Origin of the sequence: Quadrisphaera sp. RL12-1S (assembly GCF_014270065.1) — a bacterium.
Taxonomy (GTDB): Bacteria; Actinomycetota; Actinomycetes; order Actinomycetales; family Quadrisphaeraceae; genus Quadrisphaera.
Map to the genome: position 1 here is coordinate 57,672 of NZ_JACNME010000005.1, position 55,997 is coordinate 113,668.

The 55,997-nt window shown below is 75.4% G+C and carries 58 protein-coding genes (2 of these 58 cut by a window edge); 27 read left to right on the forward strand and 31 right to left on the reverse strand.

The features are described 5' to 3' along the window. From H7K62_RS11165 to H7K62_RS23850, 13 genes are all read right to left on the reverse strand, one after another. Positions 1-386, reverse strand: the 5' portion of a protein-coding gene (locus H7K62_RS11165) for a polysaccharide deacetylase family protein (protein ID WP_186718132.1). It extends 682 nt beyond the left edge of the window; only the first 386 of its 1,068 coding nucleotides appear in the window; the start codon lies at positions 384-386; its stop codon lies off the left edge, out of view. Beyond that, positions 383-1,909: a YcaO-like family protein gene (locus tag H7K62_RS11170; protein ID WP_186718134.1), complete on the reverse strand. Its 1,527-nt coding sequence runs from the start codon at positions 1,907-1,909 to the stop codon at positions 383-385. Before H7K62_RS11170 ends, H7K62_RS11165 begins: the two co-directional genes overlap by 4 nt. Continuing rightward, positions 1,896-2,720: a carbohydrate ABC transporter permease gene (locus tag H7K62_RS11175; protein ID WP_222437466.1), complete on the reverse strand. Its 825-nt coding sequence runs from the start codon at positions 2,718-2,720 to the stop codon at positions 1,896-1,898. Before H7K62_RS11175 ends, H7K62_RS11170 begins: the two co-directional genes overlap by 14 nt. Continuing rightward, the gene (locus tag H7K62_RS11180) at positions 2,717-3,643 is read right to left on the reverse strand and encodes a carbohydrate ABC transporter permease (protein WP_222437467.1); all 927 of its coding nucleotides are present in this window, start codon (positions 3,641-3,643) and stop codon (positions 2,717-2,719) included. Before H7K62_RS11180 ends, H7K62_RS11175 begins: the two co-directional genes overlap by 4 nt. Positions 3,644-3,646: 3 nt before the next feature. Continuing rightward, entirely contained in the window at positions 3,647-4,963 is a 1,317-nt protein-coding gene (locus H7K62_RS11185; protein ID WP_186718625.1) for an extracellular solute-binding protein, read from the reverse strand. Positions 4,964-5,132: 169 nt separating this feature from the next. Continuing rightward, positions 5,133-6,434, reverse strand: a complete 1,302-nt coding sequence (locus tag H7K62_RS11190) for an 8-oxoguanine deaminase (protein WP_186718136.1) — start codon at positions 6,432-6,434, stop codon at positions 5,133-5,135. Between the two features lie 16 nt (positions 6,435-6,450). Continuing rightward, positions 6,451-7,503 (reverse strand): allantoicase, encoded by a 1,053-nt coding sequence (gene alc, locus H7K62_RS11195; protein ID WP_186718138.1) that lies wholly within the window; start codon positions 7,501-7,503, stop codon positions 6,451-6,453. Next, a complete protein-coding gene (gene allB / locus H7K62_RS11200; protein ID WP_186718140.1) occupies positions 7,500-8,900 on the reverse strand; it encodes an allantoinase AllB in 1,401 nt (466 codons plus the stop codon). The genes alc and allB overlap by 4 nt, the downstream gene beginning before the upstream one ends. Further along, entirely contained in the window at positions 8,900-10,291 is a 1,392-nt protein-coding gene (locus H7K62_RS11205) for a DUF6986 family protein (protein WP_186718142.1), read from the reverse strand. Before H7K62_RS11205 ends, allB begins: the two co-directional genes overlap by 1 nt. Then, positions 10,288-11,133, reverse strand: a complete 846-nt coding sequence (pucL, locus tag H7K62_RS11210; RefSeq protein ID WP_186718144.1) for a factor-independent urate hydroxylase — start codon at positions 11,131-11,133, stop codon at positions 10,288-10,290. Before pucL ends, H7K62_RS11205 begins: the two co-directional genes overlap by 4 nt. Before the next feature lie 8 nt (positions 11,134-11,141). Further along, positions 11,142-11,465, reverse strand: coding sequence for a hydroxyisourate hydrolase (gene uraH / locus H7K62_RS11215; protein WP_186718146.1), 324 nt, complete (start codon positions 11,463-11,465; stop codon positions 11,142-11,144). Positions 11,466-11,497: 32 nt separating this feature from the next. After that, the gene (uraD, locus tag H7K62_RS11220; protein ID WP_186718148.1) at positions 11,498-12,001 is read right to left on the reverse strand and encodes a 2-oxo-4-hydroxy-4-carboxy-5-ureidoimidazoline decarboxylase; all 504 of its coding nucleotides are present in this window, start codon (positions 11,999-12,001) and stop codon (positions 11,498-11,500) included. A gap of 28 nt (positions 12,002-12,029) precedes the next feature. Continuing rightward, the gene (locus tag H7K62_RS23850; RefSeq protein WP_186718150.1) at positions 12,030-12,437 is read right to left on the reverse strand and encodes a hypothetical protein; all 408 of its coding nucleotides are present in this window, start codon (positions 12,435-12,437) and stop codon (positions 12,030-12,032) included. Between the two features lie 82 nt (positions 12,438-12,519). Here H7K62_RS23850 and H7K62_RS11230 point away from each other — a divergent pair, with 82 nt between their 5' ends. From H7K62_RS11230 to H7K62_RS11280, 11 genes are all read left to right on the forward strand, one after another. Continuing rightward, positions 12,520-14,787 (forward strand): MMPL family transporter, encoded by a 2,268-nt coding sequence (locus tag H7K62_RS11230; protein WP_186718152.1) that lies wholly within the window; start codon positions 12,520-12,522, stop codon positions 14,785-14,787. Continuing rightward, entirely contained in the window at positions 14,784-15,536 is a 753-nt protein-coding gene (locus H7K62_RS11235) for an LmeA family phospholipid-binding protein (protein WP_186718154.1), read from the forward strand. Before H7K62_RS11230 ends, H7K62_RS11235 begins: the two co-directional genes overlap by 4 nt. 57 nt (positions 15,537-15,593) lie before the next feature. Beyond that, entirely contained in the window at positions 15,594-16,418 is an 825-nt protein-coding gene (locus H7K62_RS23855) for a phosphatase PAP2 family protein (RefSeq protein WP_186718156.1), read from the forward strand. Positions 16,419-16,474: 56 nt separating this feature from the next. Beyond that, positions 16,475-17,386 carry a phosphatase PAP2 family protein gene (locus H7K62_RS23860; RefSeq protein WP_186718158.1) on the forward strand — a complete coding sequence of 304 codons (912 nt, stop codon included), beginning with the start codon at positions 16,475-16,477 and terminating at the stop codon, positions 17,384-17,386. Next, positions 17,313-17,615, forward strand: coding sequence for an urease subunit gamma (locus H7K62_RS11250; protein WP_147927822.1), 303 nt, complete (start codon positions 17,313-17,315; stop codon positions 17,613-17,615). The genes H7K62_RS23860 and H7K62_RS11250 overlap by 74 nt, the downstream gene beginning before the upstream one ends. Further along, positions 17,612-17,932 carry an urease subunit beta gene (locus H7K62_RS11255; protein WP_186718160.1) on the forward strand — a complete coding sequence of 107 codons (321 nt, stop codon included), beginning with the start codon at positions 17,612-17,614 and terminating at the stop codon, positions 17,930-17,932. Before H7K62_RS11250 ends, H7K62_RS11255 begins: the two co-directional genes overlap by 4 nt. After that, positions 17,932-19,662, forward strand: coding sequence for an urease subunit alpha (locus H7K62_RS11260; RefSeq protein WP_186718162.1), 1,731 nt, complete (start codon positions 17,932-17,934; stop codon positions 19,660-19,662). The genes H7K62_RS11255 and H7K62_RS11260 overlap by 1 nt, the downstream gene beginning before the upstream one ends. 3 nt (positions 19,663-19,665) lie before the next feature. Beyond that, on the forward strand, positions 19,666-20,331 hold the full coding sequence (locus H7K62_RS11265) for an urease accessory protein UreF (protein WP_186718163.1): 666 nt from the start codon (positions 19,666-19,668) through the stop codon (positions 20,329-20,331). Between the two features lie 236 nt (positions 20,332-20,567). Then, positions 20,568-21,224 carry an urease accessory protein UreG gene (gene ureG / locus H7K62_RS11270; protein WP_186718627.1) on the forward strand — a complete coding sequence of 219 codons (657 nt, stop codon included), beginning with the start codon at positions 20,568-20,570 and terminating at the stop codon, positions 21,222-21,224. Next, complete coding sequence (locus H7K62_RS11275; RefSeq protein ID WP_186718164.1) at positions 21,208-21,990, forward strand: urease accessory protein UreD; 783 nt, start codon at positions 21,208-21,210, stop codon at positions 21,988-21,990. Before ureG ends, H7K62_RS11275 begins: the two co-directional genes overlap by 17 nt. Then, positions 21,987-23,222, forward strand: a complete 1,236-nt coding sequence (locus tag H7K62_RS11280) for an Nramp family divalent metal transporter (protein ID WP_186718166.1) — start codon at positions 21,987-21,989, stop codon at positions 23,220-23,222. The genes H7K62_RS11275 and H7K62_RS11280 overlap by 4 nt, the downstream gene beginning before the upstream one ends. Here the strand turns inward: H7K62_RS11280 and H7K62_RS23865 are convergent. Beyond that, positions 23,212-23,844 (reverse strand): GNAT family N-acetyltransferase, encoded by a 633-nt coding sequence (locus H7K62_RS23865; protein ID WP_186718168.1) that lies wholly within the window; start codon positions 23,842-23,844, stop codon positions 23,212-23,214. The two genes, H7K62_RS11280 and H7K62_RS23865, sit on opposite strands and share 11 nt — an antisense overlap. Before the next feature lie 103 nt (positions 23,845-23,947). Between H7K62_RS23865 and H7K62_RS11290 the strand changes: the two genes are divergently transcribed. The 6 genes from H7K62_RS11290 to H7K62_RS11315 are packed head-to-tail and all read left to right on the forward strand — an operon-like array spanning position 23,948 to position 27,553. After that, a complete protein-coding gene (locus H7K62_RS11290; protein ID WP_186718170.1) occupies positions 23,948-24,538 on the forward strand; it encodes a TetR/AcrR family transcriptional regulator in 591 nt (196 codons plus the stop codon). Between the two features lie 10 nt (positions 24,539-24,548). Beyond that, on the forward strand, positions 24,549-25,064 hold the full coding sequence (locus H7K62_RS11295; protein WP_186718725.1) for a hypothetical protein: 516 nt from the start codon (positions 24,549-24,551) through the stop codon (positions 25,062-25,064). Between the two features lie 2 nt (positions 25,065-25,066). Beyond that, positions 25,067-26,236 carry a zinc-dependent alcohol dehydrogenase gene (locus H7K62_RS11300; RefSeq protein ID WP_186718172.1) on the forward strand — a complete coding sequence of 390 codons (1,170 nt, stop codon included), beginning with the start codon at positions 25,067-25,069 and terminating at the stop codon, positions 26,234-26,236. Continuing rightward, the gene (locus H7K62_RS11305; protein ID WP_186718174.1) at positions 26,233-27,018 is read left to right on the forward strand and encodes a dienelactone hydrolase family protein; all 786 of its coding nucleotides are present in this window, start codon (positions 26,233-26,235) and stop codon (positions 27,016-27,018) included. The genes H7K62_RS11300 and H7K62_RS11305 overlap by 4 nt, the downstream gene beginning before the upstream one ends. After that, positions 27,002-27,244: a hypothetical protein gene (locus tag H7K62_RS11310; protein ID WP_186718176.1), complete on the forward strand. Its 243-nt coding sequence runs from the start codon at positions 27,002-27,004 to the stop codon at positions 27,242-27,244. Before H7K62_RS11305 ends, H7K62_RS11310 begins: the two co-directional genes overlap by 17 nt. Positions 27,245-27,283: 39 nt before the next feature. After that, positions 27,284-27,553: a hypothetical protein gene (locus H7K62_RS11315; RefSeq protein WP_186718178.1), complete on the forward strand. Its 270-nt coding sequence runs from the start codon at positions 27,284-27,286 to the stop codon at positions 27,551-27,553. A 51-nt stretch (positions 27,554-27,604) separates the two neighbouring features. On the opposite strand, the gene H7K62_RS11320 is transcribed toward H7K62_RS11315, so the two are convergent. From H7K62_RS11320 to H7K62_RS11335, 4 genes are all read right to left on the reverse strand, one after another. Continuing rightward, positions 27,605-28,105 carry a nucleoside deaminase gene (locus H7K62_RS11320; protein WP_186718180.1) on the reverse strand — a complete coding sequence of 167 codons (501 nt, stop codon included), beginning with the start codon at positions 28,103-28,105 and terminating at the stop codon, positions 27,605-27,607. Next, positions 28,102-30,942: a molybdopterin-dependent oxidoreductase gene (locus tag H7K62_RS11325; protein ID WP_186718182.1), complete on the reverse strand. Its 2,841-nt coding sequence runs from the start codon at positions 30,940-30,942 to the stop codon at positions 28,102-28,104. Before H7K62_RS11325 ends, H7K62_RS11320 begins: the two co-directional genes overlap by 4 nt. Then, positions 30,939-31,799, reverse strand: coding sequence for an FAD binding domain-containing protein (locus tag H7K62_RS11330; RefSeq protein WP_186718184.1), 861 nt, complete (start codon positions 31,797-31,799; stop codon positions 30,939-30,941). The genes H7K62_RS11325 and H7K62_RS11330 overlap by 4 nt, the downstream gene beginning before the upstream one ends. A gap of 65 nt (positions 31,800-31,864) precedes the next feature. Next, positions 31,865-32,812: a LysR family transcriptional regulator gene (locus H7K62_RS11335; RefSeq protein ID WP_186718187.1), complete on the reverse strand. Its 948-nt coding sequence runs from the start codon at positions 32,810-32,812 to the stop codon at positions 31,865-31,867. Between the two features lie 72 nt (positions 32,813-32,884). On the opposite strand from H7K62_RS11335, the gene H7K62_RS11340 reads away from it, so the two are divergent. Next, entirely contained in the window at positions 32,885-33,913 is a 1,029-nt protein-coding gene (locus H7K62_RS11340; RefSeq protein ID WP_186718189.1) for an EamA family transporter, read from the forward strand. On the opposite strand, the gene miaB is transcribed toward H7K62_RS11340, so the two are convergent. Continuing rightward, the gene (gene miaB, locus H7K62_RS11345; protein WP_186718628.1) at positions 33,799-35,289 is read right to left on the reverse strand and encodes a tRNA (N6-isopentenyl adenosine(37)-C2)-methylthiotransferase MiaB; all 1,491 of its coding nucleotides are present in this window, start codon (positions 35,287-35,289) and stop codon (positions 33,799-33,801) included. The two genes, H7K62_RS11340 and miaB, sit on opposite strands and share 115 nt — an antisense overlap. 85 nt (positions 35,290-35,374) lie before the next feature. Here miaB and H7K62_RS11350 point away from each other — a divergent pair, with 85 nt between their 5' ends. Further along, positions 35,375-36,175 carry a YqjF family protein gene (locus tag H7K62_RS11350; RefSeq protein WP_370591731.1) on the forward strand — a complete coding sequence of 267 codons (801 nt, stop codon included), beginning with the start codon at positions 35,375-35,377 and terminating at the stop codon, positions 36,173-36,175. On the opposite strand, the gene H7K62_RS11355 is transcribed toward H7K62_RS11350, so the two are convergent. The 5 genes from H7K62_RS11355 to H7K62_RS11375 all read right to left on the reverse strand — a co-directional run bounded on the left by H7K62_RS11355 (position 36,126) and on the right by H7K62_RS11375 (position 40,456). Continuing rightward, the gene (locus tag H7K62_RS11355; protein ID WP_186718191.1) at positions 36,126-36,788 is read right to left on the reverse strand and encodes a DNA-3-methyladenine glycosylase I; all 663 of its coding nucleotides are present in this window, start codon (positions 36,786-36,788) and stop codon (positions 36,126-36,128) included. The genes H7K62_RS11350 and H7K62_RS11355 overlap by 50 nt on opposite strands. Next, complete coding sequence (locus H7K62_RS11360; protein WP_370591733.1) at positions 36,788-37,228, reverse strand: regulatory protein RecX; 441 nt, start codon at positions 37,226-37,228, stop codon at positions 36,788-36,790. The genes H7K62_RS11355 and H7K62_RS11360 overlap by 1 nt, the downstream gene beginning before the upstream one ends. Before the next feature lie 56 nt (positions 37,229-37,284). Next, on the reverse strand, positions 37,285-38,349 hold the full coding sequence (gene recA / locus H7K62_RS11365; RefSeq protein WP_186718193.1) for a recombinase RecA: 1,065 nt from the start codon (positions 38,347-38,349) through the stop codon (positions 37,285-37,287). Between the two features lie 191 nt (positions 38,350-38,540). After that, a complete protein-coding gene (locus H7K62_RS11370) occupies positions 38,541-39,905 on the reverse strand; it encodes a M20/M25/M40 family metallo-hydrolase (protein ID WP_186718195.1) in 1,365 nt (454 codons plus the stop codon). Further along, positions 39,902-40,456 (reverse strand): CGNR zinc finger domain-containing protein, encoded by a 555-nt coding sequence (locus H7K62_RS11375; protein WP_186718197.1) that lies wholly within the window; start codon positions 40,454-40,456, stop codon positions 39,902-39,904. Before H7K62_RS11375 ends, H7K62_RS11370 begins: the two co-directional genes overlap by 4 nt. Before the next feature lie 67 nt (positions 40,457-40,523). Between H7K62_RS11375 and H7K62_RS11380 the strand changes: the two genes are divergently transcribed. Then, positions 40,524-41,495 (forward strand): EamA family transporter, encoded by a 972-nt coding sequence (locus tag H7K62_RS11380; RefSeq protein ID WP_186718199.1) that lies wholly within the window; start codon positions 40,524-40,526, stop codon positions 41,493-41,495. Here the strand turns inward: H7K62_RS11380 and H7K62_RS11385 are convergent. From H7K62_RS11385 to eccCa, 4 genes are all read right to left on the reverse strand, one after another. Then, entirely contained in the window at positions 41,481-42,137 is a 657-nt protein-coding gene (locus tag H7K62_RS11385; protein WP_222437469.1) for a S1 family peptidase, read from the reverse strand. The genes H7K62_RS11380 and H7K62_RS11385 overlap by 15 nt on opposite strands. Positions 42,138-42,205: 68 nt before the next feature. Further along, on the reverse strand, positions 42,206-42,607 hold the full coding sequence (locus H7K62_RS11390; RefSeq protein ID WP_186718201.1) for a hypothetical protein: 402 nt from the start codon (positions 42,605-42,607) through the stop codon (positions 42,206-42,208). Positions 42,608-43,080: 473 nt separating this feature from the next. After that, positions 43,081-44,244 (reverse strand): MinD/ParA family ATP-binding protein, encoded by a 1,164-nt coding sequence (locus H7K62_RS11395; protein WP_186718203.1) that lies wholly within the window; start codon positions 44,242-44,244, stop codon positions 43,081-43,083. Continuing rightward, positions 44,241-48,044 (reverse strand): type VII secretion protein EccCa, encoded by a 3,804-nt coding sequence (eccCa, locus tag H7K62_RS11400; RefSeq protein WP_186718205.1) that lies wholly within the window; start codon positions 48,042-48,044, stop codon positions 44,241-44,243. The genes H7K62_RS11395 and eccCa overlap by 4 nt, the downstream gene beginning before the upstream one ends. Before the next feature lie 109 nt (positions 48,045-48,153). Between eccCa and eccD the strand changes: the two genes are divergently transcribed. From eccD to H7K62_RS11435, 7 genes are all read left to right on the forward strand, one after another. Continuing rightward, positions 48,154-49,605, forward strand: a complete 1,452-nt coding sequence (eccD, locus tag H7K62_RS11405) for a type VII secretion integral membrane protein EccD (RefSeq protein ID WP_255480180.1) — start codon at positions 48,154-48,156, stop codon at positions 49,603-49,605. 4 nt (positions 49,606-49,609) lie between these two features. After that, a complete protein-coding gene (locus tag H7K62_RS11410; RefSeq protein ID WP_186718209.1) occupies positions 49,610-50,932 on the forward strand; it encodes a type VII secretion protein EccB in 1,323 nt (440 codons plus the stop codon). A gap of 127 nt (positions 50,933-51,059) precedes the next feature. Then, positions 51,060-51,383 (forward strand): WXG100 family type VII secretion target, encoded by a 324-nt coding sequence (locus tag H7K62_RS11415; protein WP_186718211.1) that lies wholly within the window; start codon positions 51,060-51,062, stop codon positions 51,381-51,383. Positions 51,384-51,413: 30 nt separating this feature from the next. Next, positions 51,414-51,704 (forward strand): WXG100 family type VII secretion target, encoded by a 291-nt coding sequence (locus H7K62_RS11420; RefSeq protein ID WP_186718213.1) that lies wholly within the window; start codon positions 51,414-51,416, stop codon positions 51,702-51,704. A gap of 33 nt (positions 51,705-51,737) precedes the next feature. Continuing rightward, the gene (locus H7K62_RS11425; protein ID WP_186718215.1) at positions 51,738-52,082 is read left to right on the forward strand and encodes a hypothetical protein; all 345 of its coding nucleotides are present in this window, start codon (positions 51,738-51,740) and stop codon (positions 52,080-52,082) included. 52 nt (positions 52,083-52,134) lie between these two features. Further along, complete coding sequence (locus H7K62_RS11430; RefSeq protein ID WP_186718217.1) at positions 52,135-53,574, forward strand: NucA/NucB deoxyribonuclease domain-containing protein; 1,440 nt, start codon at positions 52,135-52,137, stop codon at positions 53,572-53,574. Further along, positions 53,571-54,146: an SMI1/KNR4 family protein gene (locus H7K62_RS11435; RefSeq protein WP_186718219.1), complete on the forward strand. Its 576-nt coding sequence runs from the start codon at positions 53,571-53,573 to the stop codon at positions 54,144-54,146. Before H7K62_RS11430 ends, H7K62_RS11435 begins: the two co-directional genes overlap by 4 nt. A 493-nt stretch (positions 54,147-54,639) precedes the next feature. Here the strand turns inward: H7K62_RS11435 and H7K62_RS11440 are convergent, their stop codons facing one another. From H7K62_RS11440 to H7K62_RS11450, 3 genes are all read right to left on the reverse strand, one after another. Next, positions 54,640-54,999 carry a VOC family protein gene (locus tag H7K62_RS11440; protein ID WP_186718221.1) on the reverse strand — a complete coding sequence of 120 codons (360 nt, stop codon included), beginning with the start codon at positions 54,997-54,999 and terminating at the stop codon, positions 54,640-54,642. 65 nt (positions 55,000-55,064) lie between these two features. After that, on the reverse strand, positions 55,065-55,910 hold the full coding sequence (locus tag H7K62_RS11445; protein ID WP_186718222.1) for a MerR family transcriptional regulator: 846 nt from the start codon (positions 55,908-55,910) through the stop codon (positions 55,065-55,067). Continuing rightward, a protein-coding gene (locus H7K62_RS11450) for a zinc ribbon domain-containing protein (RefSeq protein WP_186718224.1) crosses the window boundary here: on the reverse strand, positions 55,907-55,997 show its 3' end. 554 nt of this gene lie beyond the right edge of the window; only the last 91 of its 645 coding nucleotides appear in the window; the start codon falls outside the window, past its right edge; its stop codon occupies positions 55,907-55,909. The genes H7K62_RS11445 and H7K62_RS11450 overlap by 4 nt, the downstream gene beginning before the upstream one ends.

The window sequence follows — 55,997 nt, forward strand, 5'->3', positions numbered from 1 at the left end:
GCGAGCGCCTCGCGGTGGCGGCGCCACCCCAGGCGCGCTCCCCCCGCTCCCCCCGCCCACTCCGACGGGGACGACGGGGACGACGACGGGCGCGGCGGCGCGCCGAGGTGGGCCGCCTCGTGGAAGGCGGCGGCGGTGACGAGGGAGGCGATGACCCCGAGGTCGCCGTCGCGCTGGTCGGGGGCGAGCTCGGCGCGCAGCGCGTCGAGGTGGGCCACCAGGGCGGCGTCCGCGGGCGAGGCGGCACGGTCCGGCGCAGCAGAGGCCGCGGCGGGGGCGCCGGTCTCGTCCAGCAGCGCCAGGGCCATGGGGATGCCCTCGCCGGCGAGGTCGCGATCCTGCGAGCGGCGCAGGAGCTCCAGCGCGGTGGACCCGTCGGTGCTCACGCCAGGCCCAGCCGCTGGGGAGCGTGCCGGCGGGGCTCGCGGTAGAGCGGGTAGAGGGAGCCGAGCACCGCGGCGGCGCGCTCGGCGTCCCACCACACAGGACCGCCGAGCCGCTCGGTGGCGGCCGCGGTGAGCCGGACGGGCAGGCGGCCGGGTCCGTCGCTGCGCCGCACCAGCGGGTCCTCGCGGTCCAGCAGGCGGCGCGCCACGCGCTCCCCGATGCGTCCGTACGACAGCGTCTCCACCTCCAGTCCGGGCACCACCACCTTGGCGGAGACCACCTCGGCGCCGTCAGAGGGGCCGGAGGAGACCACGAGCACGTCGAAGCCCTCCAGCCGCTCCAGCAGCAGCTCCAGCAGGTCCGCCGGGCTGCGCTCGCCGGGGCTGGACGCCGCCAGCAGCTCGGGCACCGAGACCGTCCGCGAGCGCCGCGAGAACGCCGGCTCCACGGCGGCGCGCACACCGGCGACGTCGAGGCGGGCCCAGGCGGCGGCCTCGCGCAGGGCGCGCTCCTCCTGCTCCCCCACGGGCCGGCGCTGCTCGCGGGCCCAGTAGTCGGGGCTGAGGCGCTCGACGTCCTCGACCGGACCGAAGGCGAACACGCGGCGGGCGCGGGAGGCGGCGTGCTCCAGCAGGGCCTTGCGGACCGCGAGCGCGGCGTCGGGGTGGGCGGCCTCGCCCACGGCGCCCACCGCCAGCGGCGGGGTGCCGGGCGCCTCGGCGCTGCCGTGGCAGAAGACCACGGGCACCGGGGTGCTCGCGGCCAGCTTGACCACCGGCTCGGTGCCGGCGGCCCGCAGCTGGGCGAGCACGGCGGCGAGGCCGTCGTCGCCGTCGGCCGCCAGCTGGGACGCGAGCGCGTCGACGTCCACCACCTCGCCGGTGTCGAGGGCCTTGAAGCTCACGGTGTCACCGTCGCGCTGGAGCAGCTCGAGCAGGCCGTGGCCGACGGCCCGGACCAGCGCGTCCCGTCCGGCGCCGGCGCCCAGGCCGTTGGAGACCGGGGTGAAGAGCTGGCCCGGGCCCCCCGGAGAGCGCAGGGAGCCGTCGAAGGCGGCGGCGTCGGCGGGCACCAGCACGGTCTCGCCGGTGCGCCAGCGCACGGCCGGCACCCAGTCCAGCTCGGTGTCCGCGGTCACGGACGAGCCGGCGGGCAGCACCAGCTCGAGGGGGTCCACCACGCCGCCCGCGCCGACCTCGGCCAGCAGCTGCGCGTGGGAGGCGCGCCGGGCCGCGGCCAGCAGGCCGCCCAGGCGCGGCGCCAGCGCCACGCGCTCGGCGAGCTCCCCCAGGGCCCCGACCCTGGCCTCCAGCTCGTCGGCGCCGTAGCCGACGCCGTGGGCGTCCGCCCCCGCTCCCGGCGGGTCCCACGCGGTGGCCACCACGGGCACGCCGGTGGTGTCGTAGCCCGTGAGCGACCACTCGGTGAGCTCTCCGCTGGCCCGCAGGGCCGCCGCGTAGGCGGCTGCCGCGGCCGCGAGCCCGGCCGCGAGACCGGCCGCCGGGCTCTCACTTGAGGCCACTGCGGGCCACCCCCTCCACGAAGTAGCGCTGGAAGACGGCGAAGACCAGCAGCATCGGCAGGATGGACAGCAGCGAGACCGCCATGAGGGAGCCGTAGTCGTTGCCGAACTGCTGCTGCAGGAAGCGCAGGCCCAGCGGCAGCGTGAAGGCGTCCGGGTCGGGCAAGACGATGAGCGGCCAGATGAACTCGTTCCAGCGCCACATGAACGTGAAGATCACCAGCACGGCGACCAGGGGCTTGCTCAGCGGCAGCACGATCGAGACGAAGGTGCGCAGCGCGCCGGCGCCGTCCACCCGTGCGGCCTCCAGCAGCTCGTCGGGCAGGGCGTCCATGAACTGCCGCGCCATGAACAGCCCGAACGCCTCCGCCAGGCGCGGCAGGACCACGCCAGTGGGCGTGTTCACCAGGCCCAGGTCGATGACCAGCTGGAACTGCGCCACCATGATCACCTGCACGGGGATCATGAGGGTGCCGACGATGGCCAGGAACAGCGCGTTCTTCAGCGGGAAGTCGAGCTTGGCGAAGGCGTAGCCCGCGGCCAGGTTGATGGTCACCGTCAGCGCCACCGAGATGACGGCGATGGTGGCCGAGTTCAGCGCCCAGCGGGCGAACGGGAACCGCTGCAGGGGCTGGGTGAAGTTCTGCCAGCGCAGCTCGGTGGGCCAGAACGCGGCGTCGGGCCGGGTGAGCGCACCGGGGCTGGACAGCGCCGTCACGAGCATCCAGTACAGCGGGAAGACCACGACGACGGCGAGGAGCACGGCGGCGGTGAGGCGCCAGCCCGTGACCCAGCGCTCGTGGGCCCTCACGCGAGGTCCCTGCGGCGGCCGGCGCGCCACTGCAGCAGCGTGAGCGCCATGACGATGGCGAAGAGCACCACGCCCAGCGCCGCGGCGTAGCCCTGGCGGCGCTGCTGGAAGCCGGTGTCGTAGGCGTAGTTGACCAGGAACGTGGTCGCGTTCTGCGGCCCTCCCCCCGTCATGATCACCACGACGTCGAAGACCTGGAACGACGTGATGACCATGTACACGAGGATGAAGAACGTGGTGGGGCCCAGCAGCGGCCACGTGATGGAGCGCAGCACGCGCCAGCGCCCGGCGCCGTCCAGCTCCGCGGCCTCGTACACCTCGCCGCTGATGCCCTGCAGCCCGGCGAGGTAGACCACCATCGCGAAGCCCAGGCTGGTCCACACCTGCACGGCGATCACCGAGGCCAGCGCCGCGGGACCGTCGGTCTGCCAGCCGACCTCGGGCAGGCCCAGCCCGGACAGGAGCCGGTTGGCCACGCCGAAGTTCTCGTTGAAGATCCAGCGCGCGATGATGCCCGCCGAGACCGCGGAGATGACCACGGGCACGTAGAACAGCGCCCGCAGCAGCCCCCGGCCGGGCAGGTGGCGGTTGAGCAGCAGCGCCAGGCCCAGCCCCCCGAGCACGCTCAGCGGCACGCTGACCACCGTGAAGACGGCGGTGTTGGTCAGCGCCCGCCAGAACAGCGGGTCCGAGCCGATCTGCACGAAGTTGTCCAGGCCCTGGAAGCGCGGCTTCCCGAAGCCGGTGTACCGGGTCAGCGAGTAGTACGCGGTCATGCCCAGCGGCACGAACATGAACACCGCGAACACCGCCAGGGCGGGGGCGGCCAGCACCAGCCCGGCGAGGGCCTCCCCGCGCCGGCGGGTGCGGCGCACCGGCCGGGGGGCGTCCCGCAGGGCGGCGGCCGAGCCGACGAGCGCCACGCCTCAGCCCTGCTGCTGCAGCGCCTGCTCGATCGCCTTCTGGAGGTCCTCGAGGGTGGCGTCGACGTCGGCCTTCCCCGCGAAGGCGCCCTCCAGCTGCTGCTGCAGCGCCTGGTTGACCTGGGTGAACACCGGGGAGGTGCTGGCGGCCACGAGGCTGGCGGGGATGGTCGTGGCCTGCTGCACGAACACCGGCATGAGGTCCGGGCGCACGGCGTAGGTGAGGTCGGTGACGTCACTGCGGGTGGGCAGCACGGTGGTGGCCTCGCAGAAGCTCTTCATGTTCTCCGCGTTCGCCAGGAACGCCGCGAACTTCGCGGCGGCCTCCGCGTTCGGCCCGTCGGTCACCACCACGGCGTTGCCGCCGAGGTCGGTGGCGGCGGCGGTGTCGCGGGGCATGAAGGTCGCGCCCCACTCGAACCCCGTGGCGGTGGAGACCAGCGACGGCAGGTTGAAGTCGCCGGTGGCGATGGACAGCGGCTGCCCGGTGGGGAACGTCTCGTCGGGGTAGTTGGCCGCCTGCACGAGGAAGGTCGGGTCGTGCAGACCGGAGGTGTACAGCCCCTGCGTGTAGGTGAGGGCCTTCTTGCCGGCGTCGGAGGCGATGGTCACGGTCTTGAGGTCGTCGGAGAAGACCGAGCCGCCGGCCTGCGCGAGGAAGCTCAGCCAGCGGTAGGCGCCGGCGGCCTGCCAGTTGATCGCCACCGGGTACTTCCCGCCGCTGGCGCCCTTGACCTCGGTGAGCGCCTGCGTGAACTGGTCCCAGGTCCACGCCTGGTCCAGGGCGGTGGGCGCCGTCACGCCGGCCTGGGCGAACGCCGGGGCGTTGTAGACGATCGCGGAGCAGTCCGTGTGGTGCGGGACGCCGACGGGCTTGCCGTCCGGGTCCTGCACGGCCTTCCACAGCGCCGGCGTGAACGCGTCGGAGTAGCCCGACGGCAGCGCGCTGGAGATGTCGGCCAGCACCCCGAGCGTGGTGTAGCGGCCGATGTCGATGTAGGAGACGCGGAACAGGTCCGGCGGGTCCTGGGCCTGGATCCGGGAGTCCACCGACGGCAGCACGTCGGCGTAGGGCAGCTGGTTGAGGGTCACCTTGGTCCCCTCGGACGCCTCGAACGCCGCGGCGACCTTCTGGAACGCGGCGATCTCCTGGTCACCGCCCCACAGCGTGAACGTCAGGCCGCCGCCGGAGGAGCTGCCCCCCGAGCCCTGCCCGGAGGAGCTGGAGCAGCCGGCCAGGGAGCCGGCGCCGAGAGCGGCCGCTCCACCGGCGCCGAGGGCGCCGAGGAACTGCCGGCGGGACCACGGGGAGCGCTGCACGGGGGCCTCCGGGGAGTTCGACGCTGCTCGGCGGAGGTCCGCCGGACGCCCCTTGCTACGGCCCTTCGTCCCTGGACGCACGCTGAGACGGCCCTCGTCACCGCATCGTGACCCACCGCACAGATCATCCGGCCCGCGGGGTCTCCCCCTCGGGGGGCCTGCGGCGGCCTCAGGAGAACAGGCGGGACGCGCGGCGCGCGAGGTCCGCGCGGGCCGCGCGCAGGTCCAGTCCCACCGGCTCGCCGTCGACGACGACGCGCCGACCGCCCACCAGCAGGTGCCGCACCGACCTGTCGGGCCCGAGGACGAGCCCGGCCAGCGGGTCCGGGGTGTCGAGGAGGTCCTCCCCGGGCCATACGGCCACGTCGGCGCGCCTCCCCACCGCGAGCTCCCCCACGTCGTCGCGGCCCAGGCAGGCGGCGCCGCCGCGGGTGGCCACGTCGAGGACGTCGGCGGCGGTCAGCTCGGTGGGGTCCAGGCGGCGCAGCCGGGCGGCGTAGAGAGCCTGGCGCAGCTCCCCGAACAGCGAGCCCGGCTCGCTGGAGGCGGAGCCGTCCACGCCGAGCCCGACGGGGGCGCCGGCGCGGCGCAGGTCGGCCACGCGGCACGTGCCGGCGCCGAGGCGGGCGTTGGAGCTGGGGCAGTGGGCGACGCCGGTGCCGGCGGCCCCGAGGCGCTCGACCTCGTCGTCGTCGAAGTGGATGCCGTGCGCCAGCCAGACGTCGTCGCCGAGCCAGCCCCAGTCCTCCAGGAGGTCCAGCGGCCGCTTCCCGAAGCGGGCGAGGGCGTCGCGCTCCTCGTCGAGGGTCTCCGCGAGGTGGGTGTGCAGGGCGAGCCCGTGGCGGCGGGCCAGCTCGGCGGAGGAGCGCATGAGCTGCGGCGTCACCGAGAACGGCGAGCAGGGCGCCACGGTGACCGTGACGTCGACGCCGTCGTGGTGGGCGGCCACCACCCGCTCGGTGCTGGCGAGGATCGCGTCGAGGTCCTCCACGACGGCGTCCGGCGGCAGACCGCCGGAGCTCTCGCCCAGGTCCATCGAGCCCCGCGCCAGGTGCAGCCGCACGCCCACCCGCCGCGCGGCGACCACGAGCCTGTCGAAGACCGAGTCGTCGCCGCGCGGCACGAGGTAGTGGTGGTCGGCGGCGGTGGTGCAGCCCGACAGCGCCAGCTCCGCCAGGGCCACGGTCGCGGCGGCCTCGACGTCGTCGGCGTCCAGCCGCGCCCACACCGGGTACAGGGTGGTGAGCCAGCCGAACAGCGTGGAGTCGGCGGCCCAGCCGCGGGTGATGCGCTGGTAGAGGTGGTGGTGGGTGTTGACCAGGCCGGCGGTGAGCAGGTCGCCGTCCACCCGGAGCACCTCGTCGCCGGGCAGCGCCGGCACCGTCGACGGGTCCCCGACGGCGGTGACCCAGCCGTCCTCGACGGCGACGTCCCCGGGCCAGCGGGCCCCCCGCAGCACCAGCCTCGTCACGTCGCCACCGCTCCCCTCACAGCGCTGTCTCCTCCCAGCGGCGCGCGGCGCCGGCCAGCGCGTCGTCGTCGAGCTCTCCCCACAGCCGCAGGCGCGACATGCCGCCGTCGGGGTGGGCCTCCAGCCGCACGTGCGTCACGGCGCGCCCGCGGGCAGCGGCGTCCACGGCGATGACGTGGCGGGTGTCCGGCTGCGGGCGCAGGTCGAGCAGCACCGGCCACCCCGACGGGTCGCCCCCGCCGTCCGCCCCCGCCGACCGCAGGTCGGCCCCGCGCAGCACCACGCGGCCGGGGGCGTTGCCCACGAAGCACGTCGTGTCGACCTCCACGCGGCGCAGGCGCCCGGCGCCGGCCAGCTGCAGGTCCACCCAGTCGTTCCCGCCGTCGCGGCGGCGGGCGTTCTCCCAGCCGTCGGCCATGGTCGCGGCCCGCCCGGGGGCCAGCAGGTGGTCGGCCGAGCCGTAGAACTCGTTCGAGGAGCCCAGCACCCGGCCGCCGTTCTCGGTGGCCGCCAGGTCGACGGTGCCGGTGAGCAGCGCCGGGTCGGGCACGGGCCGGCCCAGCACGCGCAGCCGGGCCACGCCGCCGTCGGGGTGGATGGTGAGGCGCACGTGGGAGACCCGACGCCCCGCCAGCTCCGGGGACGTCTCGGCGGACACGGGCAGGGACGTCACCGCGTCGCCGGTGAGCGGGGTGCGCGGGGCGAGCGGGCGCCACACGTGCTCGGGCAGCTGCCACACGTCGTTGGGGCCGGGGAAGCCGTCCAGCCACGCCCCGTGCACGGTGGCCGCGGAGGGGAAGTTGCCCCTGAACCAGGCGGTGTCGACGTCGACGCGCTCGACCACGCCGGGCGCGGCCAGGCGCACCACCACCCAGTCGTCTCCGACGGTGCGGCGGCGGCGGGTCTCCCAGCCGTCGTAGACCTTGCCCTTGGCGTCGTAGGCGTCGGCGTCGTACCGCGCCGGGTGGGGCAGCAGGAGGTTGGACGCGTCGGCGTAGAACTGGTCGTTGCACGCCACGACCACCCCACCGAGGACGCGGCTGGCCAGGTCGACGAGGGATCCGCTCACGCCGGGTCATCCTGGCGCAGGGCGTGCAGGAGCCGGCCGGCCGGGGCCCCGCCCCCAGACGGCTCCACGCGCCGGCCGCGCAGCCACGTCGACCTCACCACCCCGCGCAGCCGGCGCCCCGCGTACGGCGTCACCTTGTTCTTGAACGCGAGCATCCCCGGCTCCACCAGCAGCTCCTCCTCCGGCGCCAGCACCGCGAGGTCTGCGTCGGCGCCGACCACCAGCGAGCCCTTGCGCCCGGCCAGGCCCACCCGGGCCGCGGGCCGGGTGGCCATCCACCCGACCACGCGCTCCAGGGGCACGCCCCGCTCGCGGGCGGCGGTCCACACCACCGGCAGGCCCAGCTGAACGCTGGCGATCCCGCCCCACGCGGCGAGGAAGTCCCCGCTGCCGCCGTCCTCCTCGCGCAGCTTGAGGTCGGGCGTGCACGGGGAGTGGTCGGAGACCACCGAGTCGAGCACCCCGGCCTCGAGCGCCGCCCACAGCGCGTCCTGCGTGCCCGCCGAGCGCACCGGAGGGCAGCACTTGAACTGCGTGGCGCCGTCGGGCACGGCCGCGGCGTCCAGGGTGAGGTAGTGCGGGCAGGTCTCCGCCGTCACCGCCAGCCCCTCGGCGCGCGCGGCGGCGACCAGCGGCAGCGCCGACGCCGACGCGAGGTGCACCACGTGGACCGCCCCGCCCACCTCGCGCGCCGCGGCGACGACGTCCGCGACGGCCGAGTCCTCAGCGGCCGCGGGGCGCGAGCCGAGGAAGAGCGCGAACGAGCGCGGGTCGGCGCCCTCGGCCACCTGCCGGGCGACGTCGGCGGCGGCCTCGTCCAACACCTGAGGGTCCTCGGCGTGCACGAGCAGCCGCGACCCGAGCCGCGCCAGCTCGGCCAGCCCCTCGCGCAGCTGGGCGGGGCTGACGTGCTCGAACTCCTCCACGCCCGACGGCGTGGTGAAGCACTTGGCGCCGAACACCCCGCCCGCCACGAGCCCCGCGAGCTCACCGGTGTTCCCCGGCACCACCCCGCCCCAGAAGCCGACGTCGACGTGCACCGCCCCGCGCGCGGCGTCGCGCTTGACGGCCAGCGCGTCCACCGTCGTCGTCGCCGGGACCGAGTTCAGCGGCATGTCGACCACGGTGGTGACCCCGCCGAGGGCCGCGGCGCGCGTGGCGGTGTCGAAGCCCTCCCAGGCCGTGCGGCCGGGCTCGTTGACGTGCACGTGCGTGTCGACCAGGCCCGGGAGCAGCACCTCGTCGTCGGCGAGCTCCAGCACCTCCCGCGCCGCCGGCAGGTCACCGCGGTCCTGCAGGGGGACGACGACGGCGATGCGCCCGTCCCGCACGCCCAGTGCCACCGCTGCCGTCCCCCCGGGCAGCACGGCGCGCTCCGCGAGCACCACCAGGTCCATCACGCGATCCTCCGGCTCGACAGCGCCCGCAGCGCCGCCTCGTCCAGGCCCACCCGCTGCGCGCTGGTGGCCAGCTCCTGCGCTCCCACCGCGTCGGCGCGCACCAGCAGCCGGGCCATCGCCTGCGCGGTGGCGGGCTCGTCGGCCACGCCCGCGGCGGCGTCGTCCCCGGCGGCGGCGCGGGCCGAGGTCGCGGCCACCCACGCGGCGAGCCGGCGCTCGGCCTCCGGCAGCCCCGCGCGGGCGTGCACGAGGTTGGCCAGGTGGCGCGTGACGAGGTGGCCGGGGTGCAGGTCCCAGCCCTGCGCCAGCCCGCGCTCCAGCGCGCGGGTCACCAGGCGCGCGTGCAGCGCCCACGCCGCGTGCACCTGCGCGGTGTCGGAGCCGTCGGCGCCACCGGTGGGCAGCACGTTGGTGGACCCGTCGCTGACCGCCACGCCCGTGCCCGCGGCGGCCAGCTGCAGCACGGCCTTGGCGTGGTCGGCCAGGGGGTGCTCCAGGCTCTGCTGCGCCGGGGGGACGCCGCAGGCGGCGGAGAAGTCGTAGGTGCCGTAGTGCAGGCCGGTCAGGCGGCCTCGGGCCGCCTCGCGGCACCGGGCCACGGCCGCGCGCCCGTCCGGGGAGACCACCAGCGCCGGCACCTCCACCTGCACCTCCACGGCCACCCAGCCGCGCTGCAGGCCGTGGGCGTCCTCGAGGGCGTCCAGCACGTCGGCCAGCGCGGCCACCTGCGCGGGGTCGCTGACCTTGGCGAGGGTCACCACGAGGCGCTCGGGCAGAGCGCCCAGCTCCACCTCGGGGGCGTCCGCGCCGCGCTCGGCGGTGGCCGCCAGCGCGGCCAGCACGCGCGCCAGCGTGCGCACCGCGCGCCGCCGCGTGCCCGCCTCGAAGGACCTCACCCGCACCCCCGCGGTGGCGGGCGCCACCTGGCCGCGCACCCGGCGTCCGGCGGTCCGGGCCAGGGCCGCGCCCGCGGCGTCGGCGTGGCGGTCCTCCTCGGCGTCGCCGCGGCGCCCGGGCTGCTCCCCCGGCAGGCCGTAGCCGTCCTCCAGGTCCAGGCGCAGGTCGGCCACCGGGCGCGTGCGGAGCAGCTCCAGCAGCCGCTCGCGCACGTCGTCGTCGACCTCCAGGCCGGTCGCCGCGGCCAGCGCCGGAGCGTCCGGGGCGTGGCGGGCCAGCAGGCCCAGGGCGCGACGGCCCCACTCCTGCGCCGTGCCGTCGTCCCCGGCGTCGGCCGGGACGTACACGGTGTGCACTGGCTGCGGCACTGGCTGCTGACCGCTGAGCACCGGCTGCTGGCCGCCCGGCACCGGCTCCGCCGAGAGCGCGGCGTCGACGTCGGCCAGCTGGTCGTCGAGGCGGCGCGCGAGCGCGTCGAGGTCGAGGCTCACCGGCGGGTGATCGTCCCCTCGATGAGGCCGTAGGGCCTGTCGTCGGCGTGGTAGACGGCGTCGGGGTTGTCCAGGCCGAAGCGCGAGAGGTCCTGCAGGAAGTGGTGCTTGTTGGGCAGCGACAGCCGCACCTCGGCCAGCTCGGGACGGGCGTCCAGGACGGCGGTGCCCATGGCGTGCAGGGTCTGCTGCAGCGCCAGGGAGCGGTGCCCGGCGAAGGCCTCCAGCAGCGCCGCCAGCGCGCCGGCCTTGACGGCCGCGTGGTCGGCGCCGTCCGCGGCGCCCTCGGCGTACCGCCAGCGGGCGGTGACCTGGGTGGCGAGGATCCGCTCGTGGGTCTCGGCGAGCGTGGTGAAGCGCTCCCGCAGGAAGCCGTGGTACTCCGAGTCCGTGGTCTTGAGCACCACCAGCTCGTCGACGCCGCCGGACAGCTGCGGCTGCCCGCCGCGCGGGAGCTCCAGCTCGGCGACCACCACGTGCGAGCCGGCGCGCGAGAACGCGTGCCCCCCGCCGCCGAGCGCCGTCCACGGGAACTGCTCGACCACCACGCGTGCCACGTCGGCGTGCGGGCTGGCAGCCAGCAGCTGGCGGGCCAGCGCCAGCGCGAACTCCTCCGGCTCCCCCACCCCGGTCTCCCGGGCCAGCCCGAAGACGGTGTTCTTCTGCGCGTCGGTGGTGAGCACGCGCGCGTTGTCGCCGTCGGTGTAGGCCGGGCCGAAGTCGCCGCGCAGCGCGGTGGTGACGTTGAGGTCGCGGACCGCGTGCAGGGGGCCGGAGCGGTCCACGTGCACCACGCGGACCTCGGCCTTGCCGTACTGGTTCCAGGTGAGGTCGTAGCTCATCGAGGTGCTCAGCTCCCGCGGTAGGTGGTGTAGCCGAAGGGGGACAGCAGCAGCGGCACGTGCAGGCGGCGCTGACCGTCGGACCCGCCCTCGGGGACGACGACGACGACGGCGACCTCCGGGAAGAAGCCGCTGCGCCCGGAGGTGTCGAACAGCAGGCGGTAGGTGCCCGGCTCGGGGTCGTCGTGCAGGAGCGCAGCGCGCCCGTCGTCGTCGGTGGTGGCCGTGACCAGCGGGGCCCACGCGTCGCCGGTCCGCAGGGACAGCGAGACCGGCACCCCCGCGGCGGGCGCGCCGGAGGCGGTGTCCAGGACGTGCGTGCTCAGCCCCACATCGGCTCCATGCGGCGGAGGCTAGCCGCGGATCAGGCCGTGAGGGCGGCCTGGAGCCGAAGCAGCGCGATCTGCCGCAGCTGGTCGCCCGCGACCTCCAGCTCCGCGGCGGCGTCGTTGGCGAGCCGCGCCTCCAGGGCGGCGAGCACCTCCTCGGAGGACAGGCCCGCGGCGCGCACGAGGAACACGTGGCCGAAGCGCGCCTCGTAGGCGGCGTTGCCGGCGGCGAGGCGCTCGGTGGTCTCGGCGTCCCGGGAGACCCCGGACTGCTCCAGGCGCGACATCCGCTCGTGGGCGCTGTCGCCGGTGGGGCGCTCCCCGATGCGCGGGTGGGTCTGCAGCGCGGCGAGGACGGCCTCGGGGGGCAGGGCGCGCGCGGCGGCGTCGGCCTGCTCCAGCAGCGCCTCGACGTCGGGGTAGGGGGCGCCGTCCAGCACGCTCGCCACCCACAGCGGGGCGTCCAGGCACGCGGCCAGCGCCTGCGCCTCGGACCCGGAGGGCGGCGTGCGTCCGAGCAGGACGTCGATCAGCGGCATGCCCGGAGGCTAGGGCAGGGCCGGGGCCTCAGGAGGAGCCGGAGGCGGCCCGGCACGCCGCGACCTGGCCGGGAAGCTGCTCGCGCAGCGGCTGCAGGCCGTCGATGATCTGGTCCAGGCTGACGGCGTCGAGCTCGGCGAGGGCGCCCCCGGCCCGGTCGACGGCGTCCAGGGCCTGCTGGGCCGCCTCGCCGGCCTGGACGCAGGCCTGCGGGACCGGCACCGGCGCACCGCTGGCGGCCGCCTCCGACGGCGAGGACGACGCCGCCGACGACGACGACGGCGCCGCGGCGGTCCCCGGCTGCTCCGGCTGCCCCGGGACCAGCACCCTCCCGGCGGCGAGCCCCGCCCCGAACAGGACCACCCCCGCCACCAGCAGCAGCACCCAGCGGGGCACCCCCGCGCGGCGGCGCGGCGGCCGCTCCCCAGGCTCCACAGACCGCCCCCGTCGTCCTCGCGAGCGCGCGCCGCCCCCGTGGTCCGCCCACCATAGGGTCGACACCGGCGGAGGGAGACCCGTGCGCGTCGTGAGGGCGATCGCCCGGGGGTACCGCTCCGCGGTGGTCCGCGGCCGCTGGGTGGTGCTCGTCGCCTGGGTGGGCCTGGTGGCGGCGGTGCTCCTGCTGGTGCCCGTGGGCGACCTGGCCGGGTCACGGGGCGGGTTCAACGACCTGCTGCCGGAGGACAGCCCCGCCGTGCAGGCCGCGCAGCGCTCGCTGGCGGAGTTCGGGGTCCCGGTGACGTCCGGCACGGCCGTGGTGCTGCACGACCCGGCCGGCCTGGACCCCCTGACGCGGGCCCACGCCGTGGTCAGGGCGCTGGCGGTGCTGCAGGAGGCGAGGGCCCGGGAGGCCGCCGGCGGGGCGGTCCCGCCCAACCAGCTGGTCGGCGCGGTGCCGGTGCCCCTGGTGGCCGCCGACACGTCGGTCACCTACCTGTTCGCCTCCCCCGGCTCCTCCCTGGGCGGCACGACCAACGCCGCGCAGGCCTACGCCGACCACTTCACAGCCACCGACCTGCCGGGCGTGCAGACGGCGGTCACGGGGTTCGTCCCCGCCCAGCGCGCCCAGGCGGACGTGCTGCGCGCGCACCTGAGCACGTTCGAGCTCGCCAGCCTGGCGCTGGTCGTCGTCCTGGTGGCGCTGATCTTCCGCTCCCCGGTCGCCTCGCTGGTGGTGCTGGGCGTGGCCGCGGGCGCCCTGCTCGTCTACTTCCCCCTCCTCACCCGGCTGGCCACCGAGCTCGGGTTCGCGGTGCCCGCGGAGCTGCAGCCGGTGCTCGCCGCGCTGCTCATCGGGGTGGTCACGGACTACTGCGTGCTGTTCTTCCACGCCTTCCGGGAGGGGCTGTCGCAGGGGCGCGGGGTGCACGAGTCGGTGCGGCGGACCATGGCCGCCGACGCGCCCGTGGTGGCGGTGGCCGGGGTGACGGTGGCCGTGGGCACCCTGGCGCTGCTCGTCAGCCCGTTCCGCCTCTTCGCGGCGCTCGGCCCGGCGCTGGCCTTCACGGTGCTGGTGGGGGCCGTGGCCGCGCTGGTGCTGGCCCCGGCACTCATGGCCGTCCTGGGCCACCGCCTGTTCCGGCTGCGCGGGAAGGTCCCCGTGACGCGTCCCCTGGAGGCCGCGGACGCCGCTCCGCCGCGCGAGGGCGAGGCGGACCGCGGCTCGGGCGGCTGGCTGGGGCGCGCGCTGGTGGGGGTGCTCACGCACCGCGCGGGCGCCGTCGTCGCCGTCGTCCTGGTCACCGGGGCGCTGCTCGCGGCGGCGGCGCCGCTGCGCCACGCGACCCTGTCGATGTCGTTCACCGCGGGCCTGCCCGCGAGCGACCCGGTCGCCCAGGGGGCGGCGCTGCTCGACCGGGCCGGGCTGGCCGGGCTGTCGGCCCCCACCGAGGTGCTCGTGGAGGGTCCGGGGGTGACGGCGCAGCGCGACGCCCTCGCGCGGCTGCAGGCGGGGCTGGCCACCCAGCGGGGGGTGGTGCGCGTCATCGGGCCCGCCGACCTGCCGGTCAGCGACGACCGGCTCGGCCTGGTGCTGGCCCGCAGCGGCGACGCGGCGCGGTTCGTGGTGGTGCTCGACAGCGACCCGCTGGCGGCCACCGCCATCGCCGACGTGCGCGCCCTGCGCGCGCAGCTGCCGGCCCTCGTCGCCGCCTCGGGCCTGCAGGGGGCGACGCCGTCCGTGACGGGCCAGACGCGGATCGCGAGCGAGGTGGCGGACCTGACGGTGCGCAGCCTGCTGGTCACGCTGGTGGTGGCCTTCGCGCTGCAGCTGCTGGTGCTCGCGGTCTACCTGCGCTCGCTGGTCACCCCGCTGGTGGTGCTCGCCGCGAGCCTGGTGAGCATGGGCTCGGCGCTCGGGCTGACGGTGCTGGTGTTCCAGGACTGGATGGGCCAGCCGGGGCTGACCTTCTACGCGCCCTTCGCGACGGCGGTCCTGCTCCTCGCGCTGGGCGCGGACTACAGCGTCTTCGCCATCGGGGGCATCTGGGAGGAGGCCCGCCGGCACCCGCTGCGCCGCGCGATCGCCGTGGCCGTGCCCCGCTCGGCGGGGGCCATCACCGCCGCCGGGGTCATCCTGGCCTCGACGTTCGCGCTGGTCGGCGTGATCCCCCTGGTGACGTTCCGGCAGATCGCCTTCACCATGGCCGCGGGGCTCCTGGTGGACACCCTGCTCGTGCGCCCGCTGCTCATGCCCGCCGCGCTGTCGCTCCTGGGCCGCTGGGCCGGCTGGCCCGGGGGCCGGACGGCGCTGACCGAGCGCGGCCGCCTGGTGGCCGCGCCGTGAGCCGGGGTGGCCGGCGCGCCCTGGGCTGGCTGGTCGTGGTGGCCGTGCTGCTCGGCGGCGCCCTGGTGGCGGCCCCCGTCCTCGACGGCGCGGCGCGCACCGCCGCGCAGGAGCGGGCGGCGGCCGAGGTCGCGCGCTCCTCGGGGGCTGCCGGCGCCACGGTCACCGTGGGCGGCGGGTGGTTCCTGCCCCAGGTGGTCCGGGGCCGCTACCCGCAGGTGCGGCTCGACCTGCGCGAGGTCCCCACCCAGCAGCTGACCCTCGCGCGGGTGGTGGTGGACGCCTCCGACGTGGAGCTGTCGACGCCGGACCTGCTGCAGGGGCGGGTGACGGGCACCGCCGCCGCGAGCCGCACCTCCGCCACCGTCTCCTACGACGTACTGGACGCGGTGCTCGCCCGGCGCAGCCCGCCGCTGCGGGTGGCCCCGGAGACCGGCGGCGACCGCCTCCGGGTGACCGGCTCGGAGCGGGTGCTGGGCCGCGACGTCGCGCTCTCGGGGTGGGTGGACCTCGAGGTGGACGCGGAGAGCTCACCGCCGGTGCTGCGGGCGGTCCCGGACGAGCTGGACGTCGACGACGGCCTCCTCGACAGCCTGTCGGGCTCGGTGCTGCGGCGCCTGCGGGGGCTGCTCGCCTTCGACGTGCCGCTGGGCGAGCTGCCCGACGGGCAGCGGGTGACGGGGGTCCAGGTGCGCGGTGACGGGGTGGTCGTCGACACGCAGGGTGAGGGCATCGTTGTCGGATCGTGATCGTCAACCGGGGCCCCCAGGTGGTCGATCGCTTGTGAAGGAGGTAACAAGGACGTCGTGACCACCATCCCCGCTCCCCTGCGGCCGACCGCCGGCGCGCTCCCCGGCCCCGTGTCGGTGCAGCGGGCTGTCGGCGCTCTGGTCGCGCGCTGGCCCGTCCTGGCCGGTGCGGGGCTGCTGGTGGTGGTGCTCGACGTGCTGCTGGGCGGCCCGCTCAGCACCGTGCTCGACGTGCGGGTGAACCGGTGGATGGCGGCGCTGCCGCACACCGGGCCCGACCTGGTGCTCGCCCACGTGCTCGACCACACCGGCAAGATCACCGTCGTGGCGCCCCTCCTGCTCGTGGTGGCGGGCCTGGGCTCCTGGCGCCGCCGCAGCTGGAGCTCGCTGGTGACGGCCGGCGGCACCCTGTTCGTGATGCTCTCGGTGCTGGCCGTGGTCAAGTTCGGTCTGGCTCGCGGCCTGGCCGTCAACGGGGACCCCTCGCTGCTGGTGCCCGGCGGCCAGTCCTTCCCGTCGGGCCACGCGGCGCAGGCCGCCGTCACCGCCGGGCTGCTCGTGGCGCTGCTGCCGCGCCTGACCGGGCGGCCGCTGCGGCGCTCCACGGCGCTGCTCGTGGTGGCCGTGCCCTGCTCGGTGATGACGTCGGTGTCGCTGTACCTCGGGTTCCACTGGACCACCGACCTCGTCGCGGGGACGCTGGTGGGGCTCCTGGCCGCCCGCGCGGGGCTGGCCGTCGAGCGGCGCTGCGAGCGCCGCCGGGCGGTCCGCCGCCTGGGCGCGCCGCCGCTGCGGCTGGTCACCGCCCCGTTCGACGTCGACCTCGAGCGCAGCCGCGTCGCCACCAGCACCGGCCAGACGCTCATCGTTGCCCGATCGTGACTCCCGGCGACGGAAGCTGACAGGTTCTGTTCATGTGAAACGGGTAACAAGGAACTGTGACGACTGATCCGATGCCGTTCGGCTCGCGCGCGGCAGCGCTGCGCGGGACCGGCGAGCACCGCGAGGCCGCGGCCGCCTGGCTGGCCGTGCGCTGGCCGCTGCTGGCCGGTGTCGCGCTGCTCGGCGTCCTGCTGGACCTCCTCCTGGGGGGCCCGCTGACCACCGTCGCCGACGTCCGCGTCCACGCCTGGATGGCCGCCCGCCCCCACACCGGTCCCGACCTCGCCCTGGCGCACGTCCTCGACCACACCGGGCAGCGCGGCATCGTCACGCCGATCGTGCTGCTCGTGGCCGTCTGGGTCCGACGTCGCACCGGCAGCTGGTCGTCAGTGTGGCTCGTGCTCGGCACGATCTTCGCGATGAACCTCGTCATCGCCGCGGCCAAGTTCTCCCTGGCCCGCGGCCTGGCCGTCGACGGGGACCCGTCCCTGTTCCTGCCGGGCGGTCAGGCGTTCCCGTCCGGCCACGCGGCCAACGCCTCGTCCGCCGCGGCGCTGCTCGTCGTCCTGCTGGCCCGCGGCCGCGGCGTGCGCCTGCGCCGCTCCACCGCGCTGGTGGTGGTGCTGGTCCCGAGCGCGGTCATGACGGTGGTGTCGCTCTACCTGGGCTTCCACTGGTTCAGCGACCTCATCGCCGGCACGCTGCTGGGCGCCCTGGTCGTGTGGGCGGGGGTGCGGGTGGAGCGCCGCACCGGCCCCGAGCTCCGCCGTCGCCGGACCCGCCGGCGCATCGGCATCCCGCCGCTGCACGCCCTGCAGCCGGCCGGGCACGCCCTGGACGACCCGTTCGAGGTCGACCTCCCCGCGGAGCTGCCCGCTCGGCTAGCGTCGGCCCGTGCTGCTGACACCGCACGAGCAGGAACGCCTGATGCTCAGCTACGCCGCCGACCTGGCGCGACGGCGGCGTGAGCGCGGGCTGAGGCTCAACCACCCCGAGGCGGTCGCCGTCATCACCTCCTTCCTGCTGGAGGGGGCCCGTGACGGGCGCACGGTGGCCGACCTCATGTCGGCCGGCCGCGGCGTGCTGGCCCGCGAGGACGTCATGGACGGCGTCCCGGAGATGCTCCACGAGGTGCAGGTCGAGGCGACCTTCCCCGACGGCACCAAGCTCGTCACCGTCCACGAGCCGATCCCGTGATCCCCGGAGAGGTCCTGGTGGCCGCCGCCGAGCCCGTCACCACGCTGCCGGGCGCCCCGCGCACCACCCTCGTGGTGGTCAACACCGGCGACCGGCCCGTGCAGGTGGGCTCCCACTTCCACTTCGCGCAGGCGAACACCGCGCTGTCCTTCGACAGGACGGCGGCCCACGGCCTCCGGCTCGACGTGGCCGCCGGCACCGCCGTGCGGTTCGAGCCGGGGGTGGAGCGCGAGGTGGTGCTCGTGCCGATCGCCGGGGCGCGCGTGGTGCCCGGCCTGACCGTGCCCGCACCGGGCCACCTGGGGCAGGTGCGCTGATGGTCGACCTCTCGCGCGAGCGCTACGCCGCGCTCTTCGGACCCACCACCGGGGACCGCATCCGCCTGGCGGACACCGACCTGCTCATCAGGGTGGAGGAGGACCGCTGCGGCGGCCCCGGACGCTCCGGTGAGGAGGCGGTCTTCGGCGGCGGCAAGGTCATCCGCGAGTCGATGGGCATGGCCCGCGCCACCCGCGCCGAGGGGGCGCTGGACACCGTCATCACCGGCGCGGTGGTGCTGGACCACTGGGGGATCGTCAAGGCCGACGTCGGCATCCGCGACGGGCGCGTCGTGGCGCTCGGCAAGGCCGGCAACCCCGACACCATGGACGGGGTCCACCCCGACCTCGTCATCGGCCCGTCCACCGAGGTCATCGCCGGCAACGGCAAGGTCCTCACCGCCGGCGCCGTCGACTCCCACGTCCACTTCATCTGCCCGCAGATCGTGCCCGAGGCCCTCGGCAACGGGATCACCACGCTGGTGGGCGGCGGCACCGGTCCCGCGGAGGGCACCAAGGCCACCACCGTCACGCCGGCGTGGCACACCCCGCTCATGCTCGAGGCGATGGACGGGTGGCCCGTCAACGTGGCGCTGCTCGGCAAGGGCAACACCACCTCCGCCGCGGCCATCGAGGAGCAGCTGCTGGCGGGCGCGTCCGGGCTCAAGCTCCACGAGGACTGGGGCTCCACCCCCGCCGTCATCGACGCCGCGCTGCGCGCCGCGGACGAGCACGGCATCCAGGTGGCGCTGCACTCGGACACCCTCAACGAGGCCGGGTTCGTGGAGTCGACGCTGTCGGCGATCGCCGGGCGGGGCATCCACGCGTACCACACCGAGGGCGCCGGAGGCGGTCACGCGCCGGACATCATCACCGTGGCCTCGCACGCGAACGTGCTGCCCAGCTCCACCAACCCGACGCGGCCGCACACCGTCAACACCATCGACGAGCACCTCGACATGCTCATGGTCTGCCACCACCTGAGCCCCCGGATCCCCGAGGACCTCGCCTTCGCCGAGAGCCGGATCCGGCCGAGCACCATCGCCGCCGAGGACGTCCTGCACGACCTCGGCGCCATCTCGATGATCGGCTCGGACTCCCAGGCGATGGGCCGCATCGGAGAGGTGGTGCTGCGCACGTGGCAGACCGCCCACGCCATGAAGGTGCGCCGCGGCGCCCTGGCCGGTGACCCGAGCGGCCCTGACGGCGACGACAACCTGCGCGCGCGCCGCTACGTGGCCAAGACCACCATCTGCCCGGCGATCGCCCACGGGCTGGACGGCGAGGTCGGCTCCGTCGAGCCCGGCAAGCTGGCCGACCTCGTGCTGTGGGACCCGGCGTTCTTCGGCGTCCGGCCGCACCTCGTCCTCAAGGGCGGCTTCATCGCCTGGGCGGCCATGGGAGACGCCAACGCGTCCATCCCCACGCCGCAGCCGCAGCTGCCGCGGCCGATGTTCGGGGCGGCGGCGCCGGTGGCGGCGGCCACGTCGGTGCACTTCGTGGCGCCCACCGCCCTCGAGCACGACCTCGCCGACCGGCTGCGCGTGCAGCGGCGCCTGGTGGCCGTCAAGGACGTGCGCCGGCTCACCAAGGCGGACATGCCCGAGAACGGCGCGCTGCCGCGCATCGAGGTGGACCCGGACACCTTCACGGTGCGCATCGACGGCGACGTCGTGGAGGAGTCACCCGCGGCGGTGCTCCCCATGGCGCAGCGCTACTTCCTCTTCTGAGCGATGACCCTCGCGTCACTGCTCGCCCTCGCCGACTCCCGCCTGCCCGCGGGCGGGCACGCCCACTCCGCCGGCACCGAGCAGGCGGTGCTCGACGGGTACGTGACCGACGAGGCGTCGCTGGCGACCCTGCTGCGCCGCCGCCTGCTCACCGCGGGCGTCGTCGCGGCGCACCTCGCCGCTGCCGCCTGCGCCGCACCAGAGGCCGGGGCCCTGCGAGCCCTCGACGGCGAGGCGGACGCCCGCCTGCCGGCACCCGCCGCCCGCGAGGCGTCCCGCGCGCAGGGCCGCGGCCTGGTCCGGGTGGCGTCGGTGGCCTGGCCGAGCGCGGCCTGGGCGGCGCTCGCGCAGGTCGCACGAGCCCCGCACCACCCCCTCGCCGTCGGCGTGGCCGCCGCGGCCGCCGGCGGTGACCCCCGCGACGCCGCCCTCGTGGCGCTCTACCTCACGGGCACCGCCCCGGCCACGGCCGCCGCCCGCCTGCTCGGGCTCGACCCCGTCACGGTGGCCGCCGTCCTCGCCTCCCTCGGGCCCCTGCAGGACGCCCTCGCCGCCGACGCCGCCGACGCGGTCGCGCGCGGCGAGGAGGTCCCGGCCGAGTCCGACCCCCTGACCGACCTCCTGGTGACCCGGCACGCGCCGCGCCAGGACAAGCTCTTCGCCTCGTGAAAGGACGGTCCCCCGTGACCCAGGCAGACCCGCAGCAGGACCCGCAGCCCAGCCCCCAGCCGACGGGAGCCGAGCGCACCCCCGACCTCGACCACACCCCCGCCCGGCCGGACGTCGAGGCGCACCTGCGCTTCACCGAGCCGCCGCACACCCACCCCGCCCCGCAGGACCGGTACGGCAACCCGCTCAGTCACGAGGAGGCCCACGCCCAGGGGCTCCCCCACACCCACGCGCCCGTGGCCACCCCGCGGCGGTCGCCGTCGGCGCCGCTGCGCATCGGCATCGGCGGCCCGGTCGGCTCCGGCAAGACCGCGCTGGTGGCGGCGCTGTGCCGGGCGCTCGGCCCGGAGGGCGCCGGCCTGGACATGGCCGTGGTGACCAACGACATCTACACCACCGAGGACGGCGACTTCCTCGTCCGCCACGGCGTGCTCCCGGCCGAGCGCATCACCGCCGTGCAGACGGGCGCCTGCCCGCACACCGCCATCCGCGACGACATCGCCATGAACCTCGACGCCGTGGAGGAGCTGGAGGACAGCTTCGACCCCGACGTCGTGCTGGTCGAGTCCGGCGGCGACAACCTCACCGCCACCTTCAGCTACGGCCTGGTGGACGCGCAGATCTTCGTGGTCGACGTCGCCGGCGGTGACAAGGTGCCGCGCAAGGGCGGCCCGGGTGTCATCACCTCCGACCTGCTCGTCATCAACAAGACCGACCTCGCTCCGATGGTCGGCGCGGACCTGGGTGTCATGGACCGGGACGCCTCCGCGCTGCGCGGGGAGCGCCCGGTGGCGTTCACGAGCCTGCGCGAGGACCCGGGCGCCACGCCCGTGGCCGCGTGGGTGCAGCAGCTGCTGGCCCAGCGCAGGCTGGCCAGTGCGCACACGGGTTGAGCTGGTCGCCGCGCCGGGTCCCGGGGGCACCACGTCGCTGACCACCAACCGCGCCGAGGGGATCCTCAACGCGCGGCGCACCGGCCCGCACGAGGTGCACCTCGTGGGGACGGGCGCGGGCCCGCTGGGCGGCGACGCGGTGGTGGTCGACGTCGTCGTCGAGCCCGGCGCGCGCCTGTCGCTGCGCGGTGTCGCCGCGACCCTGTCGATGCCGGACAGGTCCGGCCGGCCGGCGCGGCTCGACGTGCGGCTGCGCGTGGGCGAGGGAGGCCACCTCGACGTGGCGCTGGAGCCGCTGGTGGCGGTGCGCGGCAGCGACCTGCACGCCGTGACCGCCGTGGACGTCGCCCACGGCGGCGCGCTCGACCTCACCGAGGTGACCGTCCTCGGCCGCTGGCGGGAGGCGCCGGGCCGCTGGCGCGGCACGCTGCGCGCCGACCTCGGCGGCGCCCCGTGGCTGCGGCAGTCGGTGGCCCTCGGGCCGGGCTCGCCGGTCTGGGACGCGCTCGACGCCCCGCGAGTGCTCCTCAGCCGGCTGCGCTCCCCCGCCGCCCTCACCCCCTCACCGACGACGACGGAGCCGACGACGACGAAGCCCGCCGGTCGCACGGCCGGCTGCGCCGCGGCGATGCCGCTGCCCGGCGGCGGTGAGCTCGCCCAGGCCCTCGGCCCCGGCCTGCTCGCAGCCCGCCGCGACCTCGCCTTCCTCGAGAACGGCCCGACAGAGTTTCGGTCGACCGAAACCTCTGGCACCCTGACCGGGTGACCTCGACCGCCACCCGCACGCGCACGCCGGAGCGCCGGCTCCTGCACCTGCTGGGGCCGGCGTTCGTGGCGGCGGTGGCCTACGTCGACCCGGGCAACGTCGCCGCCAACCTCACCGCCGGCGCCCAGCACGGCTACCTGCTGCTGTGGGTGCTCGTGGTGGCCAGCGGCATGGCCGTGCTGGTCCAGCACCTCTCCGCCGCGCTCGGCGTGGTCACCGGGCGCACCGTCCCGGAGCACCTGCGCGACAGGCTCGGGGCGCGCGGCCGGCTGGCGTTCTTCGCCCAGGCCCAGGTGGTGGCCATCGCCACGGACGTCGCGGAGGTCATCGGCGGCGCGGTGGCCCTCGGCCTGCTCTTCGGGCTGCCGCTGTGGCTCGGCGGCCTCGTCACCGGGCTGGTCTCCACCGCGGTGCTGGCCCTGACCAGCCAGGACGGCGCCCGCCGCTTCGAGGCCGTCATCATCGCCATGCTCGGGGTCATCGCGGTCGGCTTCCTCGCCGGGCTCGTGGTCGCCCCGCCCGACCCGGCCGAGGCGGCGGCGGGGCTCCTGCCCCGCTTCGACGGCACGGACACGGTGCTCCTGGCGGCGAGCATGCTCGGCGCCACGGTCATGCCGCACGCCATCTACCTGCACTCCGCGCTCGCGCGGGACCACCACGGCGGCGCCGTCGAGCCGTCGCGGATCCCCCGCGTGCTGCGCGCCACCCGCACCGACGTCGTCGCGGCGCTCGCGCTGGCCGGCGTGGTCAACGTCGCGATGCTGCTGCTGGCGGCCACCTCCCTGCGCGGCGCGGCCGGCACCGACACCCTCGAGGGCGCGCACGCCGCCGTGGTGTCCTCGCTCGGGCCGGGTGTCGGCCTGTTCTTCGCCATCGGCCTGCTGGCCTCGGGGCTGGCCTCGACGTCGGTCGGGTCCCAGGCCGGCGCCGTCATCTGGGGGACGCTGCGCCACCGGGTCCCACCGCTGCTCGTGCGCCGGGTCATCACGCTGGCTCCGGCGATCGCGGTGCTGGTGGCCGGGGTCGACCCGACGCGCGCACTGGTGCTGAGCCAGGTGGTGCTGAGCTTCGGCATCCCGTTCGTGCTGGTCCCCCTGCTGCGCCTGACCTCCAGCCGCGCGGTGATGGGCGAGCACGCCAGCACCCCGCTGGTGCGGGCGCTGGCAGTGCTGGCGGGGGTGGCCGTCGTCGTCCTCAACGCCGTGCTGGTGGTGCTCACCGTCACGGGGTGAGGGCCGGGTGACCGGCGGCCGGGCGCCACATCGCCAGCGGCGGCTCGGCCGAGGGCAGACCGCGGACCGGGCCGAGCGGCACGAAGCCGAGCCGCCGGTACAGCGGGGTGGTGCGCGGCGAGGAGGACTCCAGGTAGGCCGCCTCCCCCACGGCGTCCAGGCGGTCGAGCCGGTGCTGCAGCAGTGCGCGCCCCACGCCGCGCCCCTGCCCGGCCGGAGCCACGCCGACGGCCTCGAGGTACCAGTGCGGCGCGTGCGGCCGGGCCCTGTCGAAGGCCCGCTGCGCCGCCAGCGCTCTCGGGACCCCGCCGAGGCCGAACGCCCTCAGGTGGTCCGGCACCGCGCGCAGCGCGTCCAGCGCACCGAGGGTGCGCAGGTGGGGACCGTGCCACGCGGCCGCGCCCAGGAGGGCGCCGCTCTCGGGGTCGCGGGCCAGGTCGACGCTGCCGTCGGCCACGGGCCGGGCCAGCTCCGCGCGGTAGAGGTGGAAGCGGCGGCGGGCGTCGCGGCGGCCCCCGAGGAGCGCCGCGACCTGCGGCTCCCCCTCGAAGGCCTCGGCGAGCAGGCCGGCGGCGGCGTCGAGGTCGGCCGGGGCGGCGGGGACGACGAGGGGGGTGTTCACAAGGGCCTCCGAGCGATCTGGTCATCTGTCCAGGTCCAACGACCAGACCCGCAGCGTGGTTCCCGACGGCGCCCAGCAGGATGGCGCGGAGCAGGATGGCGGCGTGAGAGCCGGCAGCACGCGCGACGCCCTGGTGGCCGCTGCCCTGCGGGTGGTCGAGCGCGAGGGCCTCCCGGCGCTCACCACCCGGCGGGTGGCCGCGGAGGCCGGCCTGCCGCTGGGCACCGTCCACTACTGGTTCACCGACAAGCGGCAGCTGGTCGCCACCACCACCGACGCCCTCCTGCAGGAGGTCCGCGAGCGGTCCGCGGGCGCCACCGACCTCCGCGACGCCCACCGCCGCCTGGCCGCGGTGCCCGCCGGGCGGCAGCTGGCGCTGGTCGAGCTCACCACGGCGGCCCTGCGCGACCCCGCCCTCGCCGACCTCGCCCGCCAGCAGTACGCCGCCTACCGCGCCACGGCGCTGCAGCAGCTCGCCGAGCTGGTCCCCCGCGCCGACGCGGACCTGCCGGGGGGCTCCGAGGCGCTGGCCACCCTCGTGGTGGCCGTGCTCGACGGCCTCACCCTGTCCACCCTCGCCGAGGACGACGACGAGGGTCGAGGCCGGGCCCGCGCCGACGCCGCCGTGGAGCTCCTGCTCGACCTGCTCCAGCGGCACCGTGATCGGGTCGCTCCCCCGGGGGACGCGCCGTAGCGTCGAGGAGGTGACGCACAGTGATCACGGCAGGCTCGTCGGCGCCGCCCGCGCGGTGCTCGAGCACCTCCCCGGAAGGTCGTCCGGGAGCGGGACGGCGGTCCAGCAGACGGTGACGATGACGGCGCCCGCCGTCGACGTCCTCACCGCCCTCGAAGACCCGGCCGTCCTGTCCCACCTGCTCGGTGACCTCGGCTCCGTCGAGCCGCGCGAGGGCGGGCAGCGCTGGCGCTTCGCCGCCGGCGAGGGCCACGACGGGCTCGTCTGGGACACCGCGCTGGCGCGCCGCGCGGACGGGCTGCGCTACGAGGGGACCGGCGGCAGCACCGGCAGCCTCGACGTCACCACCTCCCCGGCCCCGCGCGACCACGGCCTCGAGGTGCGCCTCGTCCTCGACCTCTCTCTCCCCCGCCTCGCCGCCGGCGCCGCCGCGTTCACCCTGCTCTACCGGCTGCGGGCGCTGCTGGTCTCCGGCGAGGTCCCCACGCTGCGCCCCCAGCCCTCCGCTCGGGACGAGAGGGGCTGACGGTGCGCGCCCTGGTGTGGAACGGCGTCAACGACCTCGCCGTGGCCGACGTCCCCGAGCCGACGATCATCAACCCCCACGACGTGCTGCTGCGCGTGAGGCAGACCACGACGTGCGGCTCAGACCTGCACTTCATCGACGGCTACCTGCCCGGCATGCGCGCCGGGGACGTCGTCGGCCACGAGTTCATGGGCGAGGTGGTCGCCACCGGGCCCGAGGTGCGGCGGGTGCGGATCGGCGACCGCGTCGTCGTCCCGAGCTTCATCTCCTGCGGGCGCTGCTGGTACTGCACCCACGAGATGCCGTCGCTGTGCGACACGACCAACCCGAACGCCGCCGTGCAGCAGCCGGTCCTCGGCTACCCCAGCGGTGGCATCTACGGCTACACCCACCCCTTCGGCGGGTACGCCGGCAGCCACGCCGAGCTCGTCCGCGTGCCGTTCGGCGACGTCAACTGCTTCACCGTGCCCGACGGCGTCAGCGACACCCAGGCGCTCTTCGCCTCCGACGCGGCGCCCACGGCGTGGACGGGCGCGGACTTCTGCGACATCTCCCGCGGCGATGTGGTCGCGGTCTTCGGGGCCGGCGCGGTGGGCCTCATGGCCGCCGCGGCGGCGCAGCTCATGGGCGCCGAGCGGGTCGTCGTCGTCGACAGGCTCCCCGAGCGGCTCGCACTGGCCCGCGAGCACCTCGGCGCCGAGACCATCGACTACAGCACCACCGACAGCGTGCAGGAGGCCCTGCGCGAGACGACCGGCGGGCGCGGACCTGACAGCGTCATCGAGGCGGTGGGGCTGGAGGGCCACGGCACCGGGGTGCAGCAGGTGGTGGACCGCGTGAAGCAGGCGGTGCGCCTGGAGACCGACCGGGCCACCCCGCTGCGCGAGGCGCTGCTGGCCTGCCGCAAGGGCGGTGTCGTGTCGGTGCTCGGCGTGTACGGGCTCACCGACTCCTTCCCGATGGGCGTGGTCACCAACAAGGGCCTGACGCTGCGCTCGGCGCAGCAGCACGGGCAGCGGTACGTGCCGCGGTTGCTCGATCACCTGCGGCGCGGTGAACTCGACACGTCGTGGCTGGCCACGCACCACATGCCCCTGGAGGACGCCGTGCACGGGTACCAGATGTTCAAGGACAAGACCGACGGGTGCCTGCGCGCGGTGTTCCACCCGTGACGCTGCGCGACGTCCAGCTCACACCGCGCCCGGGCGGCAGCCCCGAGCTGCGCGGTGTGCTGGGAGTGCCCAGCGCCGCCGTCCACGGTGGCGGTCCGTGGCCGGGCGTGGTGGTGGTGCACGAGGCCTTCGGCGTGGACGACGTCATGCGCCGGCAGGTGGAGCGGCTGGCTGAGGCCGGCTACCTCGCGCTCATGCCGGACCTGTTCACCGCCGGCGGTGCCCGCAAGTGCCTCACCGCCACGTTCCGCGCGCTGGCCGCGGGCCACGGCCGCGCGTTCGAGGACGTCGAGTCCGCCCGCGCCCAGCTGGTGGCGCTGGCCGAGTGCACCGGGCGGATCGGGGTGATCGGGTTCTGCATGGGCGGGGCGTTCGCGCTGCAGCTGGCGAGCCCGTCGCGCCCGGGTGGCCCGTACGCGGCGTCGTCGGTGAACTACGGACGCCTGCCCGGGGACGACGCGGAGCTGGACGCGCTGCTGGCGGGCGCGTGCCCCGTCGTCGCCAGCTACGGCGGCCGTGACGCGTCGCTGAAGGGCGCCGCCGACAGGCTCGACCGCGGGCTGCAGCACGCGGGTGTGCCGCACGACGTGCGGGAGTACCCCAGCGCCGGGCACTCCTTCCTCAACGACGCCCCCAACGGCCCGCGGCTGCTGCGCCCCGTCATGCAGCGGATCCTCGGTGTCGGGCCGGAGCCCGAGGCGGCCGCTGACGCGTGGGGGCGCATCGAGGCCTTCTTCGGCGAGCACCTGAGGGAGGGTGAGGGCCGTGGCCCCGACGCCTGAGGACGACCTGTCCGTCTGGAAGCGGCTCGCCCCCGGAGGGATGCTGCTGGTGGGCAGTGGGCTCGCCGTGGCCCTCGACGCCTCCGCGCGCCGCTCGTCCGGCGCCCCGCTGCTGCGGTGGGCGGCGGAGGGGACGGCGGGGCTCGTGCTGGTCAACGCGGGCCTGGCCCTCTACGGGGAGGCCATGAAGCGCCGCGGCTTGCACGACGCCGCCACCCGTCCGTGATCATGGACTTCCGGACCAGGCAGCCCCTAGCCTGCGGCCATGCACCCGGGCCTGCTGGTCTTCGGTCTCGTGATCATCACCGTGGTCGCCGTCGCGGGGTACGCCGTCAGCGCCAAGGAGCGCAGGACGACGACGCACCGGCGACGTGACGCCGGCGACGCCGGGGGCGCCCCCTTCGTCAGCGGCGGCCACCACAGCCACCACGGGGACGGCGGCTCCTTCGGGGGCGGCGGCTGGTTCGGCGGTGGGGGCGACGGCGGGTTCGGCTCCGGCGGCTCAGACGGCGGTGGTGGCGGCGGCGGGGACTGAGCCGCCCGCCCCGCCGCGCGGGAGGTCCATGATCACGGGGAGGGGTGGGGGTCAGTAGTCCACGCGGTCGGCGCGGGAGCCCCACGCGGTGAAGGGCGCCAGCCGGTCGTCGTGGGCGAGGTGCGCCACGCGGATCGAGCCCATCTCGGGCCACTTCTCGCGCGGGGCGGCGAAGAGCTCGTAGAAGGCGCGGTCGTCGAAGCCGGCGAGCGCGGCGTCGTCCCGGTCGGCGGCGTAGACCACGCCGTCGACCCGCGCCCACAGCGACGCCGCCAGGCACAGCGGGCACGGCTCGCAGGAGGACACGAGCACGCACCCGTTCAGCCGGAAGTCACCGACCGCCGCGCAGGCGTTGCGGATGGCGACCACCTCGGCGTGCGCGGTCGGGTCCAGCGTGGGGGTGACGAGGTTGGTGCCGGTGGCGATGACCTCGCCGCCGTCGCCGGAGCCGCTGCCCACCCGGACGACCACGGCGCCGAAGGGCCCGCCCCCGCCGTCGACGTTCTCCCGGGCCAGGTCGATCGCCCGTCCCAGCCACTCCAGCTCGCTCATGCCGTCTCCTCTGCTCGCTCACCGGACCGCCACCCCAGCCAGACCCTGTCCCGCGCCATCGGCAGCCGGTGGAACCGGACCCCCGTCGCGTCCCGCACCGCGTTGGCCAGCGCCGGGGCGACGGGGTTGTAGGGGCTCTCGCTCATCGACTTGGCGCCCATCGGGCCGACGGCGTCGGTGGTGTCCGCGAAGAGCACGGTCGTCGTCGGGACGTCGGCCCAGGTGGGCAGGTGGTAGGTCCGGAAGGCGGGGTTGGTCACCGCGCCCGTCCCGCCGGGGGCGTCGTCGAGGCGGACCTCCTCGTAGAGGGCCGCGCCGATCGCCTGGGCGACCCCGCCCTCGACCTGACCGCGGCACTGCTCGGGGTTGACCACCACGCCGGCGTCGGCGCCGTGCACGGACGCGAGGATCCGCACCTCGCCGGTGGCCGGGTCGCACGCGACGGTGAAGGCCTGCACGTCGAACGCCACCGACCGCGGCGTCCCGCCCCACTCGCCCCGCCCGACCAGCTCGGCTCCCCCGGCCGCCGCTGCCGCCGCCAGGTCGGCCAGCGGCACGCGGGACCCGGCGACGACGACGGCGTCGCCGTCCAGCCGGCAGGCCTGCGGCGGCACGCCCGCGCTCCGCGCAGCCGTCTCCACGAGCAGCGACGCGAGCGCGTCGGCGGCGGCGTGGACGGCCCGGCCGGCCACCACGGTGCCGGTGGAGCCGAAAGCCCCGGTGTCGTGGCCGACGACGTCGGTGTCGGACTGGCGGACGCTCACGCGGTCGGGCGTGGTCCACAGCGCGGTGGCGGCGATCTGGGCGTGGACGGTGGTGGTGCCGTTGCCGAACTCCGCCGTGCCCACCCGGACCTCGTAGCGGGCCCCGCCGTCGTCGTCGGCCACCAGCGCGACGGCGGCATCGGCGTGGTGCCCGCGCGGCGGCACGGTGTCGATCATGGAGATGGCCATGCCCTCCCCCACCGGCCAGCCCGCCGGGGCCTGCGCGCGGACGGCCGCGCGCTGGGCGGCGACGTGCGTCTGCACGCGGTCGAGCAGCTGGTCGAGGCCGTAGCTGCCGTAGACGACGTCGTCGGGCTCGTCGGTGGTCGAGGTCATCGGGTCCCCCGGCACCACGGCGTTGCGGCGCCGCAGGTCGTACGGGTCGATGCCGAGGGCGCGGGCCAGCTCGTCCATCGCGGACTCCACGGCGAAGACCAGCTGCGAGAGCCCGTAGCCCCGGAAGGCGCCGGCGGGCACGGTGTTCGTGTAGACGGCCCACCCGTCGACGCGCTTGTTCGCGCAGCGGTACACCCCGAGGGACTCCCCGCAGCCGTGGAAGAGCACGCCGGGCGCGTGGTTGCCGTACGCGCCGGTGTTCGACACCACGCGCACCGAGATGGCCGTGAGCGTGCCGTCGGGCAGCGCGCCGAGCTGCGCCGTGACGGCCATGGGGTGGCGCGTGGTGGTGGCCGAGAACTGCTCGGCGCGGGTCAGCTCCCACTGCACCGGGCGGCCCGTGAGCAGGACGGCCAGGCCGACGAGGTCCTCGGTGAGCATCTCCTGCTTGCCGCCGAAGCCCCCGCCCACGCGTCCGGCCACCACGCGCACCTGCTCGCGCTGCAGCCCCAGGACGACGGCGAGCGCGTCGCGCGTGAGGAACGGCGTCTGCGTGGAGGAGCGCACCACCAGGCGGCCGCCCTCGGCCAGCGGCCCGTCCAGCCACCCGCGGGCGGCGTGCGTCTCCAGGGCGGCGTGGGCGAGCCGCTGGCTGCGCCACGTCCCCTCCACCACCGCGCCACCGGCCGTCCGGGCCGCCTCGAAGCCGGCCTCGACGTCACCGAGGTGGCCGTGGACCTCCGCGACGACGTTGTCGGCGGGCCGGGCGACGCGGGTCAGCGAGGGGTCCTTGTCGCCGTGGAGCACCGGGGCGCCGGTGCGCGCCGGGTGCATGGCCTCCTCGGGGTCGAAGACGGCCGGCAGCACCTCGTAGGTCACCCCCGCCACGAGCGCGGCGACGCCGGCCTCGGCCGCTGCCACGGACTCCCCCACCACGGCGGCCACCCGCTGCCCGGCGAACCGGAGCACCCTGTCGAGGACGAGCGTGTCGTCGGGGTCGTCGGAGGACCGGTGGTGCCGCGCGGAGGAGTGCAGCACGGGTCTGGTCAGCGCCGTCGGACCGTCGACGTCGTCGGCGGTGATGACGCGCACCACCCCGGGCACCGCGAGCGCCGGGGCGGTGTCGATCCCCACCACCCGGGCGTGGGCGTGCGGGGACCTCAGCACCGCGAGGTGGAGCATCCCCGGGGGTGGCGGCTCGTCGAGGGTGAACCTCGCGGCGCCCCGCACCAGGTCGGGGCCCGCGGGTGCGGGGGTGCTGCGGCCGATGGCGGCGCCGGCGGCCGGGTCGCGGTCGACGGTGGTGCGTCCCGCGAGGGCGTCGCGGAGGGAGCGGTACCCGGTGCAGCGGCACAGGTTGCCCTTGAACGCGCGGCCCAGGTCCTGCAGCTGGCCGTCGTGCTGGCCGTCGTGCTGGCCGTCCTGCAGCGCCGCCGTGGTCATGACCATGCCGGCGGTGCAGAACCCGCACTGGAAGGCCTGCGCGTCGAGGAACGCCTGCTGGCAGGGGTGGCGCAGCCCCTCCACCGTCGTCACCTCGCGGCCCTGCGCCCGGGCGGCCGGGTAGAGGCAGGAGTGGACGGCGCGCCCGTCCACGTGGACGGTGCAGGCGCCGCAGTCCCCGGCGTCGCAGCCCTTCTTCACGCCCGTCCAGCCGCCCTCGCGCAGCCAGGTGCGCAGGCACTGCCCGGGGCGGGGCTCCCGCTCGTCGGGGCGGCCGTTGACGACGGCGCTCATGCGAGCAGCTCCCGCACCACGTCCGCGGTCTGGGCCAGCGCCATCGCGCGGCGCCAGGCGGGGTGGCCGTGGACGTCGTCGTGCCAGGTCCGGCGGGGCTCGGAGCCGTCCACCGCGGAGTCGACGGCGGCAGCCGCCGCGTCTGGGCCCCCCGCCTCCACCAGCGACGACGACGACGGCCAGCGCAGCTGCAGCGGCGCCCGCGTGGCCGCGGTCACCGTCACGACGAGCTCGCCCCCGCCCCCCGTCCCGACGTCGAGGCGACCCACCACGAGGCTGGCGGAGCGGCCCAGCGGCGTGAGGCTGGCCCGGCGGAACGCGGTGCGCGCCGCCAGCGACGACGCCGGGACCACCACCTCGCGGACCAGCTCTCCGGGAGCCAGGGCCGTGGCGTGGTCACCCGTGACCAGCTCGGCCACCGGCAGCTGCCGCCTCACCACCCCGCCGGCCCCGGTGGGCGCCCACAGCTGCGCCACGCCGTCCAGCGCGGCGAACAGCGACACCATGGGCGCCGCCGGCAGGGCGGTGACGAGGTTCCCGCCGACGGTGGCCACGCCCTGCACCTTCCACCCCGCGAGGAACGCGTCGGCGCACTGCCCCACGAGCGGCGGCGCCGCCTGCCAGCGGGTGAGCTGCTCGACCGTGCAGGTCGCCGCGACGCGCAGGGCGCCGTCGTCGTCGACCGAGAGCGGGACCCAGCCGAGGGTCGTCAGGTCGAGCAGCCGGCGGGCCGCCGGCTGCGGCTCCGAGAACAGCCAGGTGCCGCCCGCGAGCCACACGTCGCCGGGCGCGGTCGGAGCCGTCCCGTCGAGCACGGGCCCGGCGGGCTCGAGGGCGGTGACGCCGTGCAGGTCCATCACCGGGCACCGTAGGCGACGGTGCGCCGCAGCGGGCTCCTCCTGCACCACTTCACCCCGAGCGCTCACCCGCCGCGCGGCCCGCGGGCCGCGCCAGCCAGCTCCGCCGACAGCGCCGTCAGCTCGGTGAGCACCCGGCGCACCACGGGCCGCTCGGCGGTGTCGGCGCGGGCGAGGGCGTCGACCTGGCGCCCCGCGCGCACCCCGAGCAGCGGCAGCAGCCGCACCCCGGGGTGGCGCCCGCACGTGTAGCGCGGCAGCAGGGAGATGCCGTGGCCGGCGGCCACCAGCTCGAGCACCACGTGGAAGTCGTTGATGCGCGAGACCACCCGCGGGGCGCGCTCGCCGCTGCCGGGGCCGGCGCCCAGCACCGCCCGCAGCACCTCCGCCACGGGGAAGCCCTCCTTCACGGCGATCCACCGCTCGTCGTCGAGGTGCTCGGGCCGCACGCCGCCGTGCTGCTGCGCGACCTCCACGAGGCGGTGGCCGAGGGGGACGGCGACGTCGAGCGGCTCGCGCAGCAACGGCACCACCCGCACGCCCGGGCTGTCGACCCAGGCGCGCTCGCCCTCGGGGCGGTGGGCGATGACGACGTCGAGGCGGTCGGTCAGCGGCGCGAAGTCGTCCAGGGGCACGTCCTCGTCGGTGCACTCCACCTCCACGCCGCTGCCGGCCAGGCGGGTCAGCAGACCGGGCAGCAGCAGCTCGGCGCCGGAGGAGAAGGCCGAGACCCGCACCAGGCCCGTCGCCGCGCGGTGGGCGTCCAGCACGGCGGTGCGGGCGCGTTCGAGGGCCACCGCGACGTCGTCGGCGGCCTCGGCGAGGGCCAGGCCCGCGGCCGTGAGGCGCAGCCCCCGCCCGACCCGCTCGGTCAGCGGGACCCCGGCCTGCCGGGTCAGGGAGGCCAGGTGCTGGGAGACCGCGGACGGGGTGAGGTGGAGGACGGCGGCGGCGCGCGTGACACCGCCCTGGGTCCTCACCGCGCGCAGCGCCTCGAGCGCCCTCGTGTCCATGAAGCCAGACTGCACGGTCGGTGTGGCAGATGTCGATGGACTGCACAGTCACCGTCACCCCACCGTGGTCGTGTGCCGCTCACCGCCCGCCTCCTGGCCCTGCTCGTCGCCGTGACGTGGGGGCTGAACTTCGTGGCCATCCACGCCTCCCTCGAGCAGTTCCCGCCGCTGCTGTGCGCCGCCGTGCGCTTCACCGTGATCGCCGTGCCGGTGGTGCTCCTCGTGCCGCGCCCCCGCGGCGTGCCGGTGCGCTGGCTGCTGGCCTACGGGGCCGGGTTCGGGGTGGCCCAGTTCGTCTTCCTCTACACGGCCATGGCCGTCGGCATGCCCGCCGGGCTCGCGTCGCTGGTGCTGCAGTCGTCAGCGCCGTTCACGGTGGTGCTGGCCGGCGCGCTGCTGCGCGAGCGGCTCACCGGACGGCAGGTGGCCGGTGTCGGCGTCGCCGTGGTGGGGCTGGTGGGGATCGCCGCCTCGCGGGCGGAGCTGGGAGGCGCGGCGACGCTGCTGCCGGTGGTCCTGACGCTGCTCGGCGGCCTGGGATGGGCGTTCGGCAACCTCGGCTCGCGGCTGGCGTGGCGGGAGCGGATGGCGGCCGGCCAGCCGCCGAGCGCCACCGAGTCGCTGCGGCTGGTGCTGTGGGTGTCCGTGGTGCCGCCGCTGCCGCTGGCGCTGGCGTCGCTCGTGCTCGAGGGGCCGGCGCGCATCGGCGACGCCTTCACGGGGCTCGGCTCACGGACGGGGCTGCTGGCGATCGCCGGGCTCGCCTTCACGGTGCTCATCGCCACGCTGGTCGGCCAGGTGGTGTGGTCGGCGCTCATGGCGCGCCACCCCTCCAGCTCCGTGGCCCCGTTCTCGATGCTCGTGCCGGTGGTCGGGATGGTGGCCGCGCACGTGCTGCTGGGCGAGGCGACGCCGTGGCGCGAGGTGGCGCTCGGCGCCGTGGTGGTGGGCGGGGTGCTGCTGGGCGCCTCCCGCCCCCGTCGCCGTCAGGAGACGGGGACCCTCAGCGCGGGCATCCCCAGCCCGACGGAGCGCCCGCCTGCGCCGGCTCCGGTGCCCTGTGCCGGCACGCCGCACGAGGCGAGCTGGCGGCGGTCGTAGGCGTCGCCACCCCGGGTGCGCCGCACGGACAGCGGTGAGCCGGCGGGCACGTCGGCCACCAGGTGGTGCGGCGCTGACTGCGTGACCCGGACGGTCACCACGTCACCCGGGCGCGGGCGGTCGGCCTCGGGCAGGTCGGCCGGCAGCCCGACGTGCACGAGCCGGTTGTCGCGGGCACGGCCCGAGACGCGCTGGCTGGCGCCGTCCTTCTTGCCCTTCGCCTCGGCGACGAGCACCTCGACCGTGCGGCCCACCTGCTGCGCCGCCTCCGCCTCGCTGATGCGCTCCTGCAGGGCGATGAGCCGCTCGTAGCGCTCCTGCACCACCGCCTTGGGCAGCTGGTCGGGCATGGTGGCGGCGGGCGTGCCGGGTCGCTGGGAGTACTGGAACGTGAACGCGCTGGCGAAGCGGCTCGCCTCCACCACGCGGAGGGTCTCGGCGAAGTCCTCCTCGGTCTCCCCCGGGAACCCGACGATGATGTCGGTGCTGATCGCGGCGTCAGGGATCTGCGCGCGGACCCGGTCGAGGATGCCGAGGAACTTCTCGCTCCGGTAGGAGCGGCGCATCGCGCGCAGCACGCGGTCCGACCCCGACTGCAGCGGCATGTGCAGCTGCGGCATCACGGTGGGCGTCTCGGCCATGGCGGTGATGACGTCGTCGGTGAACATCGCCGGGTGGGGGCTGGTGAAGCGCACTCGCTCGATGCCGTCCACCCGGCCGACGGCGCGGAGCAGGTCGGCGAAGGCCGAGTTCCCCGTGCCGGTCCGCAGCTCACCCATCCCCGTCCCGTAGGAGTTGACGTTCTGCCCCAGCAGCGTCACCTCGACCACGCCGTCGGCGACCAGCGCCTCCACCTCGGCCAGCACGTCGCCGGGGCGGCGGTCCTTCTCCTTGCCGCGCAGCGCCGGCACGATGCAGAACGTGCAGGTGTTGTTGCAGCCCACGCTGATGGACACCCACGCGCTGGCCGCGGACTCGCGGGCCTGCGGCAGCGTGGAGGGGAAGACCTCCAGCTCCTCCAGCACCTCCACCTGCGCCTCGGCCTGCACGCGGGAGCGCTCCAGCAGCGCCGGCAGGGCGTGGGTGTTGTGGGTGCCGAAGACGACGTCCACCCAGGGCGCCTTCGCCAGGATGACGTCGCGGTCCTTCTGGGCCAGGCACCCGCCGACGGCGATCTGCATGCCGGGCCGGCGGGCCTTGACGCTCGCGAGGTGGCCCAGGTTGCCGTAGAGGCGGTTGTCGGCGTTCTCGCGGACCGCGCAGGTGTTGAGGACGACGACGTCGGCCTCGCCCGAGCGTCCGGCCTCGTCGTCGGCGCGCGAGTAGCCGGCGTCCTCGAGCAGCCCGGCGAGGCGCTCGGAGTCGTGGGCGTTCATCTGGCACCCGTAGGTGCGGACGGCGTACGTGCGCTCGACGGGCTCGGCAGGCTGGAACACGACCACCCGATGAGGATAGGTGGCTGTGAGCAGCACCCAGGTCGTCCAGCCGGAGGCGATCGCCGACGCACCCGACCTCCACGGCCCCGTGATGATGGAGCAGGCCTGGCGCGACGCCGCGTTCCTGCACTGGGCCGTGCCGCCGGAGCGGGTGGCGCACCTCATGCCGCCGGGGGTGCGCCCCGACGTGCTGGACGGCGTCACGTACGTGGCGCTCGTGCCGTTCCGCATGGTCGGCGCCGGACTCGGCCCGCGGGAGGTCGGCCCGGCGGTGCCGTGGGCGGGCACGTTCCTGGAGACCAACGTGCGGCTGTACTCGGTGGACGACACGGGCCGGCGCGGCATCGTCTTCGTCACCCTGGAGTGCTCGCGGCTGGTGGTGGTGGCCGGGGCGCAAGCCGCGTTCGGGCTGCCGTACCGCTGGTCGTCCATGGCGTTCGGCCGCCGCGCCACCTCCGAGGGCGCCCGGGTGGCCTACGCGCTGCGCGGCCGGGGGAACCGCTCGGGCGTCTGCCAGCGGCTGGAGCTGTCGCTCGGCGCGCAGCTGTCCCCCACCGAGGCCCACGACGACGACGGGCTGCCCCGCTTCCTCACAGCCCGCTGGGGGCTGCACCAGCAGCACCTCGGCCGCACCTGGTACGTGCCCAACGAGCACGGCCCGTGGCCGCTGCGCACCGCCTCCGTGGAGGCCTTCGAGGACGGGCTGCTCGCGGACGTCGGCTTCCCCGAGCTGGCGGCGCGCGAGCCCGACTCGGTGCTCTTCTCCTCCGGGGTGGTCACCCGGTTCGGCCTGCCGGGGGACGCCCGGCGGCCGCGGCGGGGCTGACGGCGCGGCTGACCGGCGGGGTGGACGCGGCGCGGGCCGCCGACACCTCCTCGCGGGTCGCGCAGCCCGGGGCGTGGTCGTTGACCAGGCCCATGGCCTGCTGGAACGCGTAGACGGTGGTGGGGCCCACGAACTTCCAGCCGCGCTTCTTGAGGTCCTTGCTCATGGCCGTCGACTCCGGCGAGGTGGCGCGCACCTCGAACGGGCGCTCTGCCTCACCGTCGGGCGCCCAGCTCCACGCGTAGGCGGCGATGCTGCCGTGCTCGGCCACCAGCTCGCGGGCGCGCGCGGCGTTGTTGATGGCCGCCTCGATCTTGCCGCGGTGCCTCACGATGCCGGCGTCGCCGAGCAGCCGTTCCACGTCGCCGTCGTCGAACCGCGCGACCACCTCGTGGTCGAAGCCGGCGAACGCCGCCCGGAAGACCTCCCGCTTGCGCAGGATGGTCAGCCAGCTCAGGCCGGACTGGAAGCCCTCCAGGCACAGCTTCTCGAACAGGCGCCGGTCGTCGCAGACCGGGAAGCCCCACTCGGTGTCGTGGTAGGCCACGTAGTCCGGGGTGGAGGTGCCCCACGCGCAGCGCGGGACCCCGTCGGCACCGACGACGACGTCCACTACTCCTCCTCCTGTCGCACGGCCTCGCGCACCACCCTCATGACCAGCCCCTGGGGGTACCCCTTGCGGGCGAGCATCCCGGCCAGCCTCCGGGTCTGGACCTCGGGAGCGAGCGCCCCCATCGACCGCAGGCGCCGCGCGACGAGGTCTCGCGCCGAGGCCTCCTCGGCCTCGTCGTCGACCTGCTCCAGGGCGGCGGCCGCGGTGGCGTCGTCGACGCCCTTGGCGCGCAGCTCGTGCGCCAGGGCCCGCCGGCCCAGGCCCCGGGTGAGGCGCTGGGACCTCACGAGCACCTCGGCGTAGGCGGCGTCGTCGACGAGGCCCACCTCGGTGAACCGCCTCAGCACCTGCTCGGCGGCCTCGTCCGGGACGCCCTTCTCGGCCAGCTTCTTCTCCAGCTGCGCCCGGCTGCGGGGCGCCGCGGTCAGCTGGCGGAGCACGACGTCCCGGGCGACGGCGACGGGGTCTCCCCCGACGCCGCCGCCCTGACGCGTGCTCAGAAGTCGACCTTGGCCTCGGCCGGCAGCTCGACGGTGTCGGCGGCAGCGGCGGGCTGCCCGATGCCGAGCTTCTCCTTGATCTTGCGCTCGATCTCGTCGCCGAGGTCGGGGTTGTCGCGCAGGAAGGTGCGGGCGTTCTCCTTGCCCTGCCCGAGCTGGTCTCCCTCGTAGGTGTACCAAGCGCCGGACTTGCGGATGAAGCCGTGCTCCACGCCCATGTCGATGAGACCGCCCTCGCGGGAGATGCCCACGCCGTAGAGGATGTCGAACTCGGCCTGCTTGAACGGGGGGCTGACCTTGTTCTTGACCACCTTGACGCGGGTGCGGTTGCCAACCGGCTCGTTGCCGTCCTTGAGCGTCTCGATGCGGCGCACGTCGAGGCGGACCGACGCGTAGAACTTCAGCGCCTTTCCACCCGTGGTGGTCTCGGGCGAGCCGAACATCACGCCGATCTTCTCGCGCAGCTGGTTGATGAAGATCGCGGTGGTGCCGGCGGTGTTCAGCGCACCGGTCATCTTGCGCAGCGCCTGCGACATGAGGCGGGCCTGCAGACCGACGTGGCTGTCACCCATCTCGCCCTCGATCTCGGCGCGGGGCACCAGGGCCGCCACGGAGTCGATGACGAGGATGTCGAGCGCCCCGGAGCGCACGAGCATGTCGGCGATCTCGAGGGCCTGCTCACCGGTGTCGGGCTGGGAGACCAGCAGGGCGTCGGTGTCGACGCCGAGCTTCTTGGCGTACTCGGGGTCGAGCGCGTGCTCGGCGTCGATGAAGGCCGCGATGCCGCCCGCCTTCTGGGCGTTCGCCACCGCGTGCAGCGCGACGGTCGTCTTTCCCGAGGACTCCGGGCCGTAGATCTCCACCACGCGGCCGCGGGGCAGCCCGCCGATGCCGAGCGCGACGTCGAGCGCCGTCGACCCGGTGGGGATGAACTTCATCGGCTCGCGGACCTCGTCCCCGAGGCGCATGACGGTGTTCTTGCCGAACTGCTTGTCGATCTGCGCGAGGGCGAACTCGAGCGACTTCGACTTGTCGTTGGTCTTGGTGGCGGGTGCGGCCACGAGGATCACCCCTGTCGACGGGCACCCGGACCGGCCGGGCGCTGCTGCGGTGCGTTCGGGGACGACGCTAGGCGCCACCACCGACAGTCCGTCGCCGCGAGCGCCCGCCCTGTGGACGGGCGGCCCTGCGCGGCGATCACCCGACCCACACTACTCCCGCTGACCGAACGCGCGTTCGACATCGGCGCGCCTCACGGCAGGTCGCGCAGCAGGGCCGTGGTCCACCTCACCCCGTCAGCGAGGTCGGCGACGGCGACGTGCTCGTCCACGCCGTGGATCGACGCCCGCTGGGCCCTGCTCATGCGCAGCGGGGAGAACCGGTAGACCCTGCCGCCCAGGCCGCAGAAGGAGCGCGCGTCGGTGGCGGCCATCGTCACGTACGGCGTGACCAGGGCGTCCGGGAACACCCGTTCCGTGCACCGCTCGAGCAGCGCGAACGCCTCGTCGTCGTCCTCAGCCGTGGAGAAGGGCGAGGTGGGGCTGGGCTCGCCGCGCTCGACCACCTCCACGTCCACGCCGCAGCCGCGCACGGCGCGGCGCACGCGCTGCACCACCGCGTCCACGGAGTCCCCGGCCATGATCCGCGCGTTCGCGCCCACCCAGGCCTCGTCAGGCACCGCGTTGACGGCCGCCGACCCCTGCATCGCGGTGAAGGCGAGGGTGGTGCGGACCATGGCGGCGCTCTCCGGCCCGGCCAGCACGAGCAGGCGCCCGGCCACCGCCGGGAACCGGTCCACGAGCCCGGACACCGGCCGCGGCAGTACGCGGCGCAGCAGCTCCCGCGTCGCCGCCGGCACCTCCACCGGCCCGAGCACGGCCCGTCGCTCGGCGCGCTCCAGCGCCACCACCGCCCGGGCCAGGCGCGCCACCGGACCACCGCGCGCCGGGGTGGACGCGTGCCCGCCGCGACCCCGCGCCACCAGCCGCAGCACGGTGCTGCCCTTCTCCGTCACGCCCACCACGGCCAGCGGCGCCCGCAGGCCCGGCAGCGCCCCGTGCGCCACGGCCCCGCCCTCGTCCAGCACCGCCCACGGCCGCACGCCGCGCCCGCGCAGCACGCCGACGGCCGCGACGGCGCAGGCGCCGCCGGTCTCCTCGTCGGTCCCGGACGAGACCCAGACGTCGCGCGCCGGCACGAACCCCTCGGCGAGCAGTCCCTCCACAGCGGCGAGGACGACCACGAGCGGGCCCTTGTCGTCCAGCGTCCCGCGCCCCCAGACGGCCTCACCCTCCGCCGACCCCGCGAGCACCCCGCCGAAGGGCGGGTGGGTCCAGGCGCTCTCCACCCCGGCGGGGACGACGTCCTGGTGGCCCAGGAGGACCAGCGGCGCCGCCTCCCCACCGGCGCCGCCCGAGCCGCGCCAGCGCAGGAGGAGGGTGCGCGGGCGACCGGGCACCGCGACGCGCTCCAGCTGGGCGAACACCCGCGGGAAGGCCTGAGCCAGCACCTCGTGCAGCGCGGTGGACGCCGCCGCGTCTCCCGTCGTCGTCGGGCACCTCACGGCCGCCTGCAGCGCGGCGACGACGTCGACGGCGGCAGCGGCGGCGGGGCTCACGCCCGCATCCTCGCCCGGTACGCGGCGACGGCGGCCCGGTTGCCGCACGACCCGTCGCAGAAGCGGCGGGAGCGGTTCTTGGACAGGTCCACGAAGACGTCGGTGCAGTCCTCCCCCGCGCAGCGCTGCAGACGGCCGAGCTCGCCTCGGCGGACCACCTCGACCATCGCCATCCCGGCCTCCACGGCCATCCGGCGGTCGAGCGGGGCGTCGTCAGGGGTGGCGTGCAGGTGCCAGTCCCAGCCGTCGTGGCGGACCAGCTGCGGCAGGGCGCGCGCCTCGGACAGGAGCGCGTTGACGAGGTCCACGAACCGCTCCTCCTCGCCGGCCAGCGCGAGGTCCCACAGCGCGAGCAGCCGGGGGCGCAGCTCCCGGACCGCCTCCAGCTCGGCGAGGTCGTGGTCGCGCCGGCCGCTCCAGCGGTGCTCCTCGCAGAAGGCGTCGAGGGCCGCGACGTCGGGGAGCCCCTCCTCGCCGGACACGTGCCCGGCGGTGTTGACCATGGCGACGAGCGCGGCGAGCTCGCGCTCGGTGTCATGAGCGAAAAGCATCTTGACTCCTTTCACGGCGCACCGCTAGCGTCTGCCTCGGCGTCACAAGCGTAGAGGGGTTTGACTGATGACAGCAGCACCGGTGGCCGCCACCACGGCATCGTCCACCCTCCCGGCCCAGGCCGCGGCCGCCACGGCACGCGGCGGGCTGGTCTACGCGCTCGCCTCCGCCGCCGCCTTCGGCACCTCCGGCATCTTCGCCAACGCGCTGCTGCACGCCGGCTGGACGCCCGGCTCGGCCGTCATCGCGCGCATGCTGGGCGCGGCCCTCGTGCTCGCGCCGATCGCCGTCGCCCAGCTCCGCGGCCGCTGGCACCTGCTGTGGCGGGCCCGCTGGCGCGCGCTGGCGTTCGGGGTCTTCGCCATGGCCGGCTGCCAGCTCGGCTTCTTCGCCGCCGTGCAGACCGTCCCGGTGTCGCTGGCGCTGCTCATCGAGTACTCCGGCGTGCTGCTGGTGGTCGCGTGGGCGTGGACCGTCGGCGGCCAGCGCCCCCGCCTGCGCACCGCCCTCGGCGGCCTCGCGGCGCTGGCCGGTCTCGCGCTGGTGCTCGGCGTGGGGGGCGAGGGCCTGACCGGCGGGACCGGCCTGGTCTGGGCCGCCGCCGCCGGGGTCTGCCTGGCCGTGTACTTCGTGCTCGCCGCGCACGACGGCAGCGGCGTCCCCGCCCTGGCCCTCTCCTGGGTGGGCATGCTGGTCGGCGCCGCGGCGCTCGGCGCCGCCGCCCTGGTGGGGCTGCTGCCGATGGGCGTCACCACCGGCGACGTCGCGCTCGCCGGGTCCGCCGTCCCGTGGTGGTCGGTGGTGCTCGGCATGGTGGCCATCGCCACCGCCTTCGCCTACGGCACGGGCATCGCCGCGGCGCGCCGCCTGTCGGCGGCGCCGGCGTCGTTCGTGGCGCTCACCGAGGTGCTCTTCGCCGCCGCGTGGGCGTGGGTGCTGCTGGGCCAGCACCTCACCGCGGTGCAGCTGGTCGGCGGGGCCGTGGTGCTCGCGGGCATCGTCGTCGTCCGCAGCGACAGGTCCTCAGCAGCGGGCTGAGGCGTCCGCCGGGCCCTGGGCCGCCAGCGCGGCGCGCAGGGTGCTGACCGGCACCGCGTACGCGTCCTCGCCGGTCGTCGCGCCGGCGTAGACCACACCCACCACCGCTCCGCTGCGGTCGACCACCGCTGACCCGGAGCTGCCCGGCGCCACCGGCGCCTCCAGCCGCAGCACCTGCGCCGCGGCCGTGTGGAGCGGGTCGTCCACGGGGCCGGTGATCACGCCGGTCGCCGTCGCCAGCGCCTCCCCGTGCGGGTAGCCGACCACCGTGACCGCCTCCCCGCCCACCGGGTCGGCGGACGCCAGCGGCACCGTGGCGGGCAGCTCCTCGCGGGTGCTCACCACCGCGAGGTCCGCCACCGTGGCCGTCACCGACCCCGCCACGGCCAGCTGGTGACCGTCCCAGGTGTCCACCTGCAGCTGCTCGGCGCCCTTCACGACGTGGGCGTTGGTGACCAGGGTGTGAGCGTCCAGCGCGAACCCCGACCCGGTCTTGACGCTGGTGCAGCCCACGGTGCGCACCCGCACCGACGCGCTCACCGCGGTCCGCAGGACGTCGGCGGCGTCGGCGGAGGCGACTGCGCTGGACGCGACCGCCGCCGGGTCCGCCGCCACGGGGTCCACCGGCGGCAGCTGCGGCACCGCTGCGCACCCCGCCGTCCCCAGCGCACCCAGGACGACGACGGCGGCCCCGCCGACGACCGAGCGCCTCAGCGGTCCGCCGCCTCGCGCAGGTCCGTGGCGCGGGCCTTCTCCGCGGCCAGCTGCTCCACGCGCGCGTCAGAGGCGGCGAGGTCCGCGTGGACCGCCGCCACGCGCTGCTGCAGCTGGGCCGACGTGGCCACCAGCTGCGCACGCTGGGCCTCCGAGCTCTGGGCGCGCTGCTGCCAGGCGTCGCTGACGGCCCACAGGTACGCGGCGGCGCCCAGCGCCAGCACGAGCGCGACCACCAGACCCACGACGACGCCTGCGCCCGCGCCGCGCCGCTCCCGCCGGCGCGGGCGCTCGCGCAGCGGCGCCGTGGGAGCGGCGGTGGGCACCACCTCGACGTCCGGCCACGACCGCTGCGCCGGCACCACGGAGGGCCGCACCACGGTCGGCAGCTGGGTCACGCACCCATCGTGACCGCTGGGGGGTCCGCTCGCCGGAGGTTGCCCAGATCCGTGGGCCCAGCGACCCCGGCACCTTCCTCCACCGGCAGTGCAGCGGTCACCTTCCCCTTCGTGATCTCCGGGGAGGCTCACCGCTACCAGGACTGGGACGAGACCCTCGGTGCGCCCCACGGACCGGTCAGGTCCGCTGCGGAGGCGGAGGCCCGGTTCTCGGCCGGAGAGATGGTCACGGTGCTGGTCGGCAGGGCCGAAGCACCCGACGTCGTCCTGCAGGTCAGCCAGTTCGGACACGTGATCGTGACGATGTGGCTCGACCGGCTGCAGCGACCCGAGGTGACGTACGTCTGGCTCCAGCCGCTCGGGGAGGAGTGGCGCGAGGACGTGCTCCTGTGCCAGGTCGTCTTGAACGAGTTCGACCACCTGGAGCGGACGGCTGAACGGACGGCGGTGGCCCCCGAACCCTGCGCGGCACCTCAGAGGCCGCAGACCACGGCCGCGGCCACCCGCTCCCACGCCCGGCGCGTGCTCGCCGACAGCACCACCGGGTCGACCGGCCCCCCGGCCACGAGCGACCTGTCATGCGGCACCCGCACCACGGTGCGCGTGAGCCGCGCGAAGTGGCTCTCGATGCGCGCGTCGAGCTCGCTGCCCGCTGCGTCCCGGCCGCTGGCCGGCGCGGTGAGCACGGTGACGGCCTCGGCGACCAGCCGCTCGTGCCCAGCCGCCCGCAGCGCGTCCGCCAGCCACGCCGCCGACTGCGCCGTGTCCTCCCGGACGGTGGAGACCACCACCAGCTGGTCGGCTGCGGCCAGCGCCGCCTGCCAGTTCGAGGCGCGCATGTTGTTGCCGGTGTCCACCACCACCAGCCGGTACTGCGCCGCGAGCGCCGCGTGCAGCCTCTGGAAGGCGGCGGCGTCCACGAGCGCGGCGGAGGCGGCGTCCTCGTCGGAGGCGAGCACGTCGAAGTGCGCCCACGCCTGGTGGCGCACGTACTCGTCCAGGTCACCGACGCGCAGCGGCCGCTGCGCGGTGAGCTGCGGCAGCGCGTGGAGCAGGTCCACGGCGGTGCGCGAGTGGTCCGCCGGCCGGGCCCGCCAGCCGAGGGTGCCGCGCGTCTCGTTGTTGTCCCACGCCAGCACCGAGCCGCCGCGGTGCTGCCCGAGGGTGGCTGCCAGCAGCAGCGACGCCGTGGTCTTGTGGGCCCCACCCTTGGGGTTGACGACGACGACGGTCCGCGAGCCCTCGAACGGCCGCGCGATGGCCGCCAGATCATCCCGGTGCGCCTGCTCGGCGGCGCCCGGTGCCAGGGAGACCCTCCCCCGGGTGACGCGGTGCAGCGCGCCGCGCCACCCCCACTGGGCGGGCAGCTCACGTCCCGCGGGGCGGGCGGCGATGAGCTGTTCGAGCGTCGGGGGCGCCTGGGCGGGTGTCGGCGCGGGCGCCACCGCGGGGGCCGGCTGGAACGGAGTGGCGTCGTCGGCGGGCTGCAGCTGCTGCACCACGCGGCGCACGCGGTCCCAGTCGGTGGCGGGCAGGTCCACCGGTCGCTCGACCTGCGTGGCGTCCGTCGGGACGGCCAACGGGTGCGAGCGCGCCGGCCGTCCAGCGGTCGGGCTGCCTGCGGGGTCGGTGGTCACGGTCCGGTCCTCTCCACGTCGTCATCAGCGGTCCAGGCGAGCTGCACCAGCGAGGGCGGCTCAGCTCGGGTCACGTGCAGGGCCCGGCCCGGTGGCAGGGGGCGCAGCCGGGTGCCGTGGAGCACCAGGCCCTCCTCGCGCGGGCCGGACAGCAGCAGGCCGGGCGAGCCCAGCTCGCGCAGGCGCCGCAGCGTGGGTCCGGCGAGGCCGGCGGCCGCGCCTCCGGCGGCCCGGGCCACCACGAGGTGCAGGCCGACGTCGGCCGCGACGGGCAGCAGCTCGACCAGCGGTGCGAGCGGGTCACCGGAGGGCCCGGCCACGAGGTCGTGGTCGTCGACCACCACCAGTGCCTGGGGCCCGTCCCACCAGCTGCGGGCCCGCAGCTGCTCCCGGGTGACGTCGGGTCCGGGCATCCGCGCGACGAGCTTCTCGGCCAGCGCGGCGATCGTCCCGGCAGCAGCAGGGGCCGAGGCGCAGTACTGGGACAGGTGGGCCTCGTCGACGGCGTCGAGGAGGCCTCGTCGGTAGTCGACCACCACCACGAGCAGCTCCGCCGGCGTCCAGCGGCGCGTGTGCGCACGCAGCAGGGTCCTCAGCGCCGCCGTCTTCCCAGAGCCGGCGTCGCCCACCACCAGCAGGTGCGGGTCGGGCCCGTGCAGCAGGTCCAGGTGCACCGGGCGCAGGTCCCGCTCGCGCAGGCCGATCGCCACGCCGGGCTCACCGCCTCCGACCGCCCTGGGCAGGTCGTCGAGGGGGACGAGGTCGGGGAGCAGTCCGATCTCCGGCGTCGTCGTCCCCGTCCACGTCGTCGCGAACGTCCGGGCGAGCTCGCGCACCACCGGGGGCTCTCCTGCCGTGGCGACCTGCACCTCACGGGGCCCGGCGGCCGTGCTCACGATCATGCGGCCAGGCACGTGGGCGGGCAGGCGCCTCGCGGCGGGGCGGTCCACGAGGGAGTCCCCGGGCTCTCCCAGCCGCAGCTCGCAGCGCAGGCCCAGCTGGTCCCGCAGCGCGTTCCGCAGGTCGTACCAGCGTCCGCTCGTGACCACCACGTGCAAGCCGACCGCTGCCCCGCGGGTGGCCAGCGCGGTGATCGGGGCCTCGAGCTCCTCGTGGTCGGCGCGCAGCACGGCCCAGCCGTCCACCAGCAGCAGCACGTGCGGGCGGTCCTGCGCGTCCTCGCCCTCGCGCTCCTCGACCAGGGCCGTCATCTGGGAGACCACCCGGCGCATGAGCTCGGGCTGGTCGCGGCCGGCGACCGTGCCCACGTGCGGGAGGGCCGCCACGTCGCGCAGCCCGCCACCGCCGAGATCGAGGCCGTGCACCTGCACCTGGTCGGGGGTGTGCGTGAGCGCCAGCGACACCACCAGGGAGCGCAGCAGCGTCGTCTTGCCGCTGGCGGGACCACCCACCACGCCCACGTGTCCCCCGGCGCTGGTGAGGTCGAGCACCCAGGGTGACCGCTTCTGCTGCTCGGGCAGGTCCACCACCCCCAGCAGGGGCTGCAGCACGCGCGGCTCGCGAGGCACGCTCCCCAGCAGCCCCGGCAGGCCGACCAGGCCGGGCAGAGGCGGCAGCCAGACCTGGTGCACGCGCGGTGCGGCCGGGACCAGGCGCTCGACCAGCACGTCGAGCACGGACCGTCTCGCGGGGTCCGACAGGTCCAGCCCCAGCGGCGGCAGCGCGGTGACGACGTCGTCGGGAGGTGCGAACGCCACCAGGCGCCTCGGCACCGGCCGCGCCTGCACCGGCTGCTGGCGGTGGGGCTCGACGTACGGGGCCGAGACCGTGCTGGCCCGCAGCCTCCGGTAGGTGGTGGTGTCCACCTTGAGGTAGGCCGAGCCCGGCGCCGGCGGCAGCTCGAAGGCGTCGGAGCTGCCGATGACCGCGCGGCTCTCGGCTGCGCTGAAGGTGCGCAGCGCGAGCCGGTAGGACAGGTGGCTGTCGAGGCCCTTGAGCCGCCCCTCCTCCAGGCGCTGGGTGGCGAGCAGCAGGTGCACCCCGAGGCTGCGGCCGAGGCGTCCGATCGCCACGAAGACCTCCAGCACGTCCGGCTCCTGCGCCAGCAGCTCGCTGAACTCGTCGATCACCACCAGCAGGTGCGGCAGCGGCCGCAGGTCGGCACCGGCGAGCCGGCGCTGGCGGTGCTCGCGGATGCTGGCGAGGTTCCCGCTGTCGCGCAGCACCTGCTCCCGACGTCGCAGCTCACCCCTCAGGGCCGCGGCGACCCGCTCGATGGTGCCCGGGTCGTCCTCGAGGTCCGTCACCGAGCCGGCGACGTGCGGAAGGGCTCCGAGACCGGCGAAGGTCGCCCCGCCCTTGTAGTCGACCAGGACGAACGCGAGGTCGTCCGGGGAGTGGGTGACCGCCAGCCCGGTGACCAGCGTGCGGAGCAGCTCGGACTTGCCCGAGCCGGTGGCACCGACCACCAGGCCGTGCGGCCCCATGCCGCCCAGGGCCGACTCCTTGAGGTCGAGCTCCACCGGGCGGCCGTCCACGTCCACGCCCAGGGGGGCCGCCAGGAGGCTGCGCTCGGGGCGCGCGGCCCATGTCAGCGCCGGGTCGACGGCCGCTGCGTCTCCCACACCGAGCAGGTCGACGAGACCCGTGACCTGCGTCAGGGCTGCTCCCTCCCTGCGCGGGGCGAGCCTGAGCGGCGCCAGCGCCCGGGCCAGCACGTCGGCCTCTGCCACCGACAGCTCGTCCGCGGCAGCACCCTCGCCGCCAGGGCCGTCCCCGTCGACCCCCAGCGACGGACGGCCGTCGGCACCGCGCGGGCCGACCTCGACCACGTGGTCAGCTCCGGACGGCGCCAGCTCCCGCGTCGGGACGAGCCTCAGCTGGGTCACGCCGGTCGGCCCCAGCGCGGCCAGCTCCGCCAGGGGGTCCGGCGCCCCCGGCCAGCCGTCGACGACGACGACGAGGGCCGGTCCGCGGTCCGCCTCGGACGACGCCGGCGTCCTGCCCCGCGCCAGCAGTGCCCGGCGGCGGTCGAGCTCGGGCCCCAGCAGCGTCAGCAGGTGCTCCGGGCTGCTGGCCAGCAGCGGCTGCTCGGCGCCGTCCGCGTCGCCCGGGTGGTGGGCGTGGGGCAGCCAGGAGGCCCACTCCCAGACCCGTGCCGCCCCTGGAGCGCTCTGATGCGTCAGGCACACGGCCACCCGCACGTCGTCCGGGGCGTGGAGCACGGCCAGCTGTCCCAGCACCGCCCTCGCCGCGGCGCGCACCTGCTCCGGATCACCCACCAGCGCTGTCGTGGCCCCCGCGACGGGCACGACCACCGGGCAGTCCGCGACCCGGGAGCGGGTGGCCAGGAGGCGCTCCACCGCGCCCCGGGCAGCGGGATCCACGGCCTGGGACGGGTCGACCTCGGGCAGCGCGGGCAGAACGAGCGCCGGCACCGACCCCTCGCCGAACCGCAGGTGCAGGAAGTCGGCGTCATCCGTTCGGCGCTCCCACAACCGAGCCGTGCGGGCGACCGACACCAGGTGGCCGGGGTCGGGGTGCACTGCACGCGCCTCGTCCCGCTGCTGCGTCGCAGCGCGGTCGAGCACGTCGCGGACGTCCGCCAGACGGGTGAAGTAGCGGACCCGGCTCACCCCGCCCTGCCCGCGGGTCCGGCGGCGCATCTGGGTCCACATGAGCAGGCCCATGCCGATCGACCCGAGCACGAAGGCGCCGCCTGCCACCAGCATCGCGGGGTTGCCGCCCACCAGGGCCATGACCAGCAGACCACCGCTGCCGAGCACCGGGAAGAGGGCGTACGTCCAGCCCACCGTGCTCCCCTGCGGCTGCACCGGCACCGGTCCCAGCCGAGGGACGTCGGGAAGATCGGGTTGCGGTGGCTGGCGCGGTGGACGGTGCACCACGATGTCGGCCATGTCCGGTCCACCCCCCTCCACCGACGCGGAGATGATCAGTCCCGCAGCCGCGGAGTCTGCCACGGCAGCAGGACACCGGGCATCTCATCGCGAGCCATCACTGCTGGTCACAGGCCCGGAACGCACGGTGTCCACAGCGGCGGCCGGGTGGGTGCGCGTCAGGGCCGTGACACCCACCGGACCGGTCGACGTCTCGCTGCCGCTGGGGCTGACCACCGCCGAGGTGGTCGACGAGCTGGTGACGTCCCTCGCCCCGGGTGCTCCCCTGGCCCTCGAGGGCCCGTGGCACCTGCACCGCCTGGGTGGTGCGCCGCTGCCTCCGGACCACCCGCTCGGGGCAGTACGACCCGTGGACGGCGAGGTGCTGCACCTGACCGCGGGTGAGCCCCCACCGCTCGCCGTCGCGGTGGACGACGCGCTCGACGCGCTCGCCGCCGGCGCCTCGTCCGCCGGGCGCTGGACGTCGAGTGCCGCTACCGGCGTGCTCGTCGCGACCGCCGTGGTGCTCGGCGTCACCGCCTCGCTCGCCGCCCTCCAGGTGGGGCGCGCCTCAGGTGGGACCCACCTGCTGCCGCTGGCCCTCGCCGTCGTCCTCTGCGGCGTCGCCACCCAGCTGCGCCGGGACGGTGGCGTCGCCGTCGCGGTCGCGGCAGCGACGCTGCCCGCCTGGGCCTGCGGCGGACTGGCGCTCGCCGGTGGCGCGGACGGCCTGCACCGGGTGCTCCTGACCGCCGCGGCCGCGGCCGTCGGCGCGCTCGTCGCCGTCGTCGTCGTCCCGGCGCACCGCGCGTGGTGGGTGGGGGTGGCCACTGCCGGCACGCTCCTGGCAGGTGCTGCGGCCCTGCCCAGCAGCGGTGCGCTGAGCCTGCGCACCACCGCGGCGGTCGTCGCCGTCGTCCTGGTGTGGGTCGTGGCGGTGCTGCCTCACCTGATGGCGCGCAGCTCCCTGTGGAGCACCGACTCCCCCGGCGACCGGGCCCGCGAGGAGCTCGGACGGCGCGGCAGGTCGGCTCGTCAGCTGCTCACCGCGGCGAGCACCGGCACGGCTGCGGTCATCGCTGCCGCCGGAACGGTCCTGGTGCTCGCCGGTCCGGTCAGCGACGCGGTGCTCGGTGCGGTGCTCGCCGCTGTCGTGGCGCTGCGCGCGCGCCGCAGCCGCTTCGCCGTGGAGTCGACGGCGCTCGCCGTGGCCGGCGCAGTGGTCGTCGGCGCCGGAGCGGGCCGCCTCGCGGTCGGCACCCCCGACCAGCGCGCGTGGGCGTTGGCGATCGCCGCGGTGGCACTCGCCGGGGTCGTTGCGGCGCTCGTCGTGGTGGTCCGCGCCGCCCGCGGCGAGGACGCGCTGGCCCAGCGCCTCACCCGCCCGCGGGTGCGCCGCGCCCTCGACGTCGCCGAGGCGGTGCTCGCCCTGGGAGTGCTCCCGCTGCTGGGATGGGTGCTCGGCCTGTACACCGCTGCGTCTGACGCGGCCGCCTCCTGGTGACGCGGTGAACCGGGCGGAGCGCAGCGCCGGACGCCGAGCGCTGATCGAGGCGGAGGACTTCGCCCGCGCGCGCGCCGTCGCTGCCCTGCAGCGCGGCGACTCATTGGCCCTGGAAGACGTGGCCCTGCGCCCCAACACCGCCCTCGCCGCGGGCGTCGTGGTGGCCGCGATCGTGGCTGCGGTGGTCGGCGGGGTCGCCTTCCTCACCGATCGGCCCCCGCCGGGATGGCGGGACGACCGCACGCTCGTGGTCGACGAGGCCGACGGTGCGCGTTACGTCATCGAGGACGGCGTGCTCCACCCCGCACCGACGCTGACCAGCGCCCTGCTGGCCGGCGCAGCCCCGAAGCCCGTGCTCGTGCCCCACCAGGCCCTGGCCGGCGTCCCCGTCGGCAGCCAGCTGCCCGGGGCGGATCTGCCCGAGACCCCGCCGGTGGTACCAGCCCGCCCCGGACCGCTGCTGGCGTGCACCGGCTTCGGCGCGAGCCCCGGTCTGGACGTCTGGACCGGCACCGTCCAGACCGCGCCGAGCGCGTCGGACGGTCTCCTCGTCAGCCCTCCGGGAACCTCGGACTGGCTCCTGGTCACCGGGGCCGCCGCCTACCCCGTCAACGCCACGGCAGCTGAGGCTCTCGGCTACTCCCCCGCTCAGGTGAGGACCGTGCCGCGGGCCTGGCTGGACCTGCTGCCCCGCGGGGTCACCCTCGCCCCGCTGACCGTTCCCTCGCCCTCGGACGGTGGCGGCGTGGAGGGCGTGGGACAGCCCGGCGACGTCGTCCAGGTGGCGGGTGGTGGCGAGCGCCTCCTCGTCCAGGGCGGCCAGCTCCACCCCTTCGTCAACACGACGAGCGCCCTCCTGGCCCCGGCCCCGGTGAGGCAGGTCAGCGGGCCGGCGCTCACCGCAGCACCGCGCGGTGCTCCGGTGGGCCTGGCGGACGCGCCCTCGACGCCGCCCCGCGTTCCGGCTCGGGAGGACGACGTCGTCGGGTGCCTCGACAGTGCGACGGACCAGCTGCAGGTGCTCAGCAGCGTCGAGGCCTCCGGCACCCAGGCGTCCCCGGCCCAGCAGGTGACCGACAGCACCGGCGCTGCGGTGAGCACGGTCTGGCACCAGGTCCCAGGGTCCGGTGTGCTCGTCGGGCCCCCGGGGTCCGCCGCGTCCACGAGCCGCGACGGGGTGTCGGTGGTGAGCGCGGGGACGGCGTACCCGGTCTCCGACGACCGCACGCTCAGCGCGCTGGGGCTGTCACGCGAGCAGGTGCTAGCGCTGCCCCGAACGTGGCTCGCGATCGCTGGGCGTGGTCCGGCGATGACGGCGAGTCGCTGACCAGGCTTCCTTCCAGCACATCCACAGCCGACCTTGACCATCTCTTGGTTCTCTTCGAGTCCGGTTCGTGGCAGTTTGCTCCCGCAAGATCACCAGACGACCACGCGAGAACCGCAAGGGAGCTCCCATGGCTGGGCTGTTCGACACCTCCACCACCACCATGCGCACCACCGCCACCCGGGTGCTCAGCGACGCCGACCTCATCCGCACCGACCTGGCCGGCCTGCTCAACAAGCTCACCGCCCTGGAAGGAGCCTGGATCGGGGACGGACGCACCGCCTTCACCGGCGCCGAGGCCCGCTACTCCGACGCCAACGCCCGCCTCAACGCCGCCCTGGATGAGATCTCCCGCCTCATCTCCGCCAACGAGGCCCGCTACACCTCCGATGACGCCTCCGCGCAGTCGGCCCTGTCCGCGGCCGGGTCCAACTTCGCCGCCCCCGGCTTCTGAACCCCTCACTGCAGAAAGAGGATCTCTGAGATGGCTGACCAGATCCGCGTGACCTTCGGCGCCCTGGACACCGCCGTCGGTGACATCGCCGCCGGCGTCGCCGCCCAGGGCACCCGCATGGATGACCTGCGCGCCGCGATCGCCCCGATGGTGGCCACCTGGGAGGGCTCCGCCCAGGCCGCCTACCAGGGCGCGCAGGCCAAGTGGGACTCCGCCTGGAACGACCTGACCAGCGCCCTGACCCAGTTCCAGACCGCCACCGACACCTCCAACCAGACCTACCAGGCCGGGGAGAACGCCAACACCGCCGCCTGGGCCTGAGGTCGGGCTGAGGTCGGGCTGAGGAAGTCACAGATGGGTGCTCTGTTCGAGGTCGACCTCCCCGACCTGCACACCGGCGCTACACAGCTGGCCACCGACGCAGGCGACGTCACCCAGGCCACCACTGGTGGTGCCGGCGCGTGCACGTCCGCCGGTTCGGCCTGCGGTGGCGGACCGCTGGCAGCGGCGTTGGCGCGCCTCGCAGGGGACACCACCTCCCGCGGCGGCACCGCCAGCAGGGACGTCGCCACCGGCGCCACCACCCTGACAGCCAACGCTGAGCGCTACGCCGCTGATGATGCTGATACCTCGGCCACCTTCGCGGCCTGGTCCCCGGGCCAGGCCGCCACCTTCACCGGCCCCGGCATCGATCGATGACCCACCCGATGACCCGGCCGATGAGCCGATCGATCCACCGGGGAGGGGACTGATGGCCACCACCGTGGCTGCCCCGACCGCTTCCGCCGCCGGGACCGCGGGGATCGCCGGTGACCCCGCCGCCCTGTACGCCGCAGCCGATGAGATGACCGCGACCGCGAAGGACTTCTTCAACGCCGCTGATGCCATCGCCGCCCACGGCCGCACCGTCACCGCCAACTGGGTCGGAGACGCCTCCGATGCCGCAGGCCGTCACATCGCGGCGCTGGCTGCTCGCGTGCAGGTCGGCTTCGACGTGTACACCCAAGCCGCCGACGCGGTCCGCACCTACGCCCACGCCCTGTCCCTGGCCCAGGACGCCTACATCACCGCGGCAGCGCGTGCCCAAGCAGCCAGCACCGCCCTCGGCGACGCCCACCAGGCGGTGACCACAGCCGCGGCGATGCCCACCACCAACGCCACCGGCCAGATCGACCCCACCGCCCAAGCAGAGCAGTCACAAGCTGCCCACGACGCAGCCACCGCCGTCACCACCGCCAGCACCGCCCTGACCGGTGCCCAGCAGGACATGGCCACCGCCGTCGCCGACGCCGCAGCCGCAAACCAGAGCGCCGCCGAGGCCATCAACACCTGCTGCGACCAGCTGGCGGCCATGGGCGGCGAAGCGAGCACCACCACGACAGCGAGCACCGGGGGGGCAAGCACCAACGCCACCTACACCGGCGCCACCGCCCACCCGACGCCCCCGACGCCGCCCAAGCACCACGAGTCCGCCTGGGACGGCGCCATCGACTGGGCCAAGGGCGCCGAGAACTGGCTGGAAGACAACTCAGGCACCATCGCCGACGTCCTCGGCACCGCCGCACTCATCAGCGCCTTCATCCCCGGCGTCGACCTCGCCCTCACCCCCATCCTGGGAGCACTCTCAGCAAGCGCCGGCCTCATGGCCGCCCACCACGCCTACGCCGAGGGCGACAAAGCCCAAGGCGACCAGCAGATCCTGATGGCCGGCCTCAGCATCCTCCCCGACGGCCGCATGCTCGGCGAAGGCCTCCAAGCAGTCAAGGGCCTCAAGGAAGCCGACGAGGTCGCCAACGCAGCACACGCCGTCAAGGGCGTCAGCAAAGATGATCTAGCGGCAGCTGGCCTGGACCCGGACGTGCCCACAGTTATCTTTAGCCGGTCCAGAGGCCCCAACCTCGAGAGCAATTTCAATGACGCAGTCGCGGCAGGAAGGCCCAGACGGCTCACGCGCGCCACCGCCAAGCAGGCGGACGTTAATCGGCGAAAGGCCTTGTTGGACAGGGATCGACCACGTGGCCTGTCGCTCGATGAGTACCCTTTCGCCTCTTCCGAGCAAGGCGGCGAAGGGTCATTTGTGCTGGCAGTCCCCAAGCAAGAACAGAACTACCAGGGCGGGGTTCTCTCAAGCTTCTACCGAACTCACAACATCCAGCCGGGCGACGACTACCAGGTACACTTCGGGCCATGAGCGACGATGCGTGGCGGTGGTGTCGAGACATCGATCAGCACCTGGAGACTTTGGGTAGACTTGAACTCATCGAGTCCCTCATGCCAGGGGTCTCGCAGGCAGAGTCTCACCGTCAGTTCATGCAGCGCAACCTGGTGAACACTGGCCAGCTCGAGCAGCTACTCAGCTGGCACAATGGCCTGAGCCCCAATTCAAGTGCCAAAATTGGCCAGATCTGCATCATGCCGGGCTTCTACCTGCTTGGACTTGGGGAAATTATCCAAGCGCATCTCGACTTCCGGGACGACACACGATGGAACCCGGGCTGGGTCCCGTTCATGACAGACGGCGGCGGCGATTTCATGTTCATCGACACTACACAAGCAGCGCCCCCCAGGGTTCATCGCTATCGCTCAGTGGAACTGGAGCACCCGGCAGAGTACCTGTCGATCGAAGGCATGCTGCAGACGATTTCGAAGGCCTATGAGACCGGAGTCTTCTTCCCCATAGTCGGCGGGATCGAGATGGATGATGACGAGTATGCAAGACTCGCCGCAGGAATAAATCCAGGTATCGAATGGTGGCTCACCTGACAAGCAGGATCGGGGACTCCCAGTGGCAGACGAAGCGAGAGAACTGCTCCTTCCACTCGGCGGCAAATCAGTAGTCTCCTGCAGTATCGAATCCGCCATCCCGCTTCGATTCGGCGTACGTCGCCGACTGGTCAGACGCCCAGCAGGCTCACGCCCGCGCCCAGACACGCTGGTTCGGCGGGATGGTCGATCACCACGTCGCCGACCGTCGTCGCCGAGTACCGCACTGACGGAGCGGGGGGCCCCAAGGCCCTGAGCGACTACATCGCCGCCCGGCAGGGCTACGACTACGCCCAGCACGGCCGCGCCGGGCACACCCACGCCGACTTCGCGCCGGACGACGTCGTCGGCAGGTTCTGCATGCTGGGCCCGCCTGCCGCCCAGCTGGAGCGGCTGCGGAGCTCGCCGAGATGGGGTCGACCAGGTCGCCCTCTACGCCCAGCACGCCGCCGCCGACGCTGTGGTCGCGTCCGCGGGCGCTGTGAGACTGAGGTCACGGGCGAGCGTCAGCGATGGCCTTGCGCCGCCACAGCCCGAAGCGGTTGCCCGCCGGGTCGGCCACGTGAGCGAACACGATGGCGCCGTTGTCCACCCGCGGCACCACCACGCGACCGCCGTGAGCGGTCACCGCATCGAGCGCGGCGCTGACGTCAGCCACCTCCACGTAGAAGATCGCCCAGCTGCCCCCGCCGATGCCCGTCGTGTTCCACAGCCCTCCCGCAGCGCCGTTGACGGGCGCGTACCCGGCAGGTCCCGCATCGGCGACCCGCCAGCCGAACACGCCGCCGTAGAAGGCGCGGGCCGCCGCAGCGTCAGGGGTGCCGATCTCGAAGTACGTCACGAGGTTGCTCATGGGACCACCGTCGGGTCTTCCACAGTGTGAGGGTCAAGCCCGGCTGGTCACAGGGTCGTCGGTCGTCACTCGATGGGGACGTTGACCTCCGTGACCCACTCGCCTGGGTCCTGCGTACGCCCCGGACCGACCACGTAGAGGTTGAACAGCGGCCCCACCCGTCGCCGTCCGTTCGTAGCGACCCAGGCTCCCAGCGCTTCGCCGGCCAGGCCGATGGTGTCGAAGGGCCCGCGGTGCGTGGTCCAGGCCACGCGCTGCGCCGGCAGCTCCACCACCTCGAACCCCGCGGGCACGCCGCTGACCCCGTGGACGTCACGCCAGACGGCCATCTCGACGTCGTCGTCGCGGAACTCGTCGTCGTAGTAGGTGGCACCGACGAGGCTCCCCAGCGCCTCTGGTCGCACTCCCGGCGGGGGGGAGAGCAGGTCCCGCAGCTCCGCCCACAACTCGCCCTCGGCGGGGTAGCAAGCCACCGTCCGGCGCAGGCGCAGCACGCGCGCCCCAGGAAAGGTCCGCTCACCCACCTCGGCGGGACTCTCCTCCAGCGACGCCGCGAGCGACACCGCCAGCTGACGGCGAGCAGCGATCTGCGCCGCTCCAGCATCCAGCTGCGCGACGTGATCAGCGAGACGGAGCCGCAGGACGTCGGGGGTCGCGTAGAGGGGCAGCAGCTCCGCGATGGCGGGGATGCCGCACCCGGCGTCGCGCAGCGCCCTGATCCGACCGGCCTGACGCAGCTGGTCGGGGGTGTACCGGCGGTAGCCGGTGGCCGGGTCCACCTCGGCGGGCACCAGCACGCCCCGCTCGTCGTAGTGACGCAGCATCCGCACGCTGAGCCCCGCGTAGCGCGAGAACTCTCCGATGGCGAGCAGGGGCCGCTCGGTCCAGCGGGCAGGAGACGGGCCGGTCATCCGGTCAGCGATCGCCCGCACGTCACGCAGAACCGAGCACCCCGCGCGGCCTGCGCGCCACATCCGGTGCACGAGACCACGGGGGCG

What these genes read in the sequence shown, in the direction of transcription:
- allB (WP_186718140.1), bottom strand. Translation starts at nt 8,900, where the DNA reads ATGGACCTGGTGGTGCTCGCGGAGCGCGCCGTGCTGCCCGGGGGGACG.
- H7K62_RS11445 (WP_186718222.1), bottom strand. Translation starts at nt 55,910, where the DNA reads ATGACCGGCCCGTCTCCTGCCCGCTGGACCGAGCGGCCCCTGCTCGCC.
- H7K62_RS11425 (WP_186718215.1), top strand. Translation starts at nt 51,738, where the DNA reads ATGGGTGCTCTGTTCGAGGTCGACCTCCCCGACCTGCACACCGGCGCT.
- H7K62_RS11325 (WP_186718182.1), bottom strand. Translation starts at nt 30,942, where the DNA reads ATGAGCGCCGTCGTCAACGGCCGCCCCGACGAGCGGGAGCCCCGCCCC.
- H7K62_RS11430 (WP_186718217.1), top strand. Translation starts at nt 52,135, where the DNA reads ATGGCCACCACCGTGGCTGCCCCGACCGCTTCCGCCGCCGGGACCGCG.
- H7K62_RS11320 (WP_186718180.1), bottom strand. Translation starts at nt 28,105, where the DNA reads ATGAGCGAGCTGGAGTGGCTGGGACGGGCGATCGACCTGGCCCGGGAG.
- H7K62_RS11265 (WP_186718163.1), top strand. Translation starts at nt 19,666, where the DNA reads ATGACCCTCGCGTCACTGCTCGCCCTCGCCGACTCCCGCCTGCCCGCG.
- miaB (WP_186718628.1), bottom strand. Translation starts at nt 35,289, where the DNA reads ATGAACGCCCACGACTCCGAGCGCCTCGCCGGGCTGCTCGAGGACGCC.
- pucL (WP_186718144.1), bottom strand. Translation starts at nt 11,133, where the DNA reads ATGAGCTACGACCTCACCTGGAACCAGTACGGCAAGGCCGAGGTCCGC.
- H7K62_RS11415 (WP_186718211.1), top strand. Translation starts at nt 51,060, where the DNA reads ATGGCTGGGCTGTTCGACACCTCCACCACCACCATGCGCACCACCGCC.
- H7K62_RS11330 (WP_186718184.1), bottom strand. Translation starts at nt 31,799, where the DNA reads ATGGACCTGCACGGCGTCACCGCCCTCGAGCCCGCCGGGCCCGTGCTC.
- uraD (WP_186718148.1), bottom strand. Translation starts at nt 12,001, where the DNA reads ATGCCGCTGATCGACGTCCTGCTCGGACGCACGCCGCCCTCCGGGTCC.
- H7K62_RS11440 (WP_186718221.1), bottom strand. Translation starts at nt 54,999, where the DNA reads ATGAGCAACCTCGTGACGTACTTCGAGATCGGCACCCCTGACGCTGCG.
- eccD (WP_255480180.1), top strand. Translation starts at nt 48,154, where the DNA reads ATGATCAGTCCCGCAGCCGCGGAGTCTGCCACGGCAGCAGGACACCGG.
- H7K62_RS11260 (WP_186718162.1), top strand. Translation starts at nt 17,932, where the DNA reads ATGGTCGACCTCTCGCGCGAGCGCTACGCCGCGCTCTTCGGACCCACC.
- H7K62_RS11380 (WP_186718199.1), top strand. Translation starts at nt 40,524, where the DNA reads ATGACAGCAGCACCGGTGGCCGCCACCACGGCATCGTCCACCCTCCCG.
- H7K62_RS11435 (WP_186718219.1), top strand. Translation starts at nt 53,571, where the DNA reads ATGAGCGACGATGCGTGGCGGTGGTGTCGAGACATCGATCAGCACCTG.
- H7K62_RS11335 (WP_186718187.1), bottom strand. Translation starts at nt 32,812, where the DNA reads ATGGACACGAGGGCGCTCGAGGCGCTGCGCGCGGTGAGGACCCAGGGC.
- H7K62_RS11375 (WP_186718197.1), bottom strand. Translation starts at nt 40,456, where the DNA reads ATGCTTTTCGCTCATGACACCGAGCGCGAGCTCGCCGCGCTCGTCGCC.
- H7K62_RS11315 (WP_186718178.1), top strand. Translation starts at nt 27,284, where the DNA reads ATGCACCCGGGCCTGCTGGTCTTCGGTCTCGTGATCATCACCGTGGTC.
- H7K62_RS11420 (WP_186718213.1), top strand. Translation starts at nt 51,414, where the DNA reads ATGGCTGACCAGATCCGCGTGACCTTCGGCGCCCTGGACACCGCCGTC.